Origin of the sequence: Herbivorax alkaliphila (assembly GCF_030848475.1) — a bacterium.
GTDB lineage: Bacteria > Bacillota > Clostridia > Acetivibrionales > Acetivibrionaceae > Herbivorax.
Genome location: NZ_JAVDDS010000032.1, coordinates 1 through 44,163, shown reverse-complemented (window position 1 = coordinate 44,163; position 44,163 = coordinate 1). Strand labels below are relative to the sequence as shown.

45 protein-coding genes are annotated in these 44,163 nt (G+C 31.5%); 10 read left to right on the top strand and 35 right to left on the bottom strand.

The window, feature by feature from the left end; genetic code table 11:
* Positions 1-256 precede the first annotated feature (256 nt).
* Positions 257-814 carry a hypothetical protein gene (locus RBH29_RS12140; RefSeq protein ID WP_306697134.1) on the bottom strand — a complete coding sequence of 186 codons (558 nt, stop codon included), beginning with the start codon at positions 812-814 and terminating at the stop codon, positions 257-259.
* Between the two features lie 213 nt (positions 815-1,027).
* Here RBH29_RS12140 and RBH29_RS12135 point away from each other — a divergent pair, with 213 nt between their 5' ends.
* Positions 1,028-1,255, top strand: coding sequence for a hypothetical protein (locus RBH29_RS12135; protein WP_306697133.1), 228 nt, complete (start codon positions 1,028-1,030; stop codon positions 1,253-1,255).
* Between the two features lie 85 nt (positions 1,256-1,340).
* Here the strand turns inward: RBH29_RS12135 and RBH29_RS12130 are convergent, their stop codons facing one another.
* The 4 genes from RBH29_RS12130 to RBH29_RS12115 form a co-directional block, all read right to left on the bottom strand.
* Positions 1,341-1,841 carry a hypothetical protein gene (locus RBH29_RS12130; RefSeq protein ID WP_306697132.1) on the bottom strand — a complete coding sequence of 167 codons (501 nt, stop codon included), beginning with the start codon at positions 1,839-1,841 and terminating at the stop codon, positions 1,341-1,343.
* A 157-nt stretch (positions 1,842-1,998) separates the two neighbouring features.
* Positions 1,999-3,390 carry a sensor histidine kinase gene (locus tag RBH29_RS12125; protein WP_306697131.1) on the bottom strand — a complete coding sequence of 464 codons (1,392 nt, stop codon included), beginning with the start codon at positions 3,388-3,390 and terminating at the stop codon, positions 1,999-2,001.
* On the bottom strand, positions 3,387-4,079 hold the full coding sequence (locus tag RBH29_RS12120; protein ID WP_306697130.1) for a response regulator transcription factor: 693 nt from the start codon (positions 4,077-4,079) through the stop codon (positions 3,387-3,389). Before RBH29_RS12120 ends, RBH29_RS12125 begins: the two co-directional genes overlap by 4 nt.
* A complete protein-coding gene (locus RBH29_RS12115; RefSeq protein ID WP_306697129.1) occupies positions 4,066-4,203 on the bottom strand; it encodes a hypothetical protein in 138 nt (45 codons plus the stop codon). The genes RBH29_RS12120 and RBH29_RS12115 overlap by 14 nt, the downstream gene beginning before the upstream one ends.
* Before the next feature lie 290 nt (positions 4,204-4,493).
* Here RBH29_RS12115 and RBH29_RS12110 point away from each other — a divergent pair, with 290 nt between their 5' ends.
* Both RBH29_RS12110 and RBH29_RS12105 read left to right on the top strand, forming a co-directional pair.
* Positions 4,494-4,631: a hypothetical protein gene (locus RBH29_RS12110; RefSeq protein ID WP_306697128.1), complete on the top strand. Its 138-nt coding sequence runs from the start codon at positions 4,494-4,496 to the stop codon at positions 4,629-4,631.
* A 266-nt stretch (positions 4,632-4,897) separates the two neighbouring features.
* Positions 4,898-5,104: a J domain-containing protein gene (locus RBH29_RS12105; protein WP_306697127.1), complete on the top strand. Its 207-nt coding sequence runs from the start codon at positions 4,898-4,900 to the stop codon at positions 5,102-5,104.
* Positions 5,105-5,164: 60 nt separating this feature from the next.
* Here RBH29_RS12105 and RBH29_RS12100 read toward each other — a convergent pair whose 3' ends face one another.
* Complete coding sequence (locus RBH29_RS12100) at positions 5,165-6,466, bottom strand: NfeD family protein (RefSeq protein WP_306697126.1); 1,302 nt, start codon at positions 6,464-6,466, stop codon at positions 5,165-5,167.
* A gap of 90 nt (positions 6,467-6,556) precedes the next feature.
* Complete coding sequence (locus RBH29_RS12095) at positions 6,557-6,847, bottom strand: DUF503 domain-containing protein (protein ID WP_306697125.1); 291 nt, start codon at positions 6,845-6,847, stop codon at positions 6,557-6,559.
* Positions 6,848-6,986: 139 nt separating this feature from the next.
* On the opposite strand from RBH29_RS12095, the gene RBH29_RS12090 reads away from it, so the two are divergent.
* The 5 genes from RBH29_RS12090 to RBH29_RS12070 all read left to right on the top strand — a co-directional run bounded on the left by RBH29_RS12090 (position 6,987) and on the right by RBH29_RS12070 (position 15,551).
* The gene (locus RBH29_RS12090) at positions 6,987-8,138 is read left to right on the top strand and encodes a SpoIIE family protein phosphatase (RefSeq protein ID WP_306697124.1); all 1,152 of its coding nucleotides are present in this window, start codon (positions 6,987-6,989) and stop codon (positions 8,136-8,138) included.
* 1 nt (position 8,139) lies between these two features.
* Positions 8,140-9,864 carry a PAS domain-containing sensor histidine kinase gene (locus RBH29_RS12085; RefSeq protein ID WP_306697123.1) on the top strand — a complete coding sequence of 575 codons (1,725 nt, stop codon included), beginning with the start codon at positions 8,140-8,142 and terminating at the stop codon, positions 9,862-9,864.
* Between the two features lie 294 nt (positions 9,865-10,158).
* Positions 10,159-11,922 carry an Rqc2 family fibronectin-binding protein gene (locus tag RBH29_RS12080; protein ID WP_306697122.1) on the top strand — a complete coding sequence of 588 codons (1,764 nt, stop codon included), beginning with the start codon at positions 10,159-10,161 and terminating at the stop codon, positions 11,920-11,922.
* A gap of 17 nt (positions 11,923-11,939) precedes the next feature.
* Positions 11,940-13,127: a pyridoxal phosphate-dependent aminotransferase gene (locus RBH29_RS12075; protein WP_306697121.1), complete on the top strand. Its 1,188-nt coding sequence runs from the start codon at positions 11,940-11,942 to the stop codon at positions 13,125-13,127.
* A gap of 210 nt (positions 13,128-13,337) precedes the next feature.
* A complete protein-coding gene (locus RBH29_RS12070; RefSeq protein ID WP_306697120.1) occupies positions 13,338-15,551 on the top strand; it encodes a glycoside hydrolase family 9 protein in 2,214 nt (737 codons plus the stop codon).
* Between the two features lie 120 nt (positions 15,552-15,671).
* Here the strand turns inward: RBH29_RS12070 and RBH29_RS12065 are convergent, their stop codons facing one another.
* The 26 genes from RBH29_RS12065 to RBH29_RS11940 all read right to left on the bottom strand — a co-directional run bounded on the left by RBH29_RS12065 (position 15,672) and on the right by RBH29_RS11940 (position 40,116).
* Complete coding sequence (locus tag RBH29_RS12065) at positions 15,672-16,319, bottom strand: thiamine diphosphokinase (RefSeq protein WP_306697119.1); 648 nt, start codon at positions 16,317-16,319, stop codon at positions 15,672-15,674.
* 27 nt (positions 16,320-16,346) lie between these two features.
* The gene (rpe, locus tag RBH29_RS12060; RefSeq protein WP_306697118.1) at positions 16,347-16,997 is read right to left on the bottom strand and encodes a ribulose-phosphate 3-epimerase; all 651 of its coding nucleotides are present in this window, start codon (positions 16,995-16,997) and stop codon (positions 16,347-16,349) included.
* A gap of 179 nt (positions 16,998-17,176) precedes the next feature.
* The gene (gene rsgA / locus RBH29_RS12055; protein WP_306697117.1) at positions 17,177-18,064 is read right to left on the bottom strand and encodes a ribosome small subunit-dependent GTPase A; all 888 of its coding nucleotides are present in this window, start codon (positions 18,062-18,064) and stop codon (positions 17,177-17,179) included.
* 13 nt (positions 18,065-18,077) lie between these two features.
* Entirely contained in the window at positions 18,078-20,003 is a 1,926-nt protein-coding gene (gene pknB, locus RBH29_RS12050) for a Stk1 family PASTA domain-containing Ser/Thr kinase (RefSeq protein WP_306697115.1), read from the bottom strand.
* A gap of 73 nt (positions 20,004-20,076) precedes the next feature.
* Positions 20,077-20,844 (bottom strand): Stp1/IreP family PP2C-type Ser/Thr phosphatase, encoded by a 768-nt coding sequence (locus tag RBH29_RS12045; protein WP_306697114.1) that lies wholly within the window; start codon positions 20,842-20,844, stop codon positions 20,077-20,079.
* Positions 20,845-20,928: 84 nt separating this feature from the next.
* Positions 20,929-21,966 carry a dual-specificity RNA methyltransferase RlmN gene (gene rlmN / locus RBH29_RS12040; RefSeq protein ID WP_306697113.1) on the bottom strand — a complete coding sequence of 346 codons (1,038 nt, stop codon included), beginning with the start codon at positions 21,964-21,966 and terminating at the stop codon, positions 20,929-20,931.
* 6 nt (positions 21,967-21,972) lie between these two features.
* A complete protein-coding gene (gene rsmB / locus RBH29_RS12035; protein WP_459076779.1) occupies positions 21,973-23,310 on the bottom strand; it encodes a 16S rRNA (cytosine(967)-C(5))-methyltransferase RsmB in 1,338 nt (445 codons plus the stop codon).
* A gap of 12 nt (positions 23,311-23,322) precedes the next feature.
* Positions 23,323-24,012, bottom strand: coding sequence for a zinc metallopeptidase (locus RBH29_RS12030; protein WP_306697112.1), 690 nt, complete (start codon positions 24,010-24,012; stop codon positions 23,323-23,325).
* Between the two features lie 29 nt (positions 24,013-24,041).
* Positions 24,042-24,791, bottom strand: coding sequence for a DUF116 domain-containing protein (locus RBH29_RS12025; protein WP_459076778.1), 750 nt, complete (start codon positions 24,789-24,791; stop codon positions 24,042-24,044).
* Positions 24,784-25,710 (bottom strand): methionyl-tRNA formyltransferase, encoded by a 927-nt coding sequence (gene fmt, locus RBH29_RS12020; protein ID WP_306697110.1) that lies wholly within the window; start codon positions 25,708-25,710, stop codon positions 24,784-24,786. The genes RBH29_RS12025 and fmt overlap by 8 nt, the downstream gene beginning before the upstream one ends.
* A gap of 16 nt (positions 25,711-25,726) precedes the next feature.
* Positions 25,727-26,206, bottom strand: coding sequence for a peptide deformylase (def, locus tag RBH29_RS12015; RefSeq protein WP_306697109.1), 480 nt, complete (start codon positions 26,204-26,206; stop codon positions 25,727-25,729).
* 68 nt (positions 26,207-26,274) lie between these two features.
* Positions 26,275-28,722 (bottom strand): primosomal protein N', encoded by a 2,448-nt coding sequence (gene priA, locus RBH29_RS12010; RefSeq protein ID WP_306697108.1) that lies wholly within the window; start codon positions 28,720-28,722, stop codon positions 26,275-26,277.
* 164 nt (positions 28,723-28,886) lie between these two features.
* Complete coding sequence (locus RBH29_RS12005) at positions 28,887-29,300, bottom strand: hypothetical protein (RefSeq protein ID WP_306697105.1); 414 nt, start codon at positions 29,298-29,300, stop codon at positions 28,887-28,889.
* Between the two features lie 123 nt (positions 29,301-29,423).
* Entirely contained in the window at positions 29,424-29,939 is a 516-nt protein-coding gene (locus RBH29_RS12000) for a Gx transporter family protein (RefSeq protein WP_306697103.1), read from the bottom strand.
* A 43-nt stretch (positions 29,940-29,982) separates the two neighbouring features.
* Positions 29,983-30,363, bottom strand: coding sequence for a NusG domain II-containing protein (locus RBH29_RS11995; protein WP_306697102.1), 381 nt, complete (start codon positions 30,361-30,363; stop codon positions 29,983-29,985).
* 54 nt (positions 30,364-30,417) lie between these two features.
* Entirely contained in the window at positions 30,418-31,065 is a 648-nt protein-coding gene (locus RBH29_RS11990) for a single-stranded DNA-binding protein (RefSeq protein ID WP_306697101.1), read from the bottom strand.
* Between the two features lie 341 nt (positions 31,066-31,406).
* A complete protein-coding gene (locus RBH29_RS11985) occupies positions 31,407-32,057 on the bottom strand; it encodes a Mur ligase family protein (protein ID WP_306697100.1) in 651 nt (216 codons plus the stop codon).
* Positions 32,058-32,181: 124 nt separating this feature from the next.
* A complete protein-coding gene (locus RBH29_RS11980) occupies positions 32,182-32,964 on the bottom strand; it encodes a polysaccharide deacetylase family protein (RefSeq protein WP_306697098.1) in 783 nt (260 codons plus the stop codon).
* Between the two features lie 142 nt (positions 32,965-33,106).
* A complete protein-coding gene (locus RBH29_RS11975) occupies positions 33,107-35,212 on the bottom strand; it encodes a methyl-accepting chemotaxis protein (protein WP_306697096.1) in 2,106 nt (701 codons plus the stop codon).
* Positions 35,213-35,421: 209 nt separating this feature from the next.
* Complete coding sequence (locus tag RBH29_RS11970; RefSeq protein WP_306697095.1) at positions 35,422-35,670, bottom strand: hypothetical protein; 249 nt, start codon at positions 35,668-35,670, stop codon at positions 35,422-35,424.
* 35 nt (positions 35,671-35,705) lie between these two features.
* Positions 35,706-36,224 carry a ferritin gene (locus RBH29_RS11965; RefSeq protein ID WP_306697094.1) on the bottom strand — a complete coding sequence of 173 codons (519 nt, stop codon included), beginning with the start codon at positions 36,222-36,224 and terminating at the stop codon, positions 35,706-35,708.
* A 118-nt stretch (positions 36,225-36,342) separates the two neighbouring features.
* Positions 36,343-37,140, bottom strand: coding sequence for a cohesin domain-containing protein (locus RBH29_RS11960; RefSeq protein WP_306697093.1), 798 nt, complete (start codon positions 37,138-37,140; stop codon positions 36,343-36,345).
* A gap of 143 nt (positions 37,141-37,283) precedes the next feature.
* Positions 37,284-38,447 carry a fibro-slime domain-containing protein gene (locus RBH29_RS11955; protein ID WP_306697091.1) on the bottom strand — a complete coding sequence of 388 codons (1,164 nt, stop codon included), beginning with the start codon at positions 38,445-38,447 and terminating at the stop codon, positions 37,284-37,286.
* 54 nt (positions 38,448-38,501) lie between these two features.
* The gene (locus RBH29_RS11950; protein WP_306697089.1) at positions 38,502-38,891 is read right to left on the bottom strand and encodes a hypothetical protein; all 390 of its coding nucleotides are present in this window, start codon (positions 38,889-38,891) and stop codon (positions 38,502-38,504) included.
* A 271-nt stretch (positions 38,892-39,162) separates the two neighbouring features.
* A complete protein-coding gene (locus tag RBH29_RS11945; protein ID WP_306697088.1) occupies positions 39,163-39,312 on the bottom strand; it encodes a hypothetical protein in 150 nt (49 codons plus the stop codon).
* 126 nt (positions 39,313-39,438) lie between these two features.
* A complete protein-coding gene (locus RBH29_RS11940; RefSeq protein WP_306697086.1) occupies positions 39,439-40,116 on the bottom strand; it encodes a class I SAM-dependent methyltransferase in 678 nt (225 codons plus the stop codon).
* 162 nt (positions 40,117-40,278) lie between these two features.
* Between RBH29_RS11940 and RBH29_RS11935 the strand changes: the two genes are divergently transcribed.
* Positions 40,279-40,407 (top strand): hypothetical protein, encoded by a 129-nt coding sequence (locus RBH29_RS11935; RefSeq protein WP_306697084.1) that lies wholly within the window; start codon positions 40,279-40,281, stop codon positions 40,405-40,407.
* Positions 40,408-40,669: 262 nt separating this feature from the next.
* Positions 40,670-42,259, top strand: a complete 1,590-nt coding sequence (locus tag RBH29_RS11930; RefSeq protein ID WP_306697082.1) for a cellulase family glycosylhydrolase — start codon at positions 40,670-40,672, stop codon at positions 42,257-42,259.
* Positions 42,260-42,434: 175 nt separating this feature from the next.
* Here the strand turns inward: RBH29_RS11930 and RBH29_RS11925 are convergent, their stop codons facing one another.
* On the bottom strand, positions 42,435-42,923 hold the full coding sequence (locus RBH29_RS11925) for a hypothetical protein (RefSeq protein WP_306697080.1): 489 nt from the start codon (positions 42,921-42,923) through the stop codon (positions 42,435-42,437).
* A 171-nt stretch (positions 42,924-43,094) separates the two neighbouring features.
* On the bottom strand, positions 43,095-44,163 hold a 1,069-nt coding region (locus tag RBH29_RS11920), incomplete at its 5' end, for an RHS repeat-associated core domain-containing protein (RefSeq protein ID WP_306697079.1).

Below are 44,163 nucleotides of genomic sequence, written 5' to 3'. Positions count from 1 at the left end.
TTGAAAAAAGGATACTTTTCTAATAATAGTTTTTGAAATTTCTTTCTTAATTCTTTTGCTATTAGACTTCTCATTTAATCACTCCTAGGCTTATTTATAAATATAGTAACCTAAATTCCAAAATATAATCTTAAATAATTATACAACCCTTCAACACCATGTACAAATTCTATTTAATGCTGTGCACCCCTTACTTTAATTTTATTGATTTTAAAAACAGAACAGGGAATTTACCCCTGTCCTGTTATTTAACCATTTACTCTTCCAGTTTTAATCCATTTCTTTCTGCTACTCTTTTAAAAAGTGGAATAATATACTTATTTAGTTTTTCCATTACATCAATAAGGCTTTCTTCTAAATTTTTCAAAGATTCTTCTAATGGCACTTCTTCTATATCAAAGTTAAACAAATCATCATCTAGTGATAATTCATCTAAGTCACGCCCTAAAACATAAACCTTACCTATTTGCAGCATTGGATGTGTTAATCTTCCTAACCTAGCACATAGAGTGCTACTCTCAGCAAAAATATTCATTACTTCTTCTGGAGTAATGAATTTTTCTCTTGATATGTAAGGCGCATTATAATTAGGCACCTTATTTTCTCTATTCCAGCCAAATTCTAAAGTATAGTTATCAGCTTTAGGTGATATTATTAATATTAAAAAAAATATAAATCCTGTTTCATATTTTCTTTGGTATACCCTACATCCTGGTGGCACATCAATATCTTTTGTTTCTTTAAAAAAAGGATATTTTTGAATAAACATTTTAGAAAATTTCTTTCTAAGTTCCTTTGCTACTACACTTCTCATTCTATACCTCCTCTGTTAAATTAATATTATTATGTGTTAAAAAGTATATCCTTCAAATCTATATACCAAAATATAACTTGAGTTTCGCACCTTGAAAAATCAATAAAAAACCCTTGCTAAAACCAACAAAAAAACTCTTAAAAGCCGCATAATCACTGAGTTTTATGGTATAATTAGTTTGAGATACAAATAAACCAAAAACGGAGTGATATTATGCGGCAAAATGTAGACGAAGTAAAAAAAGTACTTGATAAACACGGTTATTCAATTAATAATATTATATGCAATGTTATGAAAAAATTCAACTTCAAAACCCTTTGCTGGAAATCAGGAATTTCTAAAAAAGCTGGATATAGTGCTACAGAAATAATTACATTATTAATTATGTTCCCACTTATGATTTTAAGTAGTGTACATGCCTTTTATAAAAGTGAATATTAAAAAATTATTATCAACCCCCTAGCATATGAATCTATAAAAACTAAGTTTTTATAGATTCATATGCTTTAAAAAAGTTATGCTAGATTTATTTTCTTTCCCAGCCCCTACCTGGGCCTCTGCCTTCACCATTTTGATTCATATTATTTCTTTTTCCCTGACCATCAAAATTCATATTCATATTATTTCTTTTTCCTTCTCCTGCTTCATTTTTATGAAGTCCTTTTCCAAACCCAAGAGAAAAATCTTTACCAAAATTCATTTGTCCAACATCACTACAAAATGACTCATGAATTTCATCTGCTTGATCCTGTGTAATGTCACCACTTTCAACCTTTTCATCTAAAAGAGCCTTTTTTTGCTCTAGCATTATTGTTCTAAACTCATCTAGCTTCCCATAATCTTCTGCTATGTTTCCATATGTTCTTTCTTCCTCCACTCTAATGTTGCGAAGATCTTCCGTAGAGTCTCCTGTCACTTCAGAAGCAATTTCAACTGGTCTTTTGTACTCTGATGCAAAAACTATTCCCGCTGATGCAATTACTGACACTGCAACCGTAGCAGCTACAACTTTTTTTAAATTTTTCATTTTTAAATCCACTCCTGTTTTTAAATTTTGCACTATAGAATAAGTCCTAATAAATTCCTGTTTTAGAGTAAGAAAATTATTATTTAGTTATTCCTTAGTACATATTCTTATTATGACTTTTAGTTGTGATAGAATTGTGATAGAAAAATGAATTTTTTTAAAATTGAGACAATTTTAATTCAAACCAAAAAGTTGTTCCCTTTCCCTCAATACTTTTAACACCATATTTATTCCCATGTGCATCCAAAATATTTTTTACAATTGCTAGTCCTAGACCCGTTCCAATCCTTTTTGACTTTTCTGTTTTATAGTATTTATCCCATATATATTTAATTTCTGTTTCATCAATTCCCTTACCTGTGTCTGATATAAAGATTCTCACTTTTTTTTCTTTCTTTTCTGTTTTTATATTTATTTTTCCACCTTTTTCACTATAATTCAAAGCATTATTAATCAAATTGGTCAAAACTTGCTCAATTCTTACTTCATCACCATTTACCAAAATGCTTGGTAAGCAATCACAAATCACTTTTATTCCTAGTTGTTCTGAAAAAATTTCATACTTATTTACAACAGATAAAATTGTAGCATTTATATCAAATGATTCTTTATTAAGTACCAATTTTCCTGACTGCATTTGTGAAAAATCTAATATATCATCTACAATTTCACTAAGCCTTTTTGTTTCATCAATTATTATTTCAAGTTGATTTTCTCTTTTATCTTTATTACTTCCTGATACATCTTTTATTGTTTCCGCATAGCCTCTTATAAGGCTTAATGGTGTTCTAAGCTCATGTGATACATTCGCAATAAAATCTTTTCTCAAATTTTCTATTTTTGATAATTCTTTTGCAAGATAATTTATTTTTTCTGAAAGCTCCCCTATTTCATCTTTAGAATTTGTCTCAATTTTTACAGATAAATTCCCTTTAGCAATTTGTCCTGTTGCTTTTGTAATTTTAAGCAGTGGTTTTGTAAGAGATTTTGAAATAATAAAAGATATTATAATCGCAATTAAAAACAATATAATAGAAATATATAAAAGCTGTCCTTTTAATATGTCTGCAGTATCTTCCACTGGAACCAATGGCATGTTAATGAGAAAAATCCCCTGTACTTTATCCTCTACAAGTAAAGGTATACCTATAGCCATATATTCGCTATTAAACCTTGGATGAACCATCTTTGTAGTTATTACTTCTCCTTTTAACAGTTCTTTTAATAAACTTCCCTTTATTTGATTATATAACATCATCGGCCTTTGATTTCCCTGCCCATTGCTGTAAATCACTTTACCCTCCATATCAATAAGCTCCACACTTGAATTATAATCGTATATAAAGCTGTCAAGATGATATTCAAGTTCTTCTCTATCTAGATTATCAAACTCTTTTAAAATAGAAAAACCCCTATTTTTTACTTCATTAAGCCTTTGATTTATATAAAATTTTTCTAAAAAAACAATCTGAAAAAACCATAAAAGCACCAAAACTACAATTACAAGCAGCATCATTCCTGTCCACAATTTATGAGCTATACTTTTCATTTTAATTCTCCTATTTCAAATTTATAACCTGTTCCCCATACAGTTACTATAAATTTTCTATATTCCCCAAGGCTTTCTCTAAGCATTTTAACATGAGTATCAACAGTTCTATTGTCACCATAAAAGTCATACCCCCACACACTACTTAAAATATGCTCTCTAGAAAAAACTTTATTGGGATTTTGAATAAAAAAACTTAAAAGTTCATATTCTTTTGGGGTCAATTCAACAGCTTTATCCTTTATAATTACATTTCTTGAATCAAAATCAATTTGAAATTCTTCTATTTTAAATTGATTTTGATTTTTGCTTTCATCAGCTGCAAAGCTTCTTTTTATTATTGCCTTTGACCTAGCAAGAAGTTCTTTCAAACTAAATGGTTTTACAACATAATCATCTACTCCCAGTTCAAATCCAAAAAGCTTGTCGTATTCTTCCCCTTTAGCAGAAAGCATAATTATGGGGACTTGAGAAGTTTGGCGTATTTCTCTTAAAACTTCCCAACCATTCATTTTAGGCATCATAATATCAAGAATAACAAGAGAATACTCTTCTTTTTCAAAAACTTCTAATGCTTTAAATCCATCTGCTGCATTATCAATATCATATCCTAATTGAGAAAAATATTCTGATATCATATTCCTCATTCTCTCTTCATCATCCACAACCAGTACTTTATTTCGCTTCATTTGTTAATCCTCCACTGTTCTCAATCTCATTGATACAAACTACTATTAACTTAATTCTAGCACCCTTCTTACAATTCTCAATATTTATATAAATCAGCTTCACTGTATCATTGCATTCATCCATTACATTATAACCTCATATTACTGCCATTTGCAATTTAAAACCCCTTAATTATTACACAAGATATTACCTTCATCTTTAATTTCATTTTATATAAAACTTCATATTTAAACTTATTATTACTTCAAAAGATTTTAAGATTTTTAAAGTTTAAAAGCAAGTATCACAGACGTTTGTTTATATAACCCATATATTCTTTACTGTAAGTTAAAAAAATAATACTTCCTTGATAATTGATTTTATACTCGGTTTATGTTAAAATTTTTATTATTAGGTGGAGGTGATTATAGGTTATGCAAAATATTCCTTGGCAAAATATAGTATATTTATTATCTGCAGCTACTTTAATAGGGCTTGTATTCTTTTTCTTAATGCGTTCTGCTGACAAAAAACTTAAAGAATTAGATCCAAAATCAAAAAAAAGAAGATAATTTTATCAGCTTTTTTGAACATCATATTTTAAAAGCTTAAGATTTATATTATTCTTAAGCTTTTTATACATTTGTTTTTCTTTTCTACCCTTTCAAAACAATTACATTTATCTTGATATAACATTTTTTTAATGGTATAATTTATATATAAACAGCTATTTGTAGGCTTTGTAGAAAATATATCGCATAAATTTATATAAAATACTTAGTTTAAGTTAAATCTAATTAATATTAACATAAAGCAATTTTTATTGAGGGGGAGTAGTATGAATCCATCGCAACACAGCAAAAAGCTGATAACAAAATTTAACCAAATCCAAGAGGAGATTTTAAAAATTGGATGGAATGGCATAATTCAAAAATATCATCCAGATATGAATTGTGAAAATCCTGATTCAGCTAAGTTGTTTAAGATGTACAAATGCATTTATGAAAACATGAAAAAACGTGTTTTTGTAGAAGATCAAAACTAAAAATTTTAAGTGGTTGAAGCAACATTCAACCACTTTTTTTATTATTATTTTTATATACATCTAATTTTTTTTGCCTACTACAATTTTCGATCCCTCAACTCTTACCACCTTAACTTCAGTATCAATAGGCAAAAATTCACCTTCAGTAACAACATCCACTCTTTTTCCATCAATTAAAACAGTTCCTGTAGGTCTCAATGTTGTAACAGCCTTACCTTTTTTACCTAATAACGTATCAGTTCCTGAAGCGTTTACATATCCATCTTCAACAGTTTCCGCTTCAGATAATATAAATCTCTTGAACACGTTGGTTTTTTTACTAAGAAAAATAAATAATATAGGTAGAAAAATAATAGCTGCCACCAAAGCTATTCCTATAGTTGTAAGACCTTGTGTTAAGTCAGGTGCTGACAATACAATCCCCGCAATCACAGATATAAATCCTCCTATTCCCAATACACCAAATCCAGGTGCAATAATTTCACCTGCTATCATACCTAAACCTGCTATAAATAAAAGCAAAGGCCACCATTCACTATAGCCTGCAATTAGGTTCCCTCCAAAATAAAAGAAAAAACAAATTATACCTACTATACCTGGAGCACCAAATCCCTGCGTTGTGATTTCAGTAAATATGGCAATAGTTCCAATGCTAAGAAGTAATGAGGCCACTACATAGCTGGTCATAAACTGAGCAAGCCTCATACTCAATGAAAAGTCCGTCTCTACAACGTCTGCATCATCCCATCCCATATGCTCTAAAACATCTTGTCTAGAATCAAGTATTGCTTCTGCATACTCATACTCTTTTGCCTCTGAAGCTGTCAACGACAAAATTTCTCCTTTTGCTACCAAATCATCTATTTCAATGTTTTTATCCACCATTGCTTCAGCAATATCTGTTCTTCTACCTCTTGCTTCTGCAGTACCTCTAAACTCAGCTTTTACAAAAGAAACTGTTTTTTCATCATAAGGTCTAGGCTCTGCTGCTCCAATATGGCTTCCTGGAGCCATAAATATTGTATCTGCCGAAATAGTTATCAACGCTCCCGCTGATACCGCCCTATTTTGCACATAAACAGATACATCTACATCTGAATTCATTATTGCCTCTGTCATTTCTAGGGTTGAGTCCACTCTGCCCCCTAATGTTGTGATTTCTATTATTATTCCTTCTGCACCTGCATCATTAGCTTTTTGTATCTCATCTGATAAAAACACTGCCATAGTTGGAGTTATTTCATCTTTTACAGGTATTACATAAACGTAATTATCAGATTCCGCCAAACTAATAGATGGAGTAAAAGGCAAAAACAACCCCACAACTATAAAAATAATTGCCACAATACGCCGAATATTCATATAAATCATTCCATTCCTTATTTAGTTTAATCATGTAAAACGCTCTAAACATATTATACAACATATTAAAGAAATATTCTACTATCATTGTTAATCCACATGTATAATTTCTGTACTGTAGTCAAACAAAACTGCTCTCCCATCATTTTCAATAAAATTCACCATATTTGCCATCATACTGTCTGCATGAGATGATTTGTTTGAAGTACATGAAATTCCAATAACAGCTTTTTTCCAAACATCATTTAATTCAACCTCTGCAACCGAGGCATTAAATTTTGTCTTTAATTTTTCTACAATACTCCTTACTATTTGTCTTTTTTCTTTTAAAGAAAATGCCTCATCAATATTAAGAATAACTTTACATACTCCGATAACCATTATAATCCTCCAATTTGATATTTCATTGTAAATGTGTCACCATTATAACATTTCAAAGCTGTTAATTGTATAGAAAAATTATTTAATCTTTGATATAATTATGAATATAATTCTCTGAAACAACAAAGGAGTAAATACTATGTCAAAAATACTTGTTATTGACGATGAAAAAACTATCCTTGAAAACATTAGGTTCATCCTAGAACTTGATAAAAATGAAGTTGTAACTGTATCAAACGGCAAAGAAGCTTTGGAAATATTTCAAAAAAATTGTGATAATATAGATGTTGTTATTACCGATATGAAAATGCCTGAAATATCAGGCATGGATATACTTAGGGAAATAAAAAAAATAATGCCTGAAATGGGTGTTATTATCCTTACTGGTCATGGCTACATTGAAAATGCCATTCTTTCCATGAAAGAGGGTGCATTTGAATACCTTAGAAAACCAGTTGATGCACATAACCTTACAATAGCTATAAATAATGCTATAATAAAAAAGAACCTTCTTTTAGAAAATGCTCGAATTAACAAAGAACTGCTAGAACATCAAAACTATATGCAGGGACTTCATGACTCAGCGTTAAAAATTCTTATGAACATGCTCCCTAAAGGGCTTCCTGATATTGATGGATTTAACTTTAAGGTAGAATACAAAAGTTGTGATGATGTTGGTGGAGACATGTATGACGTTTCAGATATAGGAGATTATATATGTTTTTATGTCTTTGACGTGTCCAGCCATGGAATATTGGCATCAGTTATATCAACAATAATAAAAAGTTTTCTTCAAAACATAGAATACAATTATAAACAGGGGATTAATAGAAGACGATTCCCTGAAATTGTATTAGACCTTAACTTGGAGTTATACTCTAACACTGCTCAAAATATTTTTGCATCACTTTTTTTAGGCTTTATAGATAAAAAGACAAAAACACTTTACACAGTATCCGCTGGACATATTGATCAATATGTAATACAAAAAGACGATTATATCACATTAGAATCTACTGGACCTATACTAGGTGTTTTTGATGACACAATATACAATTGCAGCGTCAATCAACTAAATAAAGGAGATAAAATATGGCTTTTCACTGACGGAATAATTGAAGTATCACGTGATGATAAAATATTTGGTGATAAAAATTTGCTAAAAATTCTTCAAGACTGTAAAGACTATTCTCTTTCAGATACTATAAAAGAAATATTGAAAGTCACAAAAGACTTTTCAGACGATTCTTGTCATGATGATACAACAATTTTAGGAATTGAGGTTGTATAAAATGAAAACCGATAGAAATTTTTTTCACTTGTCCAAACAGACCCAGCCTTCTAATCTTCTTGAAAGCCTTATGATTAGTTCCACCGAATATGCAATAATTGCAACTGACATTGATAACAAAGTGGTTTTATGGAATAAAGGTGCAGAACTAATATATGGCTATTGCTTTAATGAAATGATTGGAAATAAACTTCCTGATAACCTTCACAAAAAAGTTTCTATAGAAAAAAAGTTTCTTTATTTAATTGATAATCCTCTTAAGTCAAATCTGGTAGATTATAAGATGAGTGCACTTAGAAAAGACGGTTCATCACTACCAGTATCTGTTACCATAACTCCTAGAATCAATAAAAACAATCAAACAGAAGGCTTATTAATAATGACCCGTGAAATAACAAAATATATTCATCAAGAACAATGCAGAGTTGCCCTTACCGAAATTGCTCACCTAGTAAACACCAATAAATCAGTAGATGAAATGTGCTTTAAAATATGTACTGCTATAAGTGATTTTTTAGAGATATCTTCTGTTTTTATATGTTTATTTGACCATCTTAATAATAACTTTTATATTAATTCCCATTCAGGGCTTTGTACAAAATGCAAAACACACAGCTGCAGCTTTTATTCTAAGGAAGATGAAGTGCCAAAAGATACAAAGAGTTGCTTTGAAACATATTCACAGATTACAATAAATTCTGAAAACCTTAACAATCATCAAATTTTAAAATATGTTAAGAAAAATACTCTCACTGAAGATGATTTGTCAATAATTCATATTCCACTAACTTCTGACGATTCACTAATTGGAATACTTCACATTATTGTTTCAACTACAAGAAAACAATTTTTACTTAAAGAATCTCAGGTTTTAAGTCTTATTGCAAATGAAATAACAGCAGGTATTCAAAGAAAACGTCTTGTTGAGGAAATAAAAGATTATGCAGATAATTTGGAAAACATGGTTAAAATCCGAACTGATCAATTGCGCGAAAAAGATGCTCAATTAATCCAATCGGGAAAACTTGCAACTTTAGGCGAAATGGCAACTGGAATAGCTCATGAAATAAATCAACCTTTAGCAGGCATAAACCTTATAACTCAGGGACTTATTCTTGCTAAAGTCAGAAATATGCTAAATGACAAACTCTTATTTGAAAAACTCAATTCTATAATTGAACAAGTTGAAAGAATCAATAAAATAATAGGTCACTTAAGAACCTTTGCAAGACAGTCTGACCAAACCAAAAAAGAAATTGACATTAAAAAGCCTCTATTTGACGTATTTAAACTTATAGGCGAACAATTACTAAAAAGAAAAATAACTGTAGAAACTAACCTTGAAGATAATCTCCCCACTATACTTGCAGACCATAATAAGCTTGAACAGGTGTTTTTGAACCTCATAGGCAATGCAAGAGATGCAATTGAAGAACTTAAAAGTGTCAGTCCAGATGAAAAAGACAGAAAAATAATCATAAATGGATATTCACATAAAAATACCGTTGTAATTGAACTTATGGATAATGGTATTGGAATTTCTGAAAAAGTTAAACAAAAGATTTTCGAACCTTTTTTCACCACCAAAGAAGTTGATAAAGGTACAGGAATTGGACTTTCTATAACTTACGGAATAGTCAAGGAGTTTGGTGGCACAATAGAAATACAATCAAAAGAAATGAATGGAAGTAACTTTATAATAAAATTCCCTGCATGTTCAAAATGAACTAAAATCCATTTTTTCTAAAAGTTAGACATTAGAAGTTGGAAGTTAGAAATTGATAAACTGCACAACTTTAGTTTCTTAAACATTTCTCTTCACATTTAATATATACTACCCTAATTTGTTAAAAGGCTTGCAAAGTGGTATAATATCTTGGTATCATTTTTTTGTAGGCATTAACATAATGCGCTGATACAGACTAAGTAAACTAGTTTAGTTAAATCTAAATATGGAATCTTCAGGTAGATTCTTAGAATAAGATAAAAATTATGAATTTTATAAAAAGAGGTGTATATTTTGCCATTTGATGGTATAGTAACAAAGAGTATAGTTGACGAAATGTCCCAAATACTTGTAGGTGGGCGTATTGATAAAATATATCAACCAGAACATGATGAAATACTGATAAATATAAGGGCTCAGGGGAAAAACCTTAGACTTGTTATTTCTGCAAACACAAGCTATCCAAGGATTCATTTTACAAAACATACAAAAGAAAATCCTGTTTCTCCCCCAGTTTTTTGTATGCTCTTAAGAAAGCATCTGGCAGGAGGTAAAATTACAGATGTAATCTTTCACGACTTTGAAAGAATAGTCACCTTAAACATTGATAGCTTAAATGAACTAGGTGACCTTACACATAAAAAACTTGTTGCGGAAGTAATGGGAAAACATAGTAACATAATTCTTTTAAACGCTGAAAATAAAATTATTGATTCTATAAAGCATGTAGACAAAGATACCAGCAGCATAAGAGAAATTATGCCTGCAAGACAATATTCTCTTCCTCCTGCACAAAATAAAATAAGTCCTAAAGATTTTAATGTTGATTGTTTATTTAATAAAATAAAAGATCAATCTAATATGCAAGTTTCAAAATTTCTTTTGTCTAACATCAAAGGCTTTAGCCCTTTGCTATGCAAAGAAGCATGTTTTTGTTCTGAAATTGAACCAGACACTCTAATAGAAAAACTTTCAGATAAGGATGTAAAAAACCTAAAACTGGTCTTAAATGATATGACTAAAGATATTGTTAACTCAAACTTCACTCCATGCATTATATGGAATAGTTTTGACTCTTTGAAACCATTAGATTTTCATTCTTTTAAAATAACTCAGTACGAAAATATAGAATACTTTCAATCAATTAGTCATGTTTTAGACATGTTTTATTCTTCAAAGGATAATATTGAAAGGCTTGTGCAAAAAAAGTCTTCTCTTTTTAAAGTACTTAATAAAAGCATTAACAGGTGTAATAAAAAAATAACAATATTTCAAGATGCAATTCGCAAAGCAGCAAAGAGAGATAGGTACAAACTCTTTGGAGAACTAATAACAGCAAATATTTACTGTATACCTAAAAATTTAGAGAAAGTATCTTTATTAAATTATTATAGCAATGATAATGAATATATAGAAATCCCTTTGGACAAAACTCTTTCTCCCCAGCAAAATGCTCAAAAATATTTCAAAAAATATACAAAATCTAAAAGAGCTGATATTCATGCTAAAGAACAGCTTAAGGAAACTCGTTTAGAATTGGAATACTTAGAAAGTGTATTTCACAACCTAGAAAATTGCAAATCTCTTTCAGAAATTGATGAAATACGCCAAGAACTTATTTTAGAAGGATATTTAAAGGATAAGAAAAAGAAAAAAAACAAAAAAGATGCTTTGCCATCTTCCCCATTAAAGTATAAATCCTCTGATGGTACACATATATATGTTGGGAAAAATAATGTACAAAATGATAAGCTGACATTTAAAATTTCATCTTCAAATGATATCTGGCTTCACACAAAAGAAATACCTGGATCACATGTAATAATAAGAAAAGAAAAATGTGATATTTCTGACAATACACTACTTGAGGGGGCACTGTTGGCAGCTTATCACAGCAAAGCTAAAATGTCAGCTCAGGTTGAAGTGGACTATACCACAGTGAAAAATGTAAAAAAACTCAAAGGTGCACAACCTGGCATGGTAACTTACGAAAATCATAAAACAATAGTTACTACCCCTGACGAGGAATTGGTAAATAAATTAAAAACTAATATTTAAAATAAGGAGTGTTTATAATGGTATCAAAAAAAGTAGTGGAAAATTTAAAAAGAGCTTCTTGGATTAGAGCAATGTTTGATGAAGGCGATAAGCTTCGTAAAATTCATGGAGAAAAAAATGTATATGATTTTTCCTTAGGAAATCCCGACCCTGAACCTCCAGAAGCTGTTAGGGATGTTTTGAAAAAAATAATATCAGAAAACGAAAGAGGTGCTCATCGTTATATGAACAATGCTGGTTTTTCTGATGTAAGACAAAAAATTTCTCAAAGCATAAATGATGAAACAGGACTTTCTCTTTCTGAAAATCATATAGTAATGACGTGTGGTGCCGCTGGTGGACTTAATGTTATTTTTAAAACTCTTTTAGATTCAGATGATGAGGTTATAATCTTTGCACCATTTTTTGCTGAATACAATTTTTATGTTGATAACCACGGTGGAACACCTGTAATAGTAGCACCTGAAAAGGGTAGCTTTGAACCTGACCTTGAATTATTAAAAAAGAAAATAACTAAAAAAACAAAAGCAGTAATTATAAATTCACCTAACAACCCTTCAGGTTGTATTTATAGTGAAGAAACTTTAAAAAATCTATCCAACGTACTGAGCTCAAAAGAAAAAGAATTTAATAGCACAATATACGTTATATCAGATGAGCCATATAATAAACTAGTTTATGATGAAATCGAACTTCCCTCTATATTAAAAATATTCAAAAACTCATTTATTGTAAACTCATTTAGTAAGTCTCTGTCTCTTCCAGGAGAGAGAGTTGGCTACATTGCAGTAAATCCAGATATCTCTGATTTTGACACTGTTATTAATTCATTGATTTTTTGTAACAGAATTTTAGGATTTGTAAATGCCCCAGCTTTTTTTCAAAAAGTAATCGGCTATTCACTAAATGCTAACGTCGATGTTGAAATGTACAAAGCAAGGCGTGATAAACTGTACGAAATTTTAACCAATACAGGATTTTCATGCATAAAGCCTCAAGGAGCATTTTACCTATTTCCTAAATCACCTATTGAAGATGATGTAGCGTTTGCAAAATCTGCTTTAAAGTATAATCTTCTTTTGGTTCCAGGTAAAGGCTTTGGCTGTCCTGGTTATTTTAGACTCACATACTGTGTAAGTCTTGAAACTATTGAAAATTCATATACTGCTTTTAAATCACTGGCAAAAGATTATAACCTTTTATAAAGAACATATAACCCCCCTTAAAATATCTATTCTAGTCGAATATATTTTATATGGTGTGGAAAACATATGTGAACTGGTTTAGCGTTCAGGTGGTAGTTCTCCACTTGAAAAAACTCGCTTTATAGAAGGTTGAGTTTTAATAAAAAGCTGAGGACATTCCTTAGTCCCCAAGCTTTAATATATTAAAAAATTAAAAAGGGGCGATGTATAATGAAAAAACTTGTATGCCTAGTTGTTATTGCTGCTTTTCTTGTAACCTTTATGGTTCCTCCATCAACAGCTGATGCATCAGATTATAACTATGGAGAAGCACTACAAAAGGCAATTATGTTTTATGAGTTTCAAATGTCAGGAGAACTGCCTGACAACATTCGTAACAACTGGCGTGGAGATTCATGCCTTGGAGACGGTAGCGATGTAGGTCTTGATTTGACTGGTGGTTGGTTTGATGCAGGCGATCACATCAAATTTAATCTTCCTATGTCTTATACTGCTACAATGCTATCATGGGCAATTTATGAGTATGGTGACGCATTAGAAAGAAGTGGTCAACTTCCATATTTAAAACAGCAAATACGCTGGGCTACAGACTATTTTATAAGGTGTCATCCTGAAAAATATGTCTACTACTATCAAGTTGGAGACGGAATAGCTGATCACAGATGGTGGGTACCTGCTGAAGTAATTGACATGCAATCTGAAAGACTATCACACAAAGTAACCCTTGATAGTCCAGGTTCTGCTGTTGTAGCAGGAACTGCAGCTGCTCTTGCCTCAGCTGCAATAGTCTTTCAAGACTCAGATCCAGAGTATTCCCAACTCTGCTTACAACACGCAGAGGATCTTTTTGAATTTGCAGATATAACACAAAGTGATGAAGGATATACTGCTGCAAATAATTATTATGACTCTTGGAGTGGTTTTTGGGATGAGCTTTCTTGGGCAGGTGTATGGCTGTATATGGCAACAGGAGATGACTATTACCTTGATAAAGCTGAAAGCTATGTAGAAAATTGGAATCGTGAAGAAAGAGTCGATTTACTTGCCTATAAGTGGGGACATTGCTGGGATGATGTTATGTATGGAGCATCACTTTTATTAGCAAGAATCACAAATAAATCAATATATAAAGAGCATGTTGAGAGACATCTTGACTACTGGACTGTTGGTTACGATGGTGATAGAATAGCATACACACCTGAGGGGCTGGCACATTTAACATCTTGGGGCGTACTTCGTCATGCAACAACTACAGCCTTTTTAGCTTCTGTTTACTCTGACTGGTCCGAATGTCCTGAAGAAAAGGCTGAATATTACATGGACTTTGCAAAACAACAAGTAGACTATGCTTTAGGAAGTAGCGGTAGAAGCTATGTAATCGGTTTTGGAGAAGATCCACCTCAACACCCTCACCACAGGACAGCACACAGTTCGTGGGTTGATACTTCTGATGAACCATCATATCACAGGCATACTCTTTATGGTGCCTTGGTTGGAGGTCCTGATCAAAGTGACGATTATGTTGATGATATAAATGACTATGTGCAAAATGAAGTTGCATGTGACTACAATGCTGGATTTGTTGGTGCTCTTGCAAAGATGTATGATATTTACGGCGGAGACCCAATACCTGATTTTGATGCAATTGAAGAAGTTCCTTATCCGGAAATTTTTGTTTCAGCATCATTAGGTGATAGGGAGAATGCAACTGAAGTTGAAGCATATGTAGTTAATAAATCAGGCTGGCCTGCAAGAGTTAAAGATGACCTTTCATTTAAGTATTTTGTTGATTTAACAGACTACATTGATGCTGGTCACAGCCCAGATGCAATAACAACAAGTATAGTATACAGTGCAGCTGACACAGCAAGCATCTCTGACCCGATAGAATATGACGCTTCCAACAATATATACTACTTTGAAATTGATTTGACTGGTACACCAGTTTTCCCTGGAAGTAGAAGTGACCATCAAAAAGAAGTGCAATTTAATATAATGCCTCCTAATGATGCACCATGGGACAATACAAATGCTTTTTCATATCCTGGTATTACAGAGGAGTGGGAACCTGTACCTCAAATACCAGTATACAGTGACGGATTGCTTATCTTTGGTGAAGAGCCTGACGGAAGCACTCCAGAAGACACACCAACGCCTACCCCAACACCAACCCCAGAACCTGACACATTCACTTATGGAGATTTAAATGGCGATGGAATAATTGATTCAACAGACTATATGTTGCTAAGCAGATATATTTTAGAAATATCAGACCTTCCGCAGGTTGATACAGAAGGTAATCCATACCCTGGGCACCTAGCAGCAGATTTAAATGATGACGGTCAGATTGATTCAACTGATTCTACTTTACTACAAAGATACATCTTAGAAATTATTTCAAGCTTCCCTGCTGAGAATAATTAGCTAATAAATGGCCAAACATAAAAGCTTAAGGTGGAGATTTTTCTCCACCTTAGTTTAATAAGATATTTAAAAGTGGTTAATTCCTAGGTTAGGAATTAACCACTTTTTCAAATCTTGTTTTTAATCTTTTGATTTTATAACCATTAACGTTCCATTTTTTATTAATATTTCTGCATTATCACTTAAAAACTCATTACTTATTCCTCTGCTACTACCTAATTCAATGGTATCATCAGCTAGTTCATAGTACAAACCTTTGGTTGTTATTCCCTCAACCCTTTCTGTAACAGGCAACAAAGATAATTTATATCCCTTTTCAGCTTCCACACTAATTCTATCCCTTACCAAATAAATTTCATTATATTCATTTACTACAATTCCTATTACTCCTTTATCTAACATCTGCTTTAATAAAAATACATTTGATATAGAATGGTCAAATCTAGAACCTACTCCACCAATTATTATTATTTTGTTACAACCTCTTTTTACAGCTTCACTTATTGCTATCTCTGTATCAGTGGCATCCTTTTTTTTAGGATACTCCAATAATTCTATGTTAGATTTATTATAAAAATTATAATCTTCTTTTGATATAGAATCAAAATCACCTAATAAAATATCTGGCTCTACACCAAGCCTTCTTAAGTGAAATGCTCCACCATCGGCTGCAATAACCAAATTTTCTCCATCAAAATATTTTTTATAAAATGAATAGTCCTCTATGCTACCATTAGCTACAATAATACCTGTCATAATACCCACCATTATATATTAAATTAATAAGCATGTATCTTAAGCCTTTTCCCTTAGTTTTTTTATAATGCTTTTTCTATCAGTCGATTCAAATATAGTAGATCCAGATACTATTACATTTGCACCTGCTTTTACAATTTTATGTATATTGCTAGTATCTATTCCTCCGTCAACTTCAATATCTACATTAAGACCTCTATTGTCAATCATTTTTTTAGCATTTTCAATCTTTTTAGTTGTAAACTCAATATACTCCTGTCCGCCAAATCCAGGATTCACAGACATAATAAGTATCATATCCAACTCATCTAAAATCCACTCAATAGTTGATAATGAAGTACTTGGATTTATTGCCACTGAGGCTTTAACGCCATAGGATTTTATTTGTTGAATTATTTTATGTAAATGAGTATTCTCTTCAACATGTACAGTTATACTATCGGCACCGGCTTTAACAAATGACTCAATATGATTCTCTGGATTTTTTATCATAAGATGAACATCAAATTGAAGCTTGCTTATTTTTTTTAAAGACCTAATAACAGGTGGCCCGATTGTTATATTAGGAACAAAACTTCCATCCATAACATCAATATGTAATAAATCCGCCCCAGCACTTTCAACCTCGGATATTTCTTCCCCCATCTTTGAAAAATCAGCAGACAAAAGGGAAGGTGCAATTTTAATCAATTTAAAACACTTCCTTTTTACTTTCTACATGTTTTGCAATAATTCTTCACAATATCTGCTCTAGTTATTGCAAAATCATGTTGCTTAATTTATAAATTGTATATAAATTTTATCTTATTCTAAGACTCCATCTGAAGCCTCTATTTTAGACCAACTTTGTGAATAATATTTATTGAAAATTATGAATATCTTCTTTTATGCTTGTCCATTAAAACCTTATACAGCTCAACATATCTATTATATCTACCTGAATCAATTTCGCCTGATTCTAAAGCATTTTTAACAGCACACTTTGGTTCTTTTATGTGGGAACATCCACTGAACTTACACTCATTAGAGTAAAATACAAACTCTGGATAACATTTTTTAAGGTTTTCAACATCTATATTTGATATCTGAAAAGAACTAAAACCTGGAGTATCTACAATAAATCCTCCTGTTTTCAACTCTATAAGTTCAGCATGCCTTGTAGTATGCTTTCCTCTATCATTTTTACTGCTTAAATCTCCTATCTCCATAATATAAGAATTCATTATCTTGTTTAGGATTGTTGATTTTCCCACTCCTGATTGTCCTGCAAAAACGGTGATTTTATCTTTTAGTACTTTTTCTAACTTTTCAAAGCCAATCCCATTTAAAGAATTCAAAGGTATTGTTTTATACCCAATATCTTCGTAGCAACTTACAATCTTCTTATATTTTTCCATCTCGTCTAAGTCTATTTTATTGATTACAATAACTGCCTCTATCCCCTTTTCAGATGCAGTAACAAGGAGTTTATCAAGTAGCATAAAATCTGGGAGAGGTGATTTTACTGAAAAAACCATTGCAATCTGATTAATATTTGCTACAGAAGGTCTAACAAGTTCATTAGTCCTCTCAAATATTTCTTCAATATTTCCAACTTTTGTTTTTTCATTTATAACAGAAATTGAAACGCTGTCACCAGGCAAAGGAGTTATAGAATTTTTTCTAAAAAGCCCTCTAGGTTTACACTCATATACCCCATCTTCTGTTCTTACATAGTAAAACCCCATTATACCTTTAATAATTACACCTTTGGGCAAATTTTGTACCTCCCTAATAAATCTCTTCAAACTCTTTATAAAATCTTCTGTCTAAATACACTTTGGCATTTGTACTTCCGTCTTCAGGAACAGGTATCGAAATAACTATTGGAAAATCTTCTTTTTTTACATTTTCTCTATATATTTGTTCTATTTCATCACTATTTGATTTTTCTGCATTTACCATAACATATATTCTATCACCATAATCGTCTTCATTTTCTAATGTTATAACTCTGTTAACTATCTTTTCATTAGGTATTAATTCGTCAAAATAAAGGTTTATAGAAGTTCCTTCATTAACTTCTATACCTGGTTCAGGCACCTGTCTTGTCACTTCATCAACAACACTTGATATATCCTCAGGCTCAACATCACCAACAGTAAGATCTCTTTCTGATATAATGTTAGTGGCTTCTACTCTAGTTTTACCAATTAAATCTGGAACTGTAGTTGTCTTTATTTCAGGTCCTATACTTCTATATACAGTTACCGTATCACCACTTTCCACGCTTTCATTCATAGGAGGCTCCGTCCTTATAACATACCCAATTGCAACTGTATCACTGTATTCAGTCTCTTCCTCAACTAAAAGCCCATTTTCACGCAACGTTATACCTGCCTGCCTGTAGTCAGTTCTTCTAAAATCAGGTATTTCAAAATACTCAGACCCTTTGCTTATGTGAATTTCTATCTCGCTAAATTCACCAGGTATTAAAGTTTCGCCTTCTCCTCTGTCCTGATAAAAAATCTCACCTTCTGGAACATCTTCATTATACCTCTCCACAGGATTAACCTGAATGTTATTTTCTTCTAACATCTGAACCACTTCAGAATAATCCATACCTATATAATCACCTACAGTAAATTCTTCTCTGTCCTGTTCCATTTGAGAAAGTATAACCTTCACTCCCATAATTGCTATTACAGCAACCACAATTATGGATGTAGAAACTGCAACTATTGTGGTAATTTTATCTTTTTTCTTTTTCCTTTTCATATCATTATCACCTGTTTTCTTAGATACCTTTTTATCATTAATTGAATCTTTTTCTCCTAATGCTGGCACTCTCACAGTAGGAGAATCTTTAATGTTTTCTTCTTCAAAAAACTGAGTATTTGGTTCATCTAAAACCCTATATAAATCATCTAAAATTTCTGAAGATTTTTGATATCTACTGTTTTGATCTTTTTGCACAGCCTTTTTTACAATACTGTTTACTCCAATTGGAATTTTCTTGTTTATTTTTATTGCTTCTTCTGGCTCATCCTGTATATGTTTGATAGCTACTGCAACAGGTGAATCCCCATCAAATGGAAGTTCCCCTGTCAACAACTCATAAAGCACTATTCCTAAAGAATAAATGTCGGATTTTTCATCTGTAAATCCCCCTCTTGCCTGCTCAGGGGAAAAATAGTGAACAGAGCCAATTGTCCCACCTGCCATTGTTATAGTAGAAGAGGTTACAGCTCTAGCTATTCCAAAATCTGTAACCTTGACCATTTCATCTTTAGTAAACAAAATATTATGTGGTTTTATATCTCTGTGAACAATATTGTTTTTATGAGCATGCTCAATTGCTAGAGATATCTGTATTGATATATTAACTGCTTCTTTCCAGTTTAGCTTACCTTTTTTTTCTAAGTACTCCTTTAAAGTAACACCATCAACATACTCCATTACAATATAATGAGTATCTTCTTCATTACCTACATCATAAATAGAAACTATATTGGGATGGGAAAGACTTGCTGCTGCCTGTGCCTCAATTCTAAAACGCTTTATGAACTCTTCGTCATTTGTAAAATCAGGTCTTAAAATCTTTACTGCAACAAACCTGTTCAGCAACTTACACTTTGCCTTATAGACAAGTGCCATTCCACCTCCACCTATTTTTTCAATTAATTCGTATCTACTCCCAAGGATTTGACCTATCATATCAGCACCTCTAATCTATATCTTTTAAATAAAATTTTTAATAACAATATTCCCAAAACTTCTTAAAAACACACTACTTGTCTTTAAGAATAACAACAGTTATATTGTCGTCCCCGCCTTTTTCATTAGCTAATCTCACTAATTCATTACAAGAATAGCTAGGATTATCATTTTCCAATATTATTTTCATAATTTCATCATCAGACAACATATTTGTCAAACCATCAGTACACAAAACAAATATATCATTTTCATCTATAGAGCTATTTAATGTGTCTACAAGAATGTTGGCATTACAACCTAATGCTCTGGTAATTATATTTTTCTTTGGATGGTTTTGAGCTTCTTCTCTTGTAATAGAGCCATTTTTAATAAGTTCTTCTATGTAGGAGTGGTCCATCGTTAATCTTTTTATGCTGTTGTTTCTTATAAGATATACTCTACTATCACCTACATGACCAATGTATATTTTATTATTTAAAACAACAGTTACAATAAATGTGGTGCCCATACCTGAGTTTTCTTCAGAATGGGATGCCTTTTCGTAAATTGCCCTATTTGCTTCTTCCATTAAAATTTTTATTCCATTTAATGTGTTTTCGTCACTGGAAAAAATTTCAGGATTATTTAATATGTACTCTTTTGCAAACTCAACAGCCATATTACTTGCTACATCTCCAGAACTATGCCCACCCATACCATCTGCAATAATAAATGCATCTGGAATTTTATCATGTCCTGTTATTACTCTATAGCTGTCCTCATTTAATTCTCTAACCCTGCCTTTATCGCTTACCGCTGCAAATCTCACTATACCACTCCCCAGTTTAACTTTATACATTTTGTATGGAAAATGCTATTTTCACTCATGTTTTGCATTAACTCTTTTTACTGCTTTTTTATAAAAATTACTATATTTAAAACACTATATATTATTTTTTATATTCCTTCTCAGCTGACCACATGCAGCATCAATTTCGCTTCCTAATTCTCTTCTGACAGTTACCTCAATTCCATGCCTTTGTACAACATTTCTAAACATTTGAATCTTTTCCCTGCTACTTTTTTTATAATCAGTACTTGATACCGTATTTACAGGTATCAAATTTACATGGCACAACATACCTTTTATAAGTAATGCAAGTTTTTTTGCATGTTCTAGTGAATCGTTAACCCCATCTATAAGAGAATATTCAAATGTAATTCGTCTGCTAGTAGTCATAGTATATATCTTACATGCTTCAATCAATTTGTCAAGTGGATATTTATTGTTAATAGGCATAATTTTCCCCCTAGTTTCATCATCAGGAGCATGCAATGATATTGACAAAGTAACAGGCATATTCTCTTTTGAAAACCTCAATATCTCCGGCACAAGACCACAAGTAGATATTGCAATATGTCTAAGTCCAATATTTAATCCATCTTTATGATTAATCAATCTTAAAAACTTAATTAAATTGTCATAATTGTCTAAGGGTTCGCCAATTCCCATAATAACAACATTGCCAATTCTTTTTTTTATATCACTTCCTATCGTTAAAACCTGATCTAACATTTCAGATGCACTTAGATTTCGATTAAATCCTGCACCTGTAGATGCACAAAAACTACAGCCCATCCTGCATCCAACCTGAGATGATATGCACACACTAAACCCATGTGAATAATTCATTAGCACACTCTCTATTACATCCCTGTCATAAAGTTTGAAAATATACTTTCTTGTTCCATCAACTTGGGATATAAGTTTTTTCACAACTTCAAAATTATTTATATATGCCTTAAACTTAAGCTTTTCACGCAGCACCTTAGAAAGATTTGTCATATCATCAATGTCTTTAACACCTTTATTCAACCATTCAAATATCTGGCGTGCTCTAAATTTTTTTTCTCCCAAGTCAACAAGAAAATCTTGTAATTCATTTATCTCCATATTTAGAAGGTCTACTTTCCCTTCCATACTATATTAACTCCTTTTCTTCATTTTTGCAATAAAAAAACCATCAATTTCATGCTTGTTTGTATAAAATTGTATAAAACCTCTTTTTTCAGTAACCAACTCAGGTAAATCCTCTGAAATATCCTCTAAAGAGAATTCTTCATTATTTTTCAAAAATTCCTCAACTACATGTTGATTTTCCTCTGGTTCTATTGTACATGTACTATAAACTATTATACCACCCTTTTTTACATATTTTGAAGATGTGGATAATATTTTTTTCTGAAGCTTTATAATTTCACTCTTACCTTCTTTTTTTTCTGCCCATTTTATGTCAGGCTTTCTTCTTACAATTCCAAGACCTGTACATGGAGCGTCGACTAAAACCTTATCCATACTGTCTTTAAGCTTTTCATCTAATACACCTGCATCAAAAACTTCTGCTTCAATAATATTTATACCCAGCCTTTTTGCAGCCTGATTTATAAGTTTTATTTTGTGCTTATAAATATCCCTTGCAACTATTCTTCCTCTATTATTCATTAACTGAGCCAAATGTGTAGATTTTCCCCCTGGAGCACTACACACATCTAAAACAACATCACCTGACTCTGGATTTAATACTCTTCCTACAAGCATGGAGCTTTCATCCTGAACTTGAAAATATCCTTTTGTAAAAGCATCTATTTTTTGTAAAGACTTAGGGTTTTTAATTGCCAGTGCATCTTTTGCATATCTTCCTTCATCTACTTCAAAACCTTCTTCTTCCAAACTTTTTTTAAGATCAGTTTTAGAAATTTTTAAAGTATTTACCCTTATTGTAAAGGAAGGTGTTTCATTGTTACTTTTAAGAAGTTCTTCTGTAAACTCCTCTCCATATCTTTTTAACCAATTATCTACCATCCAAATTGGATGAGAATAACTCACAGATAAAAATTTAACCAAATTATCTTTTCTATTAGGATATTTTATTTTATTTTTATTCCTAGAAATATTTCTCAAGACTCCATTTACATACTTACTGCTTGCTACATGCCCATACCTCTTTGCAAGCTTAACACTTTCATCACATGCAGCTGATACAGGTATTCGATCTGTAAAAACAAGCTGATAAACCCCTAAACGCAAAATATTTAATATCCACGAAGATACTTTTTTTAATCTTATTTTTGAAAAACTTGAAATTATAAAGTCAATAGTCAGCCTCCACTTTAAAATACCATAAACCATCTCGGTGATAAAAGCTCTGTCTATATCTTTAAAATTTCCACTCTCTAAGTGCTTACTCAAAGATATATTTGAGTAAGCACCTTTATTGTCTATATCGTATAAAATTTTAATTACTGTTTCTCTCGTCTTATCAATACTTATTTTAATTCACCTTCTTCTAGCTAGTAAAACCAAACGTAAAAGATTAGCTATTGCAACAGCCGCCGAAGCAACATATGTCATCGCCGCTGCCGATAAAACCTTTTTTGCTGGGTCAACTTCATCATAGTCTAAAATAGCTGTATCCTCTAGAGTCCTTATGGCTCTGCTGCTGGCATTAAACTCTACTGGAAGGGTGACTAAATAAAACAACACCGCCAGTGAAAATGCTCCTATACCTATATAGATTAATGGATCCCAACCAAAAATAAGCCCTACTATAGCCATAGGAAACCCCATATTAGAACCAATTCCTGCCACAGGCACCAAGGTGCTTCTTAAAACTAAAGGTCCATAACCAACACTGTGTTGTATGGCATGACCTGTTTCGTGAGCTGCAACGCCTATAGCTGCAACTGAATTACTTCCATGCACAACTTGTGAAAGTCTTACAACCTTTGTTCTAGGATCATAATGGTCTGTAAGCTCCCCTCCAACTTTCTCAATCCTTACATCATTAAGCCCATTTTTCTCAAGAATTACCCTTGCTATATCAGCACCTGTCAATCCTTTCTTGTTTGATACCTTGCTGTATTTTCCAAAGGTATTCTTTACTTTAAATTGAGCATACATTGAAAATACTAAAGCAGGAATCACAAGAAGTATATAATATTGATCCAAAAATATAAATCCCAGCATAAAAATTACCTCCTTTTTACATTTTATTGTTATTTTATAATACTGTCAAGCTTTTCTTTAAAAATATTTACATCAACACAGGTATTATAGCAAGGACCATTAGGTCTTTTGTTTATAATACCTATAACCGGTATATTTCCCACATCAATTATACCACTTGTTAAATCTCTTTCACATGCAACAGATAAAATCATTTTAGGCCTTAACTTTTTAACAATATTTCTAGCTGCTGTCCCCCCTGTCAATACAAAACATCTAACTTTCTTTTCTCTTGTTATCTTTAAAACATCACCAATTGTACACTTTCCACAGGCTTTGCAGTTTGAAATATCATTTGTTATCTTAAAAATGCAATCAGAGTTCTGTAAACAATGAGGCAAAAGCACAATCACATCTTCTTTTTTATACTTTTTTTGTAATATGCCTACCATAATATTGTTAAAATTTACATAGAAATTTCTTACAACATCCTTCTTAATGTTAAACAAATTCGCCAACATCATGATTAACGGCAGTAACACCTTAATACCTGCTTTTGATAATGCTAATATAATCCTGTTTTTAACTCCCCTGTTCCTGTAAACATAAAAAATAGCTAGAGATGAAAAAATAAAAAAGACTATCATTATTATTATCACTAATATTAATAATAATGTCATTATATTATATGTAAATATTGAAGAAGAATAATAAACCAGTCCAAATATTGCAAGCATTAAAATAAAAAACAAAATCAAAGCACCAGATAAAAGCAAAAACTTTTTTAAACTCTTATCCAAGTATTTCACCTTCATCTATTTTATTTCCACAAATATAGTCTCCTACGCACATCCTTCTACAAGACGCAAATTGAACTTCTTTTATGTTTATCTTTCCTTTACCGCAGCAAACTAAAATCCCCTCTTTATTAACCTTCAATATTGTACCTGGTTTACAATTGTGCAATTCTTCACTTACAACCTCAGTTTTCCAGACTTTCATCTTTGAACCAGTATAATAAGTAAAAGCTCCCGGCCAAGGGTTTGTACCCCTTATTAAGTTATGAACCTCATTAGATGACTTTGACCAATTTATTTCTCCAATTTCTTTTTTAATAATTGGAGCATAAGTAGCCTCACTCTTATCCTGTGGAATTCTTTCTAATTCATTTAATTTTTGAAGAGTCTCTTTTAGAACTTGGGCACCTAGCACCGACAGCTCGTCATGAAGCTCTCCCACAATCATATTTTCTGATATTGATATCTCTGATTTCAAAAGCATATCGCCAGTATCCATTCCTTCATTTGTATACATAGTAGTAATACCTGTAGTCTTCTCACCATTTATAATTGACCAATGCACAGGAGCCGCCCCCCTGTACTTAGGCAAAAGAGAACCATGAACATTTATACAACCATGTGGAGGAAGATCTAGTATTTCTTTTGATAGTATTTTACCATAAGCTACTGTTATCAAAATATCAGGCTTTATTTCTTCTAGTGTTTCTAAAAATTCCGATGTTTTTATTTTTTCAGGTTGTAAAACTCTTATTCCTTTACTAATGGCATAGTCCTTAACAGGGGGCATTGTCACCTTTTTCCCCCTTTTAGCCGGCTTGTCAGGCTGTGTAACAACTGCTGCTATGTCATAACCTTCCTGAACAAGCATATCAAGACTTGGAAGAGCAAAATCAGGTGTTCCCATAAAAACTACTCTCATTTCTATCACCTCGTATCTACTTACTGTTGTCTTTTATAATCTCTTCTTTATCAACAAATTTTATAACCTTATCTTTAAACAACGTCCCGTCAAGATGATCAATTTCATGACAAAAAACTCTTGCCAAAAGTCCCTCACCTTCAAGAGTTATTTTTTCTCCTTTTTTATTTAAAGCTTCTACTACTACACGCTCAGGTCTTACAACTTCCCCCATAACATCTGGAAGACTAAGACATCCTTCAATCTCAGTCTGCTCGCCTTCTCTTTTTATTACTTCAGGATTAATAAGCTCTATTAATCCTTCTCCTATATCAATCACAACTACTCTCTTTAGGACCCCCACCTGTGGTGCTGCTAGACCAACTCCTTTAGAATAATACATGGTCTCTGCCATATCTGCTAAAAGCGTTAAAACCCTTTCACTGACCACATCAACTTTTTTAGATACTTTTCTTAAAATTTCATCATCATCAATTCTTATATTCCTTATTGCCATACGCCATCCCCCATTGTTAATATACTTAACATCTTTATTTTTAAATTCAACCATTACAACATTGTATATTATAACATACTTACAGGATTTATATCCACACTTAAATTGACAGAATTCTTTTTACTAGCATTATAATAATCATCCGATATTTTTGTCAAAACAGCTAAAAGTACATTTATTTTCTCACATTTTATAATTATTCGCCACCTGTATTTATTTTTAATTTTAGATAAAGGTGCCGGCAAAGGACCTAATACTTCACTTATACCCTCTGTACCCTTAAAACTCTCATAAATATTTTTCTTTACTTCATTTGCTCTATCAATCACCATTTTTTCATTAATTCCACTTAGTATTAATGATGCTAAATTAATAAAAGGTGGATATAAGAGCTTTTTTCTCATTAATATCTCTTTTTTGTAAAATGATTCATAGTCCTGATTACAGGCACATACAATACTAAAATTCTCAGTATTATATGTTTGAATTATTACTCTCCCTTCAACAGTACCCCTTCCTGCCCTTCCTGCTACCTGGGTTATTAGCTGGAAAGTTCTTTCAGTTGCTCTGTAATCTCCTGCATTTAATAAACTGTCAGCTGCTATAACTCCAACCAAAGTCACATTTGGGAAATCATGTCCTTTCGCAATCATCTGAGTTCCAACCATAACATTTATATTTTCTTCTTTAAAAACTTTTAAAATTCTTTCATGAGAATTTTTTCTCATTGTTGTATCCATATCCATCCTCAAAACTGTAGAATTTTTAAAATGTTTTTTTACTTCTTCTTCTATTTTTTGAGTTCCTGTTCCAAAACTTCTAATATGACTGCTTTTACATTTAGGGCATACATCAGGATTTTTTATTGTATAACCGCAATAATGACATATCAATCTTTTATCATAAGCATGATACGTAAGGGTAATATTGCAATTAGGGCACATAAGAGCATGCCCACAACCTCTGCATAAAATAAACGATGAATATCCCCTTCTATTTAAAAATATTATAGTCTGCTGCTTTTTTTCAATATTCTTTATTATCTCACAGGTCAATTTCCTGCTAAAAACCGACCTGTTTCCATCACTTAGCTCTTCTCTCATATCCACAATATGTACTTTTGGAAGAATCATATTATTAGCTCTTTTTGTCATTTCCATAAGTTCTATCTTGCCTGTTTGAGCTTTGTAATATGTCTCAACCGAAGGAGTTGCAGATCCATACATCAAAACAGCATTGTCCAGCTTGCATCTTATTCTAGCTACATCGGCTGCTTGGTATTTTGGAGTAAGCTCGGATTTATATGAGTGTTCATGCTCTTCATCAATTATTATAAGTGCTAATTTATCTACCGGAGCAAACACTGCTGACCTTGCTCCAACCACAACTTTAATATCGCTGTCACGTATTAATCTCCATTGATCATAACGCTCCCCTAAAGACAACCTACTGTGTAATACAGCCACATCATTTCCAAACCTTCCTTTGAACCTTTCCACCATCTGAGGTGTCAAAGATATCTCTGGAACAAGTACAATTGCCTGTTTTCCTTTGTTAATACAGTTTTCTATAAGCTGAAGATAGACTTCTGTCTTTCCACTTCCAGTAACACCATGCAAAAGAACTTCTTTAAATTTTCTTTCATTGAGAAATTTTTTTGTTTTTTCCAATACAATAGCCTGCTGATAAGTAGGTTTTAAAGGAAAAGTTTTTTCAAAAACAGTATTTTTATGAGGATCTCTTTTTACTTCAATTTCCCTGTAATCAATATAGCCATTTTTATTTAAAGTATTTAAAACACTAGACGATACCCCTGTAAACCTTGTAATATCACTTACAGAAATATATTCATTTTCTATAAGCATTTCAAGTACCCTTATCTGCTTTATGTTCTTTATACCATTTGACTCAATTTCCTCAATAACTTCCTCAATAGACTTTACAATAAAGGCAACTTTTATATGTTTTTTATTAACCCCCATTGTAAATTCTTCAGTAACATCAATAACTCCTAGTTCTTCAAGACTCTTTATGTATTTAGGGAAAGTCCTAGAATTTATAATTTCCCTAAGCTCTTCATAATCTATTTTTCCTCCACATGAACTAAGTTTACTAACTATTTTAGCCTTGTTTCCTCTAAGAGTAGCTTCATTATTTTTAAGCACTACAGTTTTTGAACTCTTTACTCCGATTCCCGGTGGAAGCATACTCCTTATAACATCTGAATATGTACATATATACCGTTTTTTCATCCATCTAGCTAATCTAATCATTGAATAACTCAACAAAGGCTTTCGGTCAATAAAATCCTTTATTTTCTTCAATCCTTTTATTTCAGTTTTTTCAATAATATCAAAAACATATCCTTCAATATGCCTGTCTGACCTACCAAAGGGAACAATCACTCGAATCCCTGTATTTATTAAATCAAGAAGCTCATGTGGAATTATATAGTGATATTCTTTATCAAATTTTCTTGTAGAATTACTTATTACAACTACAGCAATTTTATGCATTTTACTCCATCCAAATATTTTAATATAAATTCTAAATCTTTCATTTTAAGTTCTAAAACTTCAAAATATAAGAATACTGCCGCAAAACAAATTTGTTCTACAGCAGCATTTTTCTCTAAAACTCCAAAATAAAAACATAGTCTGTTTTTATAAACAACTATGATTTAATAATACTCTTTAATAAATTCCGGCATAGAATTCGGATCTCCTTCTATTGACATGTAAAAATCAATATTGTATTCATCAGAAAGTTTATTTATACCATCAAATAACTTTTTTAACTCATCATTATCTTCACCTATAACTTTAGAAACATTATCGACAAATACTCCACTAATATCATAATTTCCTGATATCACTCCACATAAAAAACCGAGAAAAATAAAAGACCCACTGACTTGTAAAGGAAATTCAGATAAATTAATAAACCTTATCTTGTGATTCAATTCATACATCAACTGACTACTTCCATCAATAAAAACTACATCTCCAGAACAAGTATCCACAAGACTGTTTGAGGAATCCACCAAAACCCTTGTCTTTCCCACACCTTTTTTCCCACAAATAACTTTTATCATCAGCATCTATCCTTTCCTCAAATTATACTTATATCTATACCTTAATACAAATCCTAAATGTTTTCAAGGATATTTTTTGTCAAGTTTTTATATATGACAACAATAATAATAGCTGTTGCTGTCCTAAGTATCAAATATCTTTGCTTTTCTAAGTTTCCTTTCCAAAAAACTGCTGACAATTCCAATCAAAACCCCCATCACACTGCCAAAAACAAGAATTAATGGCAAAATGGTAATCACAGCTATATCCCTCATTAAAAATGTTGCAACCAGTACCTGTCCAATGTTGTGTGCTGCCGCACCTGCTATACTAATACCTATAATGCTAAAAATATCACCTTTTACTTTATATAAACCTGCCATAACAATTGCACTTAAAATTCCACCTACACTACTAAATAAAAAAACTATCAGTCCACCTCCACCCAAAATTGAAATAATCATAGTTCTAATCATAACAACAGTCAGTGCTTCTTTAAAACTAAAAAATATTATTACAACAACAGTAATAATATTTGCAAGCCCAAGTTTCACCCCTGGAACTGGTACAGGAACAGGTATCCATGATTCAATTATTGATAAAATCAAAGCTTGTGATATCAAAAGCGATATCAAAACCAATTTTTTTGTTTTATTCACATATACCCCTTCTAAAAATAAATGGTTTTTAATTCTACAAATTCTAGTGTGTTACTATATCAACTCCACTATCTGCCCCTTCTATTTTAATGATAATTTGGTATGGAAGACAAACTGCCATTTCACCTTTTTTTGAAATCCACCCACTATTAACACATACCTGATTTGGACAATCAGATTTATAAAATTTAATACGTCCATTCTCCGCATGTATAGTAACATTATATTCTTTAAATAATTCAAGCTCTTTTAATTCATCTAAATCATCAATAAAAATTCTTTCAACCTCTATATCACCTTGTTTTATAACTGCAACTTTATCAAAATCACCTTTATCAGATTTATAATAATAAATTCCCATAGATGAAATTATTATTATTACTAAAATAACTCCAAATATAAATATATCACCTTTTTTAATCATAAAAAAACATCCTTGATATGTAAAACTTTTCTTTTGTAGCTTTTTTCATGTTAATTATGTATCTTCCTTATCGTTTTTGCATATTTCCATTTTTGAAACAGACACCTCATAGGCTGTTTTTGTTATAGACTCACCTGTTTCAAGCTTCTTCTGGTATTCTCTGCTTTGAATTCTTCCCCATATCCTTATATTCTGACCCACTTCTAAATTAGATGAAAAGCGAGCATTTCTTCCCCACGCTATGCATGGTATGTAATCTGATTTGTTGTAAGGTCTATTTACTGCCAATAACATATCTGTAATCTCTCTACCAAAAGGAGTTGTACGGTAGATAGGACTCTTACAAATAAATCCATCAAGGTAAATCTGATTAGGATTTTTTATCTTTTCCTTATCTTCTAAAAAATCAATCTCTCGGGCAAAAACAGTTAAAATAAGCTTACTTCCATCATTACTGTTATAATTGTTATAAGAACGAAATTGGCCCTCAATCTCAACATATCTTCCAATTTCCAAATCTTCCTTCGTACTCAATCGCTCTGATATGGTTATACATATTTTATCACAACTATCACTTAATCTTGGCACTTCCAGTATAAAAGAATAAAATCCCTCACCGTAAACCTCATGGCTAAATTTTGCTTCTGATGATATCTTACCGGAAATGGTCACCATGTTGTTCTCAATGATGTTTCCGACCATTTGCCCCCCACTCCTCTCTTAGGCTTGTTACACTTCTTTAGTAATGACTAAGAAATAACATCCGATCCTAATCGTCCAAAGACCGTTAAATCATCTGGATTTTGTCCTTGAGAATACGAAATTATTTCTAAGACATTCCTTAGACATTTTAAAAATATATCTAATGTCATGTTATTCAAGAAAAGTTCTTTTTAGAATTACTTTTGTATATTAAGTTTTAAATATTATTTATACTTTCATCAATAAAGCATTTCCAATCTTTATTATAGTACATTTTTTTCATCTTGCAAATACAATTATTTTTGTATTTCAACTAAAAATGCATTAAATTTGTTTTAAATTCAATTATTCATCAAGTTTATATCTACACCATTAATTAAAGCGAAAGTAGCCGCTGCTAAAACATTATATGTATCCAAACCATTTAAGTCAGCTTTTATTTTAAATTCCTGCGGCTCAACTATCTTGCCATTTTTTGTGTGTATTGATCTTTGCAAACAACACATAATATTGTCTTTTTCCATAAAATCACCTATACTTGATGTTGTTATACTTGCCTTTAAGTTAAAGCCATACGTAACTATATAATGCTTTATTCCAGTTAAAAAACTGTTGAGATTATTATCGTCAGAATTAACAATGGCAACACCTTTTTCATTTAATGATGAAAATGTTTTTTTCATCATTTTTCTATAACTCTCAATTTTGTCTTCATCAATTTCATCGGCTTTATCTGTAAAAATAATAATATCAAATTTCAAATTATAGAAAATTTCTTTTAAAGCATCCTTAAAGTCAACCTTTAAAATAACAATATCAATATTGTTTTTTTCAAGTTCATTAAAATAGCTTCTAACTCTTCTTGTATCAAAACTTGATAAGTTTTTAGAATCAACAATACTTACTCTTTTTCTTGAATTTGATAAAATTTGATTAATCAAATTAGCTGTCTTTTCTTTGTTATTTTGACCAATTATAGCTGCTATAAGCAATTAATATACCTCATTTCATATTGCATTTAAAATTCTAATAATAGTAACCTTTAAACTATATTTACTTTTTTAAACTCAGTTTTATATTTTGCTTTTTTTTGTTTTTTATGTGCAAAGTTCTTAATTATAAATTGTCACTCTTGTTTTTTCTTTGTTTCCCTGTGTTATCAATATAGTAGCTGTCTTTAATTATTAATTCTGAAACTGGTACAAAAATATACCCATTGTTTTTTAAATTAACAATTATATCTGAAATTGTGGCTACAGTGTGTGCTGTATCATTATGAAATAATAAAATTGATCCATTTTTTATATTATTATTTATTCTCTCATGTATTTTTTCAGGAGTAATACCAGGTTTCCAATCTAGACTATCTACATCCCATTGAATTGTATAATAATTCAATTCTCTTGCTGCTCTTACCACATTATTATTATATTCACCATAAGGTGCTCTAAATAAATTAACTTCTTTACCTGTTATTTTTTCTAAAACCGTATCACATTTTAAAATTTCATCTTTTACTCTGCTTTTATCTATATTCCCCATTTTGATATGTGAATATGAGTGATTTGCAACATCATGACCTGCTTCAAAAATCATTCTTACAGCCTCAGGAAATTTTTCTGCCCATGTGCCCACAATAAAAAAAGTAGCTCTTACATCATGACTTTCTAATATTTTTAAAATATCGGGGATATCATCACTTCCCCATGCACAATCAAAAGTAATAGCAATTTTTTTATCCGGACAGTCCACCGAATATATAGGCAAATCCCTTTTTGTTTGAAAAACTGTTAAGACCTCTTGTCTTGAATAAAAAAAGACTACCACTAATACAATTATAGCAATAATTAAAAAGATACTTTTTAATATGCTGTTAATTTTAAAAACATAAAGCTTCATAAAAAATATTCTCCCACACAATATTAATTTCTTATAATAATATTATTGTGTGGAGAGAACATATATGCACCGCTAAAATGAAAAGTTCAAAAGTATATAGATTTCTTATTTTATTCACTCACTATACGCTGTAAACAACTTTTTAATACTTTCCAAACTCATTCTCATTTAATAAAATACTTGAACTATCTGAATCATTATTAAAATCTTTTTTTGAAACTTCTTTGCTTTTTATCTGTTCATCATCATTTGTATTTTTTTGCCTATCTATTAGTTTTTTTGTATCCGCTTCTTTAAGGAGTTTAAGAATGTCAGAATCTATTTTGTCAATATTGGTTTCATTTTTTCTATTTTTTAATCTAAATTCACTTACCATCCTTTTTAAAACCTCTGCCTGACTTGAAAGCTCTTCACTGGCTGCTGCAGCTTCCTGGGAAGTAGCAGAATTAGTTTGAACCACTTGGGATATCTGGTCAATTGCCTGACTAACCTGATTCATTCCTGATTTTTGTTCATTAGATGCAGAAGCTATTGCTTCTAGCAATTCTCCTGTTTCTGCAACTCCTTTCACAATTTTATCTAATGCTTCTGCTGTTTCATTTGCATATTTTGTTCCATTTTCAACTTTACTAATTGATCCTTCTATCAATTCTGTTGTCTCTTTAGCCGCATTTGCACTTCGTGCTGCTAAATTTCTTACCTCTTCTGCCACAACTGCAAAGCCTTTTCCATACTGACCTGCCCTTGCAGCTTCTACTGCAGCATTAAGAGCTAAAATATTAGTCTGAAATGCAATTTCATCAATTACTTTTATTATTTTAGATATATTTGAAGAAGAATCATTTATTTCATCCATAGATTTTAACATATCTTGCATCTTAGCATTTCCCTCTTCTGCTCCTTCTTTAACTTTATCTGAAAGTTCATTTGCCCTGTTTGCATTATCTGTGTTCTTTTCTGTCTGTGATTCTAATTCTTCCATAGATGAAGAAACCTCTTCTATTGAACTTGCCTGCTCAGTAGCTCCCTGAGAAAGAGCCTGACTAGAATCAGACAATTGTTTGGCTCCTGCAGCCACCTCTTCTGATGCAGAATCTATATTTGTCATAACTTCATTAACATTATACGCCATTTTTGAAAAGGCTTCTCCTAACTCTCCTATCTCATCTTTAGTTCTTATTTCTACATCTACATCAAGATTTTTATTTGCAATTTCTTTAGACACTTCTACAAGCTCTCCAATTGGTTTTTTAAAGCTCTTACTAAACAAAATCCCAACAAAAACTACTATAAATCCAGCCAAAGCACATATTCCAATAATCACATACAAAAGTCTTGTTACTTCTTCAAAGGCCTCTTGTGAATCAAGTTCAAAAACCATACCAAAGGGCATTCCACCTATATGAAACACTTGATAGTTTCCTAAAACATCTTCGCCTGAACTATTTGTATACTCTGAAGCTTCTCTAAAACTACTACCTGAACCTATATTAGTAGAAAGTTCGCTTACAGCATGATTATCAACCCTGTCTCTAAAAGGCTCTCCATGTCCAAACCTTGGAGCTGAAATCAGAAGACCATTTTCATCAACTATATATGCATCAGCAGACCGCCCAGCAACTTCTAACCCATCCGTCACTATAGCTGAAATTGCACTCTCTTCTGCAACAACACTAAAAACACCTACAATATCACCTGAAGTTCCTTCAGAGTACACTGGAACAGATATAGCCATACAATCTTCATTAATAATATCTGAATAAAAGAACTCTGAATAACTTAAATTCCCTTGAAGTGCCTCTTGAAAATAATCTCTATCCCAAAGACTTGCCCCAACTACTCCATCATCTGAAGAATAAACTATCCTTCCCTCAGTATCAATTATATTTAATAGAGGAATATCATATTCTTCAACTAATATATTAAAACCACTATCCATCATTTCAACTCTTTCCTGCCACTCTGTCGATTCTATGTCACCTTCTACATCTCTTAAAATATTCATTGATTGATATGTAGATCTAGTAGATGCTGCTATTTCTGTATTTGCAACTAAATCCTCAATCCAAGTATCTATTTCTTCCGTCTTTTGATCTAAATATACCTCCTGAAGCTGATAAACAGAATTCTGTATAGAATCTCTAGACTGTAAAAATGCAAAAGTACCTACTCCAATTAAAGGTATCAAACTTATTATAAGCATAATGGCAATTAACTTTGTACCAACTTTCATGTTCTTAAATCCCATTAAATTCACCAACCTTTATTATTTTTAATGTTTTTTATCTTTTTTTCATCAATTAATATATCGGATTTTATTAATTTTTAGTTAATCCTTAATTCACAGAAAAATTTAGTTAATTGTTAAAGATATGATTATTTTAATTTTTCACAAAAAAAAGAAATGGTTTTTGCTTTTTTAATATTTAAAGCAAAAACCATTTCTTTTTTTTAAGATTAAATGCTAAGGGTTTTAGCTCTTACACCCTCTATATCATTAAGCTGATTTTCCAATGACTTAATTTCTTCTTCATTACCTGTTACCTGTAACAAAACCAGCCCTTCTTCTGAACAAACATTTTCTGTTTCATGAAGTCCAACTCTCATTTTAATATTACAACCATGTTTAGTAAATACCTCCTGAACCTTAGGTGCTTTATTAGACCTGTGGTTTATAACAACTGCCATAACATTATACTCAGCCATAATCATTCTCTCCTTTATTTTTAAATATTTTATTATTATTGCCCTGTATTTTCAGCTAATGGAGTATATACTCTCTTAGCCATTTCTGCATCAATCATAAGAATTCCTTTTCCGTCATTACCTACAATCTTGAATTTTTTAAGATTTCCATCTGCTGTATCTTCTTCCTCAACTTGCTCATTTACAAACCACTGTAAAAATGAATATGTTGAATGATCTTTTTCACTTAATGCAACATCCACAATATTATGAATGGACTTAGTAACAAATTGTTCATGCTCTAAAGTAAGCTTCAAAACCTCTTCTATTGACTCAAAATCAACTTTAGGTGAATCAATTTTAGAAAGAGATACTTTGCCTCCCACTTGATTGACGTAATCAAATATTTTTAATGCATGATCCTTCTCTTCCTGAGCTTGGATAAAGTAAAAGTTGGCAAAACCATCTAAATTAATAGATTTAAAATATGCCGTCATTGATAAATACAAGTACGAAGAATAAAACTCTTTTTGAATTTGATCATTTAGTAATTTAACCATATTATCACTAATCATTTTACACTACCTCCTTTATTATTTCATATTAAATATACCCAGTATATAATAATTCTAACACAAAAAAGCTTGCTTTAAAGCAAGCTTTTTTGTGTTAGAATTTTATTTAAGTTAATCACTATTTAACTGTTATAATTCCAGGTATATACCATACTGATAGTGCATCAAAATACTGATCTTCAAAATATTCACCATGACTTAAGCGAATTGCAGTCTTACCTTCAGGTGCATTTTCTTTAATCTTTGCAGTAATCACTGCAAACTCTCCATCAGAATCAATGGGTTGCCTTCTTGCAGAAAATGAATCAAATGATATCTTCACTATTCCATTTCTTCCATTGTAACTAAACCCTGAACCATCTTCTGATAGCAATTTTCCAGCTCTGACACTTTCTATTTCTAAAATATCTCTGTCATACAACAGTTCAAAATCAACTCTGAATATACCTCCTTTAGGTAAATATGCCAAGGAAACAGGAATCTCAACAGTACTCCCCTTAGTAGCTGACACATCACCAAGACTTAGATCTATGGTATCATATTGGCTAAATTTAACATCTCTAACTTCTGGTATAATATCATATCCTACAGATGCACTTGGAATCACTTCGTCTTCTTGTACTATTTCATCCTCTTGTATTACTTCCTCCTCATCTGGCCTCTCAACTTCAACTCTTCTTAACTCTTCATTCCAATTAACATCTATTCCCAATACATCTCCTAGTGCTCTAAGTGGAAGATAAGTTCTTCCATCAATTACTAGCGGAGGATTTTCACCTTTGTACTGTACATCGTTAACATAAATGTCAAAAGTAGCTCTTAAAGCTGTTATACCATTAGATACTGCATTAGTCATTAAAACTGAAGCACATAAAACTGAAATTATTATTACTAACATGCTATTACTTTTTTTCATTTAAAAAACACCTCTTTTACAAAAATCACCGATCACCTTCAAATACAATGATGCTCTTCTTTTTAAACAAGAACCGTAAAAACTCATGCACCCCTCTAGTAAATCAAAATGGATGTTTGTTGTTTTATGGAAATTAACGTAATTTACTGAATGTCTATTTCCCAAGTAACTTCTACTGTTTTATCAGCCTCCTGTTCAAATCCACCGAGCTCAACATTTACACTTATTTCACTTTCTCCTACGTCAATACCTTTTACTATAATTGTCTCTCCATCTTCTTCAATAATCTCTAGAACATCTTCATCTACATACCAAGTAAAACTCGGATTAGTTACATCTTCTGGCTCAGTTATTGCAGTATAAGTTGCAAATTGCCCAAGACAAATGGAACCTGGACCATCTATTCTTACTCCAAATTCAACATTTATTGTCACATTGTTATCTACATAAAAATCACCAGTATGCAGACCCACAATTGTTCCAGAAGTATAATTTAATGAATAACTAGTTATTGTATCATCAGGATTAACTTTATATTCCCCTGGTTTAACTAGTCTCGCTTTTACTGTTATTGTATATTGCTCAATCAGATACTTCCCTGTAGATGAATCAAATTTATATTCCAATCCAAAGTCCTCATCTGAGATAGGTTCTTCTAATTTAGTACCAACTATATTACCTTCCTCATTAACTTTATCTGATTTTCTTAATACACCTGAATCAATTACTTCTAATCCTAATGGCAAATTAGTTTCAAAGCTGAAGCTAATTCCACTTATTGTTAAATCTTCTCTGTCTGGCAAATCAATTTCCTGCTCTGGAAAAACATATTGAAGCTCTACTATATCTCCTACCTTTCCACTTGCCTCGTTACTATAACTCCCATCTTCATTTCTTACACGAAGATTCATATCATGATCCTGTTCGGTATAAAAATCAATAGTGGTCTGCATTGTAAAATTAGAGGCAATTGTATGTCTTTCTGCATGAAAAAAATTAAAGGTATATATTTCACCTTCCTCTAAACCAATATCTAAATCATCTAAATTTATCTCTTCTTCAATTTCTCCATGAACTCCCCCTATGTCAATTACTAACTTACCATCAATAAATACCCATACATCATCATCTCCCACAAACGTAAAAGTTTCTCCACCTTTATACATAAATTCACTTTGTATTTCTGTAGTAAAGTGGAAATTTCTATGTTCACGTACTGTTTCAAATTCATTGCTACCTACTCTTCTAGTAACCTCTACAAGCCCATCGTCATGCTCAAAATGTCCAAAGGTTTCCTCCCCTTCCAAAAGTTCATCGTCATCAATTGGGAAAAACTGATCATCGGTAAATTCATAATAAGGTTAACCATCTTCTTCTCTAAACCTTAGCCCTAACTCAATTTCACGTTTAATTGGAATATTAACACCCTCAACATCCCTATACCACTGGCTAAATGTCTCTGCATTTGTAATTACTTGCCCTTCCACTCCTGCAAAAACAGGCTTCATTTCTTCATCTAATTCTTCTGCCACAAGACCTAAAGTTGCACCACGGTCAAAGTCCCTATAAGCATTGTTTTCAAAATCCGGATGAGTATGATGAAAATCTCTTATAGTCGCCTCAAAAGTAACTCTGTCTGGCAACTCCAGCTCAACATTAGCCTTGACTGGAGTTGTAATTAGAAAACTTGGTAACATAGCAGAAATCACAAACACTAGAGTTGCTAGCAAATAAAAAAATCTTTTTTTCATAAATACACTCCCTCCCTATTAATATCTAATCTTTTTACTTTAAAAAACTTTAATGACAAAAAATACGTGGATGCTCACGGTGTTACAGAAAAGATGTAACAAAATGTGTTATAATAAAGCCAATATACTAATTCATAAACCATCTCCTTTTTAAAAAACTTTTAATTTTAAAATAGTATATCAAACTAAATATAACTCCCCTTACTTTAAATTATATCAAAATAATCCAAGTAGAGTATATAGTAGTAAATTATTATTTAATAGCATTATTTTATACATAAAGCACGCTCATTCTAGAAGCTTCAACATATTTTTTAACTTTATAATAAGATTTCGGCACATCCAGCCCTTTCGATATTAAGTCTTTCTCTTCATTCCAATACTTAATCAGCTTTTTGCTTCTTAATATAAAATTGCTCATCCAAGGCAAAAAATATTTTGCTTTGGATGAGCAAACAATACTCTAAATTATTAATCTAAAAATTTAAATTTATCTTATTCTAAGACTCCACCTGAAGCCTCGATGTTTAGCTTTAGCTAAACGAGTTCACTTGCAAATATAAATTCTGTACCCTACCTTTTTATAAAAGCATCTTATAAAATTTAAATGTGGAGAAAAATCTCTCAACATTTTAAAGGATCTTAATCTGCATGTAGGTCTTGATTTTATTTTGTAACTCTTTACATCTTTAAACCCAGCTTCTAAAAATATATCCGTCCATTCTTGTAAATCAGGAATATTTTCTATTCCATAGACTGATTTAATTTTTTTTAAGTCATTTTCACTTAAATTTGACTGAGCAGTTATTTCTATTGCAACTAAAGTTCCTCCCTCTTTTATTACACGAAAATACTCTTTTATTGATTTTTTTATATCTGTAAAAACCGTAACAGATTCAGATAATACAATGTCAAAAGTATTAGATAAAAATTTCATATTTGATGCATCTTCTCTTAATAATTTTATCCCAAGATTTTCCTTTCTAAATCTTTCATCTGCTATCTCTAACATTTTGTTATCAATATCAATTGCAGTCACTTTACATTTGTAAGTTTTGGATATATGTGCAGCTGTTTGGCCTGTGCCACAACCTACATCTAATAAATTTGTATTTTTATTTATATAAAGGCTTTTAAGCAGCTCTTTTGTAAGGGGTAATCCTCCTGGATGAGCACCTCCAATTTTATATTTAGATAATAGCCCTATGTATGTAAGTGATTTCATTATCCTTCTCCTAACTTATATAAATTATTTGACTTTCTAAGCATTCTTTTAATTATATGAAATAATATCAAATTTAACAGTAACAATTTATATGTATTATAAATAATATGATATTACATGAAAATACTTATGGGTTATATCTCAACGAAAGGAGTGCTTTAAATGGATGATTCAAGATATGCAGGTGCAGGAGTAGGATTTGGAGGAGGAGGATTTTTCTTCATAATAATCCTTATAGTATTGTTACTGCTAATATTCCCAATGTTTGGAGCTGGAGCATTTTTTATTTAAAAAATAAGATAATACTTTTCAGCAAGACGTATCGAACTCGGTACGTCTCTTCTATTTATTTATTCTAAGACTCCACCTGAAACCTCGATGTTTAGCTTTAGCTAAACAAGTTTACTCCCTTACTTTGTATTCGTAAAGTCATACAATATGAGTACATAACCCCTCAAAATTTTTTTAATAAAACGAACATATATAATATAGAGCAAAAAAATTTTAAAGTTTTGCCTTTTGATTTTTTATTTATTTAATTGGAGGAGAGTATATGAAAAATACTAAAAAAATTACTTTTTTAAAATTTATAGTTATGATAACTATAATTTCAATGCTTACAGTTTATTTTTTCCCTGAAAAAAATAAAACAGAAGCAAATGCGTCTAGTGATGGAAATTGGTTTACCACACAGGGCAATAATATAGTGGATCAAAATGGTAACGTAGTTTGGCTTACAGGAATCAACTGGTTTGGTTATAATACAGGAACAGGGGTTTTTGATGGTGTATGGAGTGTAAACATGGAAGAAGCTCTTCAAGGAATGGCTGACCGTGGGTTCAACCTTTTAAGATTACCTATATCAACTCAACTTCTGCATGAATGGCAAAATGGAATATACCCTGAAGCAAACGTAAACGACTTTGTAAATCCTGAATTAGCAGGTATGAATAGCTTGGAAATATTTGATTATGCATTTGAATTATGCCGTGAAATGGGTATGAAGGTAATGGTAGATATACATAGTCCACATACACATGCAATGGGACATTTTTATCCATTATGGTACAATGAAGAATATACAACTGAAATTTATTTCGAAACTTTAGAATGGCTTACTGAGAGATTTAAAAATGATGACACTTTAATTGCAATTGACCTTGCAAACGAACCTCATGGTAACCCAAATGAAGACGAACTTTTTGCTAAATGGGATGGTTCTACCGATGAAAACAACTGGAAACATGCTGCCGAAACTGCTGGTAAGAAAATCCTTGCAATTAACCCTAATTTACTTATTGTTGTAGAAGGCAATTATGTTTATCCTAAAGAAGGTTATGACTACACTGCAAGAGATGTGCCTGGAGAACCCAGTAAATATCATTTCACATGGTGGGGCGGAAATTTAAGAGGTGTTAGAGACTATCCTATAGATTTAGGAGAGGGGCAAGCTCAGCTTGTATATTCACCTCATGACTACGGTCCTTTAGTACATGAACAGCCATGGTTTTACGACGGCTTTAATCAAGAAACTCTATACAATGATCTCTGGAAGGATAATTGGGCTTATATACACGAAGAGGAAATCTCTCCACTTTTAGTTGGAGAATGGGGTGGATTTATGGACGATGGCCCTAATGAACAGTGGATGAAAGCTCTTCGTGATTACATGATAGACAATCGTATTCACCACACATTTTGGTGTTATAATGCTAATTCTGGAGATACTGGTGGAATGGTTGACCATGACTTTAAAACATGGGATGAGGAAAAATATGCTCTTGTTAAACCTGCTCTATGGCAGGACAGTGACGGTAATTTTATAGGACTTGATCAGGATATACCTTTAGGCTCAAACGGTGTTTCACTATCCCAACACTTTGATGGGGAAACACCAGTTACAACTCCTACACCAACACCAACAGAACCTCCTGAAATTATATTGGGAGATTTAAATAATGATGGCATTGTTGATTCAACAGATCTTTCAATAATGAAAAGATATTTATTAGGCATAATGGATGACTTGCCTACACCTTATCCTTATGAATCAGTAGCAGATATAAATGGTGATGGTGAAATTGATTCAACTGACTACATGTTAATGTCACGATATGTTTTAAATATAATTGATTCGTTCTAAATAAAGCTAGAGAGGTTGGTAGATAATAATTCACCTACCAACCTCTCTATTGCTAGCCTTGTCATATAAATAGTTGTCTTTCGAAGATGACTCTGTGAAAGTTTTAATTATTACTGAATTACTAAAGGTTTTTATCTTAAGATTTAAACCTATGCTCCAAGTTTATATTCTACCATTACTCTAAAAAGTAATCTTTTTTTCTTAAATGAAAACTCCATTCAGAAACTTTATCTTCATTTGGAGTTCCGACACTTCCTAAACGACCTTCGAATTGGCAAATTATTTCTTTATCTGGGTTACGAAATTCAATCAAAATTTCACCAAAATGATTATTATGATTTCTAATATGAGCATTTTTAATAGTCTCAAAAACATTTTCTTGCATTATATATTCTTTTCCTGACTCAAAAATTTCATTGATTGTGTCTATATCTACTTTTTCATTTAGTCTATAAGTTAAATTTAGAAATGTTCTGTAACTGCCGATACTAACATTTTCTATTTGGCTATATTCATTTAAAGTAGTCTTTTTAAAATCGTCCCATTCCTCTATGTCATAAAATGGTGTTTCGAGAAGTGGCCAAATATAATAACATGCAAATACTATAAATGGCATAGCTACAATAATAGCTACAGCAAGAATAATTTTTATCTTTTTTTTCATAAAATACAACCTCTCCTTTTATAAGTTTTAAATGAAAATAAATACTATTTAATATACAAATTTAATTTCTCAGTAATTTATTTAAAACGTTTATCTTTATTAATATGATAGATTAGTTATATTTTGAGGAGTAAAGAATAGTTTTGAAAATTTTCTTTACTCCCCAAAGTCTTATTCTACTTCAAAATATATAACACCAGGTCTCGAAAAATTATTTAAAAAATTGCTTTGAGCTCCATCATAAACATCGTTTAAGCTAAGAGTAACTATGCCTCCCCAAGTTGAAGCAGTAATCTCAATATCTCCAGTGTTTTTGTCTTCAGCCATTGAAGTAATTACTACCCAATGTCTATCAAAATCTGATGTTCTTTTATCTCCGTATGCGTCTATGTATTCTATTTCTTTAAGATCTGGATTAAATACATTTATTAATGCAACAGGTCTATCTTTTTCTAATCCTTCTCTTATATAAGCTACTACATTATTAAATGTACCTTTTTCATCACTCCAATTTGCTTTTAGATTGATGTTTCTGTCTTCTGCAAATTCTTCTACTCCCTTAATAAAATCTCCAATACCAATACCAAATGATGGTGGAATAAATTTCTTTCTGTCTTCACGCTCTTCTGCTTTATATAATTCAAAGGGAGTAACATAATTGTAAAGAGTTTCCATATAACTTGCAAAATCTACACTATTAATGTTATTTGTGTCATAATCATATAAACCTGCTAATTCAGAATCATTTACTGCCATATAAGCTAAAACATTAGCAGCAGCAGCCGGTCCACATCCACCAAATCTTTGACTATCTCTCTCAAACCAGCTTTGAGCACCTCCGTAAAAAATATTATTCTGATGCTCTATTTCTAAAAAATTCGGATTTGAAAGACTTGTTGTTATTATATTGGGAGATATAGCAAAATCACTATAAAACTCACTTTCATTAACCATTATTCTGTTATTTTCATCCAACACACCAACTTGACTACCTCCATAAGCATAAACTTTTCCATCAGATCTTACATAATAATTTTTGCTAACATCACCAATACTTATAGTTGCCATTTTGCTGTCATCATCCCAATCAATGAGACTTGCATTATGTTGTTTTGCTGCACTTCTAAGTTGTAACTTGTACTCCCTTGAATGTCCTGTTGGGTCAAAGTACATGATAGGCTCATTATGGCAATACGTGTAGAGATTCAAACTTAGTGGATCATTTGGGTCACCCCAATAG

Bases quoted from the DNA above. Each gene is read 5' to 3' on its own strand.
- RBH29_RS12110 (WP_306697128.1), top strand. From the start codon at position 4,494: ATGCAAAATATTCCTTGGCAAAATATAGTATATTTATTATCTGCAGCT.
- RBH29_RS12030 (WP_306697112.1), bottom strand. From the start codon at position 24,012: ATGCTGGGATTTATATTTTTGGATCAATATTATATACTTCTTGTGATT.
- def (WP_306697109.1), bottom strand. From the start codon at position 26,206: ATGGCAATAAGGAATATAAGAATTGATGATGATGAAATTTTAAGAAAA.
- RBH29_RS12130 (WP_306697132.1), bottom strand. From the start codon at position 1,841: ATGAAAAATTTAAAAAAAGTTGTAGCTGCTACGGTTGCAGTGTCAGTA.
- RBH29_RS12090 (WP_306697124.1), top strand. From the start codon at position 6,987: ATGTCAAAAATACTTGTTATTGACGATGAAAAAACTATCCTTGAAAAC.
- rlmN (WP_306697113.1), bottom strand. From the start codon at position 21,966: ATGGAAGGGAAAGTAGACCTTCTAAATATGGAGATAAATGAATTACAA.
- RBH29_RS12065 (WP_306697119.1), bottom strand. From the start codon at position 16,319: ATGGTGGGTATTATGACAGGTATTATTGTAGCTAATGGTAGCATAGAG.
- RBH29_RS12045 (WP_306697114.1), bottom strand. From the start codon at position 20,844: ATGTATAAAGTTAAACTGGGGAGTGGTATAGTGAGATTTGCAGCGGTA.
- RBH29_RS11950 (WP_306697089.1), bottom strand. From the start codon at position 38,891: ATGAAAAAAAGATTTTTTTATTTGCTAGCAACTCTAGTGTTTGTGATT.
- RBH29_RS11960 (WP_306697093.1), bottom strand. From the start codon at position 37,140: ATGAAAAAAAGTAATAGCATGTTAGTAATAATAATTTCAGTTTTATGT.
- RBH29_RS11995 (WP_306697102.1), bottom strand. From the start codon at position 30,363: ATGATTAAAAAAGGTGATATATTTATATTTGGAGTTATTTTAGTAATA.
- RBH29_RS12120 (WP_306697130.1), bottom strand. From the start codon at position 4,079: ATGAAGCGAAATAAAGTACTGGTTGTGGATGATGAAGAGAGAATGAGG.
- RBH29_RS12095 (WP_306697125.1), bottom strand. From the start codon at position 6,847: ATGGTTATCGGAGTATGTAAAGTTATTCTTAATATTGATGAGGCATTT.
- RBH29_RS12125 (WP_306697131.1), bottom strand. From the start codon at position 3,390: ATGAAAAGTATAGCTCATAAATTGTGGACAGGAATGATGCTGCTTGTA.
- pknB (WP_306697115.1), bottom strand. From the start codon at position 20,003: ATGATAGGTCAAATCCTTGGGAGTAGATACGAATTAATTGAAAAAATA.
- RBH29_RS11940 (WP_306697086.1), bottom strand. From the start codon at position 40,116: ATGAAATCACTTACATACATAGGGCTATTATCTAAATATAAAATTGGA.
- RBH29_RS12105 (WP_306697127.1), top strand. From the start codon at position 4,898: ATGAATCCATCGCAACACAGCAAAAAGCTGATAACAAAATTTAACCAA.
- RBH29_RS12135 (WP_306697133.1), top strand. From the start codon at position 1,028: ATGCGGCAAAATGTAGACGAAGTAAAAAAAGTACTTGATAAACACGGT.
- RBH29_RS11980 (WP_306697098.1), bottom strand. From the start codon at position 32,964: ATGAAGCTTTATGTTTTTAAAATTAACAGCATATTAAAAAGTATCTTT.
- RBH29_RS11935 (WP_306697084.1), top strand. From the start codon at position 40,279: ATGGATGATTCAAGATATGCAGGTGCAGGAGTAGGATTTGGAGGAGGA.
- RBH29_RS11970 (WP_306697095.1), bottom strand. From the start codon at position 35,670: ATGGCTGAGTATAATGTTATGGCAGTTGTTATAAACCACAGGTCTAAT.
- RBH29_RS12075 (WP_306697121.1), top strand. From the start codon at position 11,940: ATGGTATCAAAAAAAGTAGTGGAAAATTTAAAAAGAGCTTCTTGGATT.
- priA (WP_306697108.1), bottom strand. From the start codon at position 28,722: ATGCATAAAATTGCTGTAGTTGTAATAAGTAATTCTACAAGAAAATTT.
- RBH29_RS12070 (WP_306697120.1), top strand. From the start codon at position 13,338: ATGAAAAAACTTGTATGCCTAGTTGTTATTGCTGCTTTTCTTGTAACC.
- RBH29_RS11965 (WP_306697094.1), bottom strand. From the start codon at position 36,224: ATGATTAGTGATAATATGGTTAAATTACTAAATGATCAAATTCAAAAA.
- RBH29_RS11930 (WP_306697082.1), top strand. From the start codon at position 40,670: ATGAAAAATACTAAAAAAATTACTTTTTTAAAATTTATAGTTATGATA.
- RBH29_RS11945 (WP_306697088.1), bottom strand. From the start codon at position 39,312: ATGAGCAATTTTATATTAAGAAGCAAAAAGCTGATTAAGTATTGGAAT.
- RBH29_RS12115 (WP_306697129.1), bottom strand. From the start codon at position 4,203: ATGGATGAATGCAATGATACAGTGAAGCTGATTTATATAAATATTGAG.
- RBH29_RS12085 (WP_306697123.1), top strand. From the start codon at position 8,140: ATGAAAACCGATAGAAATTTTTTTCACTTGTCCAAACAGACCCAGCCT.
- RBH29_RS12140 (WP_306697134.1), bottom strand. From the start codon at position 814: ATGAGAAGTGTAGTAGCAAAGGAACTTAGAAAGAAATTTTCTAAAATG.
- RBH29_RS11975 (WP_306697096.1), bottom strand. From the start codon at position 35,212: ATGGGATTTAAGAACATGAAAGTTGGTACAAAGTTAATTGCCATTATG.
- RBH29_RS12100 (WP_306697126.1), bottom strand. From the start codon at position 6,466: ATGAATATTCGGCGTATTGTGGCAATTATTTTTATAGTTGTGGGGTTG.
- RBH29_RS11925 (WP_306697080.1), bottom strand. From the start codon at position 42,923: ATGAAAAAAAAGATAAAAATTATTCTTGCTGTAGCTATTATTGTAGCT.
- fmt (WP_306697110.1), bottom strand. From the start codon at position 25,710: ATGAGAGTAGTTTTTATGGGAACACCTGATTTTGCTCTTCCAAGTCTT.
- RBH29_RS11990 (WP_306697101.1), bottom strand. From the start codon at position 31,065: ATGGTCGGAAACATCATTGAGAACAACATGGTGACCATTTCCGGTAAG.
- RBH29_RS12005 (WP_306697105.1), bottom strand. From the start codon at position 29,300: ATGATAAAAGTTATTTGTGGGAAAAAAGGTGTGGGAAAGACAAGGGTT.